Below are 57,671 nucleotides of genomic sequence, written 5' to 3' on the forward strand. Positions count from 1 at the left end.
ATTTCAATACAGGAATGCTCCTTTATTTTTTTATTTTTTTTTTGTTCCGTTCGCCCGTTTTCAGTGAACGTCTTCCGTGCTCACATCACCCCGCTTTCCTAAACTCCCCTTCCATTAAATAAAAGTGCACAACCCCTAATATTTCAAAGCACCGGAGAGGTAATCGCTTCTTAGGTAATTTTGGAGCGCAAAGGTGAAAATCATCACCGGGATGGTCAAAAACACGGCATAGGCGGCTGATTCAAACCAGTTCCCCCGGCGGACGTAGTAATAGGTTTTGATCGGCAGGGTGGCGTCAGCCAAGCAGAGATAAACGGCATAAGTGAATTCATTCCAGGATTCGAGCCAGCAGAGAATACTCGCCGCCGCCATACCGGCCAACGAAAGCGGTAAAACCACTTTGATCAGCGCCTGCACCTTGTCACATCCGTCCACCAGCGCCGATTGTTCCAGGTCTTTCGGGATGGAATCAAAAGTCCCCGTTAAGATCCAGGTCATTAAGGGTAAAACCTTGATCAGGTGCGCCAAGACCAGTCCCAAATTGGTGTCCACCAAACCCCACCGGATAAAGGTAACCGAGATCGGCAGCGCAATCCCGACTTCCGGGAACATCCGCGTCGAAAAGATGGCCAGGAGGATCCCATATTTTAAGCCTCTGGGCAAACGCGAAATGACATAGGCAGCAGGAGCGGCGATCAATAGTCCGAAAAGGGCAACAAAAGTCGCCACGGTCACACTTTTCAAAAGGGGAATCCAAATATGGCCGGCCGCCAATACCTTTTTCCAATGGTTCCAGGTGAAGTTGCGAATCAGAAAAGGCGGGTGCTGGGTCAGAATATCCTGGGGCGCACTTACGGAGATCTTAAACAAGAGGAAAATTGGCGCCAGGATAAAGAAGATGGTTACCGCAATGAAGACGATCCTTAGAACCCGGTTGATCCGCTGCCGGACCACTTTGGGGTCAACTGTCCGCTCGGCCATGACAAGACCGGTTCCTTTTTCCAGTTTCATTGCTCAACCTCCTTTGAACCCACCGTCAAGATATAACCGAAGACGAAGACGGCAATCACCAGGAGCAGGATGGTGGAAGCGGCCCCAGACGTGTGGATATTACCGTAGTCAAAATATTCACTGTAGGCGTAGGTCCCGAGAAACATAGTATTTCGTCCCGCCAACACCATGGGTAATTCAAAGATCCGGAAAGCGTCAATCGCCCGCATAATCAAAGCAATCGTGAAGAAGGGTTTGATCAGCGGCAAGGTAATATAGAAGAAGTTTTGGGTACGGGAAGCGCCGTCGATCGCCGAGGCTTCGTAGACAGTGCTGGGAATACTCTCCAACCCCGACAGGAGAAGGATAATCACCAAGGGGGTCACCTTCCACATATCGGCAATGGCCACCATAAAAAGGGTCCGGAGGCCCCCTTTCGCCCAGTCGATCGGCAACTTGATCAAACCTAGCCGGTAGAGCAGTTCATTCAGATACCCGTTGGTGCTAAAGATATATAACATGATTACCCCGGATACAATCGTCGGGACGCCCATCGGGATCATGGTAATCGCCCGGAAAATCCCGCGAAACCGGCTTTTGGTCGTCAAAAGCACCGCCACCATCATCCCGACACTCATCTCCAAAGTCAGACCAATCAGGGTCACCACGATGGTGTTTTTTAACGCATCCCCAAACTTACGGCTGCCCACAATGACCCGGTAGTTGTTCAGGGTTGGAAAGTCACCGGTGTTCGGATCCTGAAAACTGTAGTAGATACATTGTAAGACCGGAAGAAGGGTGAAACCGAGAATGAAAAGGATGAGGGGTAAGACCATTACCATTTCCAACTTGTAGCGTTTAAAAAGAATTCTTAGTGTGCCCACCCATTTCACCACCTTATTGAAATTTGTTCCGCATGACACTCGACAACGAAACACAAAGCACCAGGAAACAAGCGTCTCAAACTCCCCAATTAAATGTTAATGAACTGTTACGTTAAAATGAAGTGAATATCTTTTTATTTCTGTTGTAATCTTGGCTATTCACCGTGGACAAAAAAATGACCCTCCCCTGCCGCCGGCAAGGAGGGTAAAGATTTTTTGCTTTTGGTCATTTTTTTGCTTTTTACCCCAAAATATTGCCCTTGACCTGGAAATCTTATAAACTGAAAGGGAAAGCGTTGACAAAGGGATTGAGGGTCATGTATACGGTAATGCTCATTGATGATGAACCGATCATTCTAGAAAAACTCCGGCATGTGATCGATTGGGAACAAGAAGGCTGCCGGATCGTCGCGGAAGCCCAAAACGGTGCGGAAGCTTTAAAACTCTGCCGTGACCTGAAACCCCAACTGATCTTCTCCGACATTTACATGCCGCTGATGGACGGGATCGAACTGGCGGAGGAGATCAAAACCTTTCTCCCGGAGAGTCTGGTCATCCTGATCAGCGGCTATAATGAATTTTCCTATGCCCAAAAGGCAATTGAAGCGGGGGTCTTCCGCTATTTACTGAAGCCAATCCGCGCAGGGGAACTAACCAAAATCCTCGCGGAAGCCAAAGAATGTTTGGACGCCCGCCGTCAGGCGACGGAAGAAAAAATCCGCCTGCAAAACCTGATCCGCAAAAACCTCCCCAGCCTGCGGGAGAAATTCTTCATTAAACTGATCAACGGTGAAGTGGGGCCGGAAGATCTTAAAGAACAACTGGCTTTCCTGGAGATCGAATTGAAGGGGAAAATGTGGGGAACAATCCTTTTTCACTTGGACAACTATCTCCAACTGGTCAAAGAGAATAAAGAAGCCCAACTGCAGTTTTACAAATTTCACTTGCTGGATTTGGTCAAGAAACAGTTTACCACCCCTTCCTTTTTGTATGCCTTTATCAATAAACCCAACGAAATCGTTCTCCTTTACGGCCTGGAGAATACCGAACAAGAGAAGGAAATCTACGAAACAGTCCTGTCGGTCCAAGACGAAATCATGCGCACGGACGGGGTTTCTTTCTCGGCCGGGATCGGCCGGCTTTACCCCGATCTGGTCGCGCAGGAAAGATCCTACCGGGAGGCCCGCCTGGCGTTGGAGTTCAAGATTTGGACCGGCGGCAACGCCCTTATCCCCTATAAAGATATCGAAAACTCCAAATCGGGCCGGCTGTTGCACCACCGCGAACAGGAGACCCTCTCTTCCCTATTGCGCGAGGGGGATTACGCCAAGATCGAGTCCTTCCTGGCCCAGCTTTTTGCCAACCTCCAAACCGAAAATTATCTACTGATGCCCAAAAGTTACTTGCGCCTGACCATTCTCGATCTGGTCAACCAGATCATCCGTTCCCTCTTGGAATTTAACGGCTCCCCGGATGAACTTTACGGTTCGGACTTCGATCCGGTCCGCGAGATTGAGAAGTTCGATACCTTGGACCAACTCCAATCGTGGTTGGCCAAACTGGCCAAAGAAGCGGTGGAGTTTATCAATAACCACAAACAAAAAGTCGGCCGTAACTTTGTGGAGAAAGCGCGGCAGTATATTGAGGCGAATTTCCGCGACCCCGAACTCAACCTGGACAAAGTCGCCGAACATGTTTATATCAGTGCTTGCTACTTGAGCCGTTTGTTCAAGGAAGTAACCGACTATTCCTTCACCGAATACCTGAACCGGCTGCGGATTAAAGAAGCCAAACGCCTCCTCCTCACCTCCCCGGCCAAAATCTATGAGATCGCCGAAGCGGTCGGCTTCCGGGACAGCCACTATTTTGGCATCGTCTTCAAAAAAATAACCGGTCTGGCCCCCAGTGAGTACCGAGACCAAGTCCGGGATCGTTTCAAGTAGTCGCCTAGGCCGGCGATGCGGTCACGCACGCCGGCGATATTATTTTTGAATTAAAGCAGAGTAACCATCCATCCGGGCAACGAGAGCTATTTTTTAGGTGGGTAACAGAATATCCACCCGCGTACCCACCCCTTCCTTACTGCTGTAGACCAGACCGTAGGCCGGTCCAAAGTACAGTTTAATCCGCGAGTTGATATTCATCAGGCTATAACCTTTCCCTTCCGTCTCCAGGTTCAATTGTGGTTCAACCAGCGAAGCCCGGACCGCCGCCAGTTTTTCGGAGCTCATCCCCACGCCATCATCGATCACCGACAACTGAATGTGGTCCGGATCGACCCGGCGTCCGAGAATAACAACGGTGCCGCGTCCGTTCGGCTTCGGCTTGATTCCATGGTAGATTGCGTTCTCAATCAAGGGCTGAAGGGTTATCTTCACGATCTCATGTTTTTTAATCTCCTCGTCCACATTGATCACATAATCCAACTTATCTTGGTAACGGATCCGTTGGATCCGCAGGTAGTTCTCGGCATGGTCGAGTTCTTCGCCGATTCTAATCACATCCCGCCCGCCGGAAAGGGTCACCCGGAAGATCGTCGACAGGCATTCAAGCAGCTCCACTGCGATTTCCCGCCGTCCGGTCTCCACCATCCACGAGATGGAATCCAGCGTATTGTAGAGAAAATGGGGATTTATCTGTGCATGAAGCATCTTCAAAGCGATCTTCCGTTTAAAGATCTGCTCCTGATAAATCTTTTCGAGCAATTGGGCCAAGTTTTCGATCATGTGGTTCAATTGTTGCGAAAGCTGTTCGATCTCGATACTTCCTGTTTCATGAACCCGTAAGCTTAAGTCCCCCTTCTCCACCTTTTGCATGAAGGCACAGATGTTCTCGATCGGCCTTGTGATCTTACCGGCGGCAATAACCGCCACCGCCGCAAAGACCGCCAGGACCAAGATCCCCCCGAACAGGATCCGGTTCCGCACCTCACCGGCAGCCGCCTCAAATTCCTGACTGGCGATGACCCCCACCAATTTCCAGTTGTTCGTCGGGATCTCTTGGAAATGGATGAAACTATCCTGGTTATTAAACTTTCCTCTAATACTTCCCACAGGAGAAGCCGCCAGTTGGGCCCGGCTGCGCTCGTCCAAGGGAATCGGCCTTAAGATCAGGTTTTTATCACTTCCGGCCAACACCTGCTGTTTCTGGTCGACCAGATAAAGGCGGCCGGTTTTCCCCAGAACGATATCTTCAATCAGACCGGAAAGGCGCGACAGGTTAATACTGGCCACCAAATAACCGATACTCTGTCTGGTCTGGACATCAAAAAGCCATTTAATGACCGCAATCTGGTTCAGTTCTTCCCGGAGAATTTCGGACGGCAAATTCTCCATTAAACGGGCACCCACCGGGTTATAAAAGATCTCGGACCAGACTACTCCTCCTTCGGCGGCCCGGGCGGTCGCCAAAAGTTCGGGGGTTAAATACTGTTCGATCCCATAAGCGGTAAAATGATCCCGGCGACCGATGACCACCGTTGGCCTTTCCGCGTAATCCCCGTAAATGATCAAGTCATCAATGAGATTTTTGGTCACCCGCCGGTTATCCAGACTGACCTGATAGTTATTGAGATTAATCGAATCGACCAATAGCTTCGCCAGGCTCCGTTGGTCAACCGGAGAACGGGGCGCACCCATCATTTGCAACCGGTAGTCAGCCGCAATAAAATTCAGGGTGTTTTCCACCATGTTAAACTTGGTGACAATATCATCTTTGGTGCGGTTAAGGATGGAGGCCGTATAAAGCGTGAAGTTCTTTTCCAGTTCGGTTGTTGCTTGAAAATAAGCGATAACCGAAACAAAAACCATCGCCAAGACCGCAGTGATTAAAAAGAAGATCGTCAGTTGCTTTTGAAAAGTCAAGCGGTTAAAGCCAGAACGTCCTTTTGCAAGATTAATCATCACTCACACCCAAAACGCCGGGATTTTTAATTGGGATAAAGTTTTTTCATCTCCCTTTCGATGTTGGCGATCGCTTCTTCGGCACTGATCAGACCCGACAACGCCCGGTGGAAATTAACCTGCATGATTTCGGAGAGCGCCGGATAATAGGGAGAGACCGGCCGGGGTTTGGAAGCGAGGAAATGCGGCAGCAATTCCGGGTAATAGGGGTTAACGTTTTGGACCTCTTCATCCTGGTAGACCGAGATGCGCGTTGGCAGGCGGCCGCCGACCATGGCGTGGAACTTTTGCGCTTCGAAACTGGTTAAGTACTTGATGAATTGCCAGGCCGCTTCCTTATACCGCGATTGGCGGTTGATCATCAGATTCCAACCACCAAGGCACCCGCTGCCCACCGTACCTTGGGGGCCCTTCGGCAGGGGAGCCATCTTAAATTTGCCCCGGATCCGGGAACCTTCCTTGTTCATTAGAGCCCAAGCATAAGGCCAGTTCCGGAGGAATAAGGCCCTCCCATCCTGATAGAAAAGGCGGGCGTCTTCCTCCTGATACCACAGGACGTCCGCCGGTGCCAGTCCCAAGTCAAGCATCTTCACCAGAATCTTGAGGGCAGAAGTAGCCTGGGGCGTATTGATCGCCACCCGCTCACCGTCCAAAATACGCCCTCCGTTACTCCAGATCAGCTCCAAGCCATGGCAAACCAGCCCTTCATATTGATTGCCGGGAAAGACATAACCATACTCCACTTCCCCGGCCGCAATCTTCTCCTGCGCCACGGCGACCAACTCCGCCCAGGTCCGCGGGGGCTGGTCCAATAGATCACTCCGGTAAAAAAGCACGCCCGAATCGGTAAACCAGGGAACCGCCCAGATCTGGTTCTGATAGGTACATCCTTCGATCGGACCCGGAAGGAAAAACTTCCGCTCCTCCACCGAAAAGAAGGAATCCAGTGGTTCAATCCAGCCCGCGGAGGCAAACTCCGAAACCCAAATAATATCGGCGGAAAAAACATCAAAACTATTGTCCCGGGCCGAGAAGGCTGACACATAAAAGTTTCGGCAATCATCGGAACTCCAGGAAAGGGTCCGGTGTTCGACCTGGATTTTCTGGTTTTCCGCATTAAACCGGTTAATCAGAGCCCGGATAGCCCCCGAGGCATCCTCCGCCGGTGTGTAAAAAACCAAATTTACCGGCGGTGGGTTTTTCTCCGCCGCATGCGCAATTAAGGCCAACAGACCAAAGGCCGCCACGAGCAGAATAAAACGGAACCTTTTCAACAGCCCGCACCTCCCCCCGCCTTCGGGGCAGACTTTAATAAAACGTTACAATCCTATTTTACGTCTACTTAACAGCAGTGTCAAATCCGGGTCTGGACCTTGTATCCATTCCGTTTTGCCGCCTTAAAAATGGAGACCCAAGGCCAAGTTGAGCGAGAAGCGGTTCTCTTGCCAAAAGTAATTTCCATAGAGGATCAGACCGGAGACCCCAACCCCGAGCCCCGTCGTCACCAAGACCTGGTCAAAGTCCAAACGGGAAGTCAGGTTGTCGGTAACGCCAAGATCAAGGTAGCCGACCAGCACCGGCACCACTCCGTACTCACGCCACGGAAGAAAACCGACCCGGACTTCCAGGTTGTTCACAACTTTCACATAACCGTCAAACCGCCCGGCGTCCACCCCACGGAGACTTCCCCCCAGTCCCCGGGCAAAGCCGGGGTAGTTACTGAATCCTCCAAACGTCGTCCGGGCCCGGACCGGAATATAGGCCCCACCCAGGTGGTCGTACATAAAACGCTCCGCCAGATAGACGCCAAACTTGTCCCCGGTCCTTAAGGGATAAAACCAGCGGACGGTCCCGTTGAACCGGTGATAATCGGCTCCCGTCGCAGCGTTGAAGAAGCCGCGCGGGGCAAACTCACCCGAAAGCTCGGCATAGGACCCTTGCTTCAACCATTCTTCCCGTTCTTCGTCAACCCCGTTGTAAAGAATCCCGGCGAAGATGGCGTTTTGGAATCCACCCGCCCGGTCCGGTAAAGAAGTGGCGAAAAGCAGAGCCTCCGGCGTCCAGTCACGCAGATGGTGGTCGTAACGGCCATGGTAGACCAAGACCGCTTCCCAAAGATTCCGGAGGCGACGCGGATCGTAAACCAAACCTTGTTTCAACCCCAGACTCCAGGTGAGATTGGCGTCTTCGTATAAAGCGCGATTCTCGCCGTCCTGCGGCGGCCGGTACGGCGTCCCGTCGGGCAGGCGGTAAAAACCAAAAGTCTCAAGGCCGCCGCCGACACTAAAAAAGTAAGCCGTATCGACACCGGGAAACAGCGGGTAACCCAAACGGCTCCAGACCAGATCAATCCCCCAAATCCGGGGCTCATACTCAAATTGCCAGTAAGCCTTCTCGCCCAACGCGGCAACGGGTAACGCCGACCACAGGAAAAAAAGCCCACAAAGGACGAAAATCCACCAGATTTTTTGTTTAGGCATCGCCTTTCCTCCTCTTCGCCAGCAACTTCCGCTCGAACCTAATCTTTCCTAAACGGGGATCCATTATGCCGGTCTTTGCTATAACTTCCTCCTGGTTAAAAAATATCCTGCCGGTCGACAATATAAATACTTGGAAACAAAGGAGCAAACGCCTTGTCCACCACTAACACCCAATACCTAACGGTCAACGGGCACCAAATCCCCGTGAAAAACCTGGACAAACCCTTCTGGCCGGAAGATGGCTATACCAAGGCAGATGTCATGGCCTTCTATATAAAGGTTTGGCCTTATCTCGCCCCCCACCTCAAAGACCGCCCCCTCTCCTTGGTCCGCTACCCGGAAGGAATCAACGGCCAGTATTTTTACCAAAAAAACTTCCCGGCGGCCCCGCCTTGGGTGGAAACCATCCCGATCCGCTCCAAAACGCGGGTGACCCATTATGTAATGGCCAATAACCTGGAGACACTCATCTGGTCAATCAACCTGGGCTGTATTGAAGTTCACCCCTGGCTTTCCACCCAGTGGCACCTGGACTATCCGACTTACGTTATTTTTGACCTCGATCCGATGGCCCCCGCCACCTTCCAAGAGGCCGTCCAGGTGGCTTTCGCCCTCAAAAGCCTCACCGACCACCTGGGACTGGCGCTCTTCCCCAAAATCTCCGGAGCCACCGGGCTCCACCTCTATCTTCCGGTCAAACCGGTCTACAGCTACCAGGAGACGGCCACCTTTGTCCAGCGGCTCGGCGAGGCCGTGATCCGGGTCCTTCCCGGGCTGGCCACCAACGAACGAATGGTCTCGGCCCGCGGGGGCAAAGTCTACATCGACCATCTCCAAAACCAGAAGGGGAAGACCATTGCTTCCGTGTACAGCCTCCGCCCGTTCGCCGGCGCCCCCGTCTCGATGCCGGTTACCTGGGAGGAGCTCCCCACCATTCAACCGGACAGTTTCAACATAACGAACGCCGCCGCCCGTCTGGCCGCCACCGGTGACCTGTTTGCCCCCCTCCTCAGCCTCCAGCAGGAACTGCCCACCGAATTACTGTCCTAACCCATCTATTGCAGCGTTTATAAAATTTTTAAATTTTTGGGTTATATCATAAAATAATGCTTGTTTTTTCCTGTTTTTTACCAATATAATGAGATTAAAGAGTTGCTCTTTTCATGGAAAAAACGTAAAGGAGGCGCTGTTGATTGAGGCGTAAATCACTCCTACTATCTTTGTTTGTTATCGTTTTTATCATCACCGCCAGTGGTTGTTTTCCCAAATTACCCAAAAAGATCATCGGACCGACCTGGGAAACCACCTACACCATACCTTTATTAAGGACAAACAGATTAATTTGGGGTCGGACGAAGAAGACGGCTTAGACTTGGAAGGCGTCAGCTTGAATTACTATTCTCATCACGAAAAAGACGGGCCAACCACGTTGGAACTTTTTGGAGACCGGCTGACAATCGAACCCGACCCGATTGATCCTTTAGAAGTTTCAGGCGCAGACGTGCCAGAAGTAGTGTATGACATCACCGGCCTTGAACAAACCTTTAGCTTTGACTGGTCCGGCTATAAACAGATCACGCTGAGCGACGATGCCACAACTTATAACTACATCGTCGTGCGTTTGGAAAACGCCCAGGCCGCCGGTGAAGGCGTAAGACTGGGGTTGTTGGTGAATGGTGAGGAAAAGGCCTCCGCGGTCATTCCGAACGGCGGAGACTATACTGAACTGGCATTTCCCGGCCTTGTCCTGGAACCCGACGACGATTTAGAAATCAAAGTCTCCGGCTCCATCCTGGTGCATGCGTCATCTCCCAGCCTCATCTTTACGCCGGTCGACTTGGAACTGGTGTCCGTTACCTTTGATGCCACCGGTCTCGTCAGAATCCTCGAAGATTTTGATTCCGAAATCTTCAATATTTCACTGGATTTCCCGCCGGACGCCGATATCTTCGAGCTTCAATTGAAAGAAGCGAAGATCGCCTTTACCCCGTTAGATATCCCCGAAGGGTTTCAAATCAACGGCGTTTTAAAAATTGAAGCTCTGGACCAAACAGGGGCACTCCTTGAAGACTGTACCACCACCATACCCTTCTCGATGATCAATGATACCTATGAAGAATTCGAGAATTTGAAAGATACTCTTATCCTATCCTCAAAGACGAAAAAATCCGCACGATCAAAATTCTTTTTGAGATCACCCCGAAGGTCGCCGGTCAGGATGTCACCCTCACCTATCCGGGAGAGATCACCCTGGAGCAAGATATTGCCATCGCCATCGACTACATAACTTATGCTTCCTCCGCCGAGGGGCCGGAGGGGTCGGTGGAGGTTCCCGAAGAGCTGCCCCTGGAGATTAAAGCGTCAGATATCTTCTTTAAGCTTGAAAATAACAGCCCGGTGGCACTAACCGTTGAAGTCTGGTTGTCGCCAAACCCGATCAATCGCGAACAGCCGGACGCCGATCCGGAAGCCGTTAAAAACTTGTTGCACATCGCGGCCAACAAAGAAGAAACCTCCGTCTTAAAACTAGACCCGGACGAGTTCACCCGGCTCGTCGAATCGAAAACCATCTACCATCTGATCACTTTCGTCAACGATTCCGAGGGTCAAGGCCAGATTGAGAAAGACGATTATCTGAAGATCACCAGCTGGGCAAAGGTAACCTGTACCGTGAATAAGAGAGAGGGGAGGTAACGGCGGTGGTTAGAAAAGCATATGGTTTGATCCTTTTTATACTGGTTGTCACCGGTTTGCTCGCGGTATCCGCCGCTCCCGCCCGGGGCTTCACCTATGATAACCCGGCGGAAGAGGCTTTTACCAAGACCCATTTTGAATTACTCCTGCCGGAAATGGCTGTCGGGGCGAAAAACAATCTGTTCACTTTAAGCAATATCAATATTGATCTGACCAATCCTGGAACAAAAGCGGACTTTTTGGGCCAAATGAGCGGCGGCCAATTTAAAGCCGATTTTACCTCGCAGCTCAAGACCGGATTGACCATTGGCCGTTTCTCCGCTTACCTTCGCCCGTTTGCCACCGGTTCGCTCCGTCTGGCGTCGGGCCTGCCCGAGCTGGTCTTTGTCGGCTACGGTCCCCACGATAACGGAACAAACAAAGTTTATAATCTGGCGGGCACAAAAGCCAACAGTCTGGCCGGCGTCGCCCTGGACTTTAAATACGGCCATCCGGTTAAGCTCGCCGACGGTTCCACATTAGGCATCGGTGTTACTTTCCACTACATCAAAGGTTTAGCCATGTTTGACGCGGAGATCACCAGCGGTACCCTGACCGTCGATCAGATCGGGGACAGTACTATTAGAACGAAGGGACAATGCTATTATGTGGACCTACCCGTTGCCGAAGACGGGGCGGACCTCGGTTCTTTCTTTACAAATACCCCCGGCAGTGGTTTCCTGCTTGATCTGGGCGTCGCCTATGAGCGGGACCGCATCCATGCCGGATTGGTGCTGAAAAATATCGGTGCTTTGAAATGGCGGACGGTTAACCAGGCCTCCATCAGTTATGAAGGAGCCGTTGAAACGGGTCCGGAAGGTACTGAATTCTTAGGCGACGACCCGGTTACCGAAGAGAAGACCATTTCCGACTACACCATGGGGTTACCGTTGGTTCTCCAAATCCACGGTTCTTACCAGTTGTACAAGAGCCTCTACTGGAACGTGGGGATGGAGACCGGTTTTGCCGACGGCTGGGGCATCTCCAGTGTACCCTGTTTGCAAACCGGCCTGGAGTGGCGGCCCGGCCGCTGGATCCGTCTCGCCGCTGATATAAGTTATCATGACCGGCATTTTAACTACAATACTTTGCTGGAACTACAGCTCTTCTTTTTATGGACCCGCTTCCAGTTGGGGTGGACGCATGAGATGGGCGGGCTGAACGCCGCCGCAATGCTGGCCCTCCATTTCTAAACCACAGTTGGTAGGTGCGATTCCAGCAAGGCAAAATATAAGGACCTCCGTCAAACGGGGGTCCTTTTTACTGGTTTGTCTTTGCCATACGAGCCTGAAGATGCTTCAGGTAAGGAAGGCTGCTTTTCTCATTTTATAACTTTAAACCTTCGCCGCCGCCATTGGTTTTTCAGCTTTTCCGCCCAGCCCTTCCCGGGATAGTTATGGGTCCACGCCCAGTAGCGGAAGCCGCGGGCAAAGGGACCGTGGCCGGTAAAGAGGTAGGCGACGGCAATACTGCTAACAGCGGCGAGCGCGAAGAGGAGATTATAACCTAAATAGTTAAAAAAGATCAAGCCGGCATGAATCCAGGCCAGCCACTGGGCTTGGATTGGAATCAGCCCCCAAAACAAGAGCTCCCGGTCGGGGTACAGTTTGGCCCATACCCAAGTCAGACCGGTCAGGGGCAGCCACAGACCGGTAACGGGAATATTCCGGCCAAAAACCCAGGAGACGAAGGCCAAAGCCAAACTGGTCACCCCCGTTGCCAAGCCCAGGAAAAGACCGTAGGTTTGTCCACCCCAGGTGCGTTCCAGGCTGCCGCCGATAAACCATAACCAGAGGAGGGCAAAAAGATCGCCAAGGCCCCAGTTGACCAGAGGATAGGTCAACAGAGTCCAAGGCCGCCACCACCAACGCAATGTTTGAAAACGAAATAAAGAGAAGAGATTGATCCGGAACAAAGACAACAGATGGTGGCCGAGGAAAAGAACGAGACTCAACACAATAATCCCTTTGGTCAGCGGAATATATTCACGGTACAGAAAACGCCGGAAATTCCTTACGTACTGGTTCATCTTTCCTCAAACAACCCCCGTCCACAGTTTTCACATAACGTCACCCCGGAGTCGCCCTTCTTGACCTTTTCCAGAACAGCAGGGGGGATAATCATATGGCAAAAGCCACAGGTTTTTTCCTTGACCGGTACGACGACGATCCCCTTCAATGCTTTGGCGGAACGTTGGTAAAACCCCAATAAACTCTCCGGCAAAGCCCGTTCCAGATCCGCCACTTCTTTTTCCAACTCCGTACAGCGTTTCTGGAGGGAATTAACCCGCTGGGCGACCTCTTCCGCCGCGGCCGTCAGTTTGGTTTGGAGCGCCTCAACTTGTTTTTGCGCTTGGGCCAACTCCTGTTCTTTGGTTTCCAACAGATATAGCTGGTTGAGGATCGTTTCCTCCCGTGCCGCTTTGGCCGTTTGGTACTCGGCGATCCTCCTTTGCAGCTGTTCCAGTTCTTTCGGGGCTGAAATCTTTCCACTGTACAAAGTGGTCTCCAGGTCACGAAGCTGCGCTTCGTAATCCCGGCATTCCCCTTCCAATCGTCGATTCTCCATCTTCAAGCGAGTACGTTCGTTCTGAATCTGTTCGACCTCTTCCCTTGCCGTCAGGACCTGGTTTTCCAGGTCGGCAAGCACCCTTCGCCCTTCCCAAGCGGCAAGCTCATCCACACAAGCCGCTAGGCGACGCCGGGCCTCCTGATAACGATATAATAACGATAAATCCCGCTTTTTGTCCATCATTAACTACGGATTGCACCCAGCAGATCTTTATAAGTGTCGATATCCATCCCGATCTCGGACCGGCGGGCGACAATATCGGAGCCCTTCTCCTTAGCACACTTGACACACCGTTTGGTTTCCGGTAAAGCCTCCAGCCGCTCCGCTGAAATAACTTTACCACATAGCTCGCACTTTTTGGCCATTTTGAAACCCTCCTTTGTAGTCCCGGTTAGCCGTAACGGCAGGCACCAGGCCCCTCCCTTCATTGCCACTAATAGAATGAGTAGGGTTTTATGTAGTGTTCACTAAGGTAGATCCGTGCTTTAAACTCAGGCGTCAATGACTGGTCTTTTTCTAAATATTCCTTAATCCGTTTTAGGCCAACCGCCTCAATGGTGTGGTGTCCCACTTCCACTATGGTCATCCCGAGCTGCTCGGCATGGAGAAAATCATGGTAACCCAGATCGGAGGTGATCAGAACCTCCGCCCCTTTCCGTTTCGCCTGGCCCAGGTATTTACCGCCGCTGCCGCCGATCACCGCGATCTTACTTACCGTTTCCCGCGGAAAACCGCCCCACCGCAAGGTTTCGTCGTTAAACAAGGTCTTGACCTCCGCCAAAAAACCGGAGAACGGTTGCGGTTTCGGTAACCTTCCGACCCGCCCCAGTCCGGCGCGGCCGCCTTTTTGGACGACCGGGTAGAGGTCGTAAGCCACCTCTTCGTAAGGATGGGCGGCCAACATCGCTTTGATAATGCTTTCCCGTTTCCGGGCCGGAATAATCGTCTCCAACCGCACCTCCGGAACGGAAGAAACGGCGCCGACTTCACCGAAAAAGGGATTGGCCCCGTCGCGCGGTAAAAACGTCCCCACCCCTGAAGTCCGGAAAGTGCAATGGCTATAATTGCCGATCCAACCGGCACCCGCCGCCGTCAAAGCGGCAAAAACCGGTTCGACGTGGTCTTCCGGGACATAGACCACCAGTTTAAGGTGTTCTTCGGCCCCTTCTTCCACCGGTTCCACCTGGCTGAGCTGTAAAAGTTCGGCCAGGTACTGGTTTAAGCCGTCAGCGGCCCGGTCAAAATTGGTGTGCATGGCATATACAACAAAACCCCCAGCAATCATCTCCTCCCAAACCTCGCCTCCGGGCCGGTCAAACTGGAGATTATTGAGGGGTTTAAAGATCAAGGGGTGATGAGTGACAATCAGATTTGCCTGTTTCTGCCGGGCCTCAGCCAGCACCGCCGCGGAAAAATCCAAAGCCAGTAAAAGACCGGTGACTTCGCGGTCGAAGCGGCCAACCTGTAAACCGACGTTATCCCAGGATTCGGCCAACGCCAAGGGTGCCAGTTCTTCCAAGATCGAGGTAATCTCCCGCACAGTCGGCATTCATGTTCCACCTTCTGTTTGCGTCCCAACAGTTTGCTTTTTATAATAATATAAACCAAGGACTGTACATGATAACTTTTAATTTACTATTTTCGCGGTTGTCCCCGCATTTCCTTCTTGCCCCGCAATCTTTTCGGTGTATTACCTTTATTTACCAATCCAACAGGGCCTCGCCACCGGCGGAGCCGCATGATAACAAAAAAAAGTGGTGACCTGCCACTTTTCTCCAATAAGCATCTTAGATTTATTGGTGGGCCCACCTGGATTCGAACCAGGGACCGATCGGTTATGAGCCGACTGCTCCACCGCTGAGCTATGGGCCCAAACAATTATGGCTCCCCGAGTTGGATTCGAACCAACAACCGCCCGGTTAACAGCCGGGTGCTCTACCGTTGAGCTATCGAGGAGTTTATTGCGCAACGTAAATTATACCCCCTTTTTTTCCTTCCGTCAAGGGTACCGGCGCCTATTCCAGAAAATCCTTCAGCTTCTTACTCCGGCTGGGATGACGCAGTTTCCGCAAGGCTTTGGCTTCAATCTGGCGGATCCGTTCTCTGGTCACCCCAAAGACCTGGCCAACTTCTTCCAAAGTCCGGGCGCGTCCGTCTTCCAGACCAAAACGGAGCCGCAAAACCTTCTCCTCCCGAGAAGTCAAAGTGTCCAGCACCTCTTCCAGCTGTTCTTTGAGCAAGCGGAAAGAAGCGGCTTCGGCCGGGGCCGGCACATCCTGGTCTTCGATGAAATCGCCCAGATGACTGTCTTCTTCTTCCCCAATCGGCGTCTCAAGGGAGACCGGCTCCTGTGCAATCTTGATGATCTCACGGACCCGCTCCACATTCATGCCCATCTCTTCGGCAATCTCCTCCGCGGTCGGTTCCCGTCCCAGCGTCTGCAAAAGCTGCCTGGAAACGCGGATCAGTTTATTGATGGTCTCCACCATATGGACGGGTATCCGGATCGTCCGCGCTTGGTCGGCGATCGCCCGCGTGATCGCCTGCCGGATCCACCAGGTCGCATAGGTGCTAAATTTAAACCCTTTGTGGTAGTCGAATTTTTCCACGGCTTTAATCAAGCCCAGGTTACCTTCCTGGATTAGATCAAGAAACAGCATGCCCCGGCCGACATACCTTTTGGCGATACTCACCACCAGACGCAGGTTGGCTTCGGCCAGCCGCCGTTTGGCGTTTTCATCACCGGCCTGTGCCCGGCGCGCCAGTTCCAATTCGTCTTCCGGCGACAAAAGGGGCACCCGCCCGATCTCTTTCAGATACATCCGGACCGGATCGTCCAACGCAATGCCTTCCGGGAGGGAAAGATCGACATCGTTCTCTATTTCACTGTCGCTTACCTCGCTGTCCTTGGGTTCCTCATCTTCAGCCACAAAATCAATGCCTTTACTGGTCAAAAGTTCGTAGATCCCGTCAATTTCCTCCGGTGCAAGATCGATGTGGTCAAAGGTGTCCATGATGTCCTTATACGTCACCACACCCTTTTTCTTGCCTAAAGAAAGGATCTCATTGATCGCGGCTGCTTTGAGTGCTTCGTGCTCTTCTTTCCCTTTCACTTGCTCATCCAAGGACAAATCAGCCTTTTTAACCTCTTTTTCTTTACTCACTTTTTCAATCATCCTTCCCAGAGAAAACCGGAGAAATAATCGAGTAATCGTAATCAAATTTTATATTAAGCCAGAGAAGGTTGGAAACTCTTCCCGGAGTTTCTTATGGAGTTCGTTTAATAACGCCAAGTTCTCCTGCAACTTAAGCGGAGAAACCCCTTCCACCTGCCCATCCAGGCTCACCGCCACCTCTTGTTCCAAACGGCGGATCTCCTCGGTTAGCTGGCGCTGGCGCAGTCGCTTCAGACAACCGTCCAGGTCAACCGGCAAGGGGTTCATCTGGTTTTCGGCCAACAGCTCCATATATAAGCCCCGGATTTCCGGAGGGAAAGCGTCAGCCGGTGGCGGCCACTCTCCGGACAGATCCCACTCCACCAGTTGCTGCCGTAAACGGTCGTAAAGCGGGGCGGAGAACTTGATCTCTATTAACGTTCTTCTTATTCGCGCAAAAAAATCTTTCTCCTGCAAACAGCCCCGCAAAAGTTCTCTTTCCAGCGGTAAAAGTTCCTTTTCCCCCGCCAAAGCGTCCGGTTGTCGCCGGCGGGCCGGGGCAATATCATTAGTATGCCGCTGGTTGTTTTTTATATCCAAACGTTGTTTATTTTTCCTTAAATTGTACTTGTATATGCGCCATTGGTCGTAAATGGACGCTTCGGAGACCCCCACTGCCGCTGCGGTTTGCTTAAGGTAGGCCTCCCGGGCGATTTCATTTTGCATCTGCGTGAGGAGCGGGAAGACCCGCTGGACCGCTTGGGCCTTTCCGGTCGGGGTCGCAAGATCTGCTTTCTCAAGAATATATGCCAGTTTAAAGGTGAATAGGTCAACACTCTCCGCCACGTAGCGCCGAAAACCCGCGGCTCCTTCCTTCTTCAACAGGGAATCGGGATCTTCGCCGGCCGGCAAACGGACCACGCGGACCTCCGCCCCCGCCGCCGCCAGGAGATCCAGTCCCCGGATCGTTGCCGCCTCCCCGGCCGCATCGGCGTCGTAGGCGATAAAGACCTTATCGCTATAACGCTTCAAGAGGCGGACTTGTTCCGGCGTCAAGGCTGTCCCGGAAGAAGCAACCACCTCATCAATCCCATGTTGGTGAGCTTGGATCACATCCATGTATCCCTCAACGATAATTACCCGTCCCTGCCGGCGTATCCCTTCCCGGGCTTCCGCCAGCCCGTAGAGGGAACGGCTTTTTTGGTAAAGCACCGTCTCCGGTGAGTTTAAGTATTTCGGTTGGCCTTCCCCAAGAATCCGCCCGCCGAAGCCGATCACCCGCCCCCGGGGATCGGTGATCGGAAACAGCAACCGGTCGCGGAAACGGTCATAGTAACCTTCCGCGCCGCCGCAGACCAGACCGGCCTTTTCCGCCTCATCAAGGGGGACCCCTTTTTTCCGGAAAAGGCCAACCAGCGCCCTCCATTGGGGCGGCGCGTAACCCAGGCCAAACTTCTCGGCCGTCGCCCGGGTGATCCCGCGGGCTTCCAGGTAAGCCACAGCCTTCTCCCCTGTCTTGGTCTGCCAGAGAATCTTCTTGTAGAATTCGGCTGCAAAGGCATTCAACCGGTAAAGCCGTTCCCGCTCTTCCTTCTGTTTTTGCCCCGTCGGCGACGGCTCAAACTCCGGCAACCTCATATTCGCCCGTTCGGCCAAAAAACGAAGGGCCGCACCAAAAGAGAGGTTCTCAATCCGCATGATAAAAGAAAGGACATCGCCCCCCGCCCCGCAGCCAAAACAGTAGAAAAGCTGTTTTTCCCGGCTCACGGTAAAAGACGGGGTTTTCTCACTATGAAAGGGGCACAAGCCGGTGAAGGAGCGTCCACTCTGTTTCAGGTTAACATACTCAGAGACCACCGCAACAATATCATTATTCTCTTTTACGTCGCTAATAATCTTTTCGTTTGTTAACCGATCCATCTTCTTCACCTATTGGCTTATTCGTCCCCCCGGGCAAATCTCCTCTTTGCAAAAAGACAAGTCCGCTTTAGTCCACCGTGATCTCCCTCGTAATCACCTGCCCGGAGGAGCCAAGGGTCCCGAGATCCTGTCCTTCATAAAAGACACGGACGCCCCCGGCATTACCAATCCGTAAGGAGACATCGGCAGCCAGGAACCATTCGCGCCTTTCGCCGGGCTGGAGGGTGCCTTCAAAGATGATGGTGCGGGCCGGCAACTGGTAAAGACCAAGCCAGACCACTTCGCGAGCTTCTACGACCAGGTGTCTTTCATCCGCGGGCAAAACCGGTGTCGCAACGGCTGTTTCCCGCTCTCCCGTAGCGGCTTCTCCCGTCTGGCCCTTGCCTTCCGCCGGCCCGGCCACCGATGGTGAATTGGCGGGAGGCGTAGCCTTCTCTTCCGTCACCACCGCCGGTCCGTTCTCCGTCGTGGTAACCGCAGCCGGCTTCCCGGCAAAATACTTCCCGACCGCGAGCCCGACCACCACAACCAGGCCGACACTGGCCATCACCAAACGATTGGCTTTCTTCATTCCCGCATTCGTACTCTCCAAACTTTTCCGGGTCATGACCCTTCGGAAGGAAGCGGTGTCTTCCGCTCCGGCGTCCGGTACCGGGTCGGGTTCTTCCGGAACCGCCTGTTTCTTCTCTGCATAATACCGCGCCAAAATCTGCTCGGGGTCCAACCCCACATTTTTGGCGTAGTTGATGATGAAACCACGTACATAAACCTCTCCAGGGAGTTTATGAAAATCGCCCGCTTCTATGGCTTCCAACTGGTGGGCCCGAATCTTGGTCAGCATCTGCAGATCTTCTAAGGATAATCCTTTTTCTTCGCGCGCTGCTTTTAAGATTGCTCCAATCTCTTTCACTTCTTGTCCCTCCCAAGCAAAGCGCCTGCTAAACACGGCTTTCTTGTTGCAAAGAATTCGTGGGAGCCGCCCGTAACTCCTCCTGCAAAATAAAGTCAATCGCTTAAGAATTGTTCTTTCTAAGCTCTTCCAGCTGGCGGCGGTTGATCAGCACGGCCCGGGGTTTACTCCCTTCGTGCGGGCCGACAAAGCCTTTCTCTTCCATCATATCAATCAAACGGGCCGCCCGCGTATAACCAATCCGGAAGCGGCGCTGCAGGGAAGAAGCGGAAGCCTGTTCCTGATCGATCACCAATTGCACCGCATCCCAGAACAGTTCATCTTCTTCTGCCGTCAGGTCACCCCGGGCTTCCGCCGCCGGTGGATTGGCCAGGGTCTCCACGTACTCGGGGTCCCCTTGCCGCCGCCAATGATCGGTGACCAGTTTAATCTCTTCATCCGAGACCAAAGCCCCTTGCAACCGGACGGGTTTTAAAGCACCCACCGGCGCAAAGAGCATATCGCCCCGGCCCAACAACTGTTCGGCCCCGGCACTATCCAGAATTGTCCGCGAGTCCACCTGCGAAGAAACGGCAAAGGCAATCCGGGACGGAATATTGGCCTTGATTAAGCCGGTGATCACATCCACCGACGGTCTTTGGGTGGCCACCACCAGGTGAATCCCGGTCGCCCGTGCCATCTGGGCCAAGCGACAGATGGCATCCTCCACGTCCACCGGGGCCACCATCATCAAATCGGCCAACTCATCAATAACCACGACCATATAGGGCATGGGGAGCTCATCCGCCTTCACCGCCCGGTTATAGCGGGCAATATCCCGTACCCCTTTTTCGGCAAAGGCCTTGTACCGCGCCTCCATCTCCGCCACAACTGCCTTGAGCACCGCGGCCGCCTTTTTCGCCTCGGTAACCACGGGCGCGGCCAGATGGGGAATGCCGTCATAAACCGACAGCTCAACCCGTTTCGGGTCAATCAGAACCAGTTTCACCTCCACCGGTGAGGCCCGGTATAAAAGGGAAAGCAGTAAAGCATTCAGGCAGACACTTTTCCCGGAGCCGGTCGCCCCCGCAATCAAAAGGTGGGGCATGCGGTCCAGGTTGGCCACACTCGGTTCCCCGGTGATGTCCACCCCCATGGCGATCCCCAGTTTTCCGGCGCTCCAAAAAGCACGGGACTCGATGACTTCGCGGAGGGTAACAACCCGCGCTTCCTGGTTGGGTACTTCGATCCCGACCGCCGATTTGCCGGGAATCGGCGCTTCGATCCGCAGCCCCCGCGCCGCCAGCGCCAAAGCCAAGTCGTTGGCCAGGTTCACAATCCGGCTCACCTTGACGCCCGGCGCCGGCTGGATTTCGTAACGGGTAATAACCGGACCCTGATGGACCGCCGTGACCTGGGCCTGCACACCAAAGGAAGCCAGTGTCGCCTCCAGTTGGTTCGATTGGTCCAACAGTTTCTGGTTTCTGCGGGGCCGGGGCGGCGGTTGCAAAAGATCAAGGGCCGGTAATTGGTAGGGGCCCAACTGCCGACCGCCGGTAACCGCCATCAACGCCGGAACTTCCCGCGGTGACTGTTCCTTGCGGCGGTGACGGGGTTCCTTCCGGCGTTCCTCCGTTTTTCCCCGGGGCTCCCGCACAGGGACAACCGGTTTTTCTTCCGTCGCCGCCGAAACCTGTTCATAAGGGAGGTTAACTTGGGTTTTCCGGTGCCGAAAAAGCCGGAAGATTTTCTGGCCGATGCGACTTTGGAGGTCGGCCAAAAACTGAAGCAAAGGGCGGTCAAGCATAAGAATGACCGCTATTAGCAGTAGTAAGCTCAATACCACAATCGTCCCCAGGACGGAGAAGATCCGGTTCAATCCGTACAAAATAACGCTGGCCACCGCCCCGCCGCCTTCCTGGTAAGCAAAGGGCAAGGGCTCCGCCGGCACCCCGACGGAAAGCAAATGAATCAGGAGAATTCCCCAGAAACAACCGAGGATTACACCTAGATAACGGTAGGTTAAGGAAAATTTACGGTGATTTTTCAGCAATTGCCAACCCAAAGCGGCAAAAAGCACTGGCAAAAGAAAAGAACCCTTCTTCCCGGTGACCGTGTATAAAACCCGCCGGACCGCCTCGCCAAAGCTCCCCGTCTCTTTCATCTGTAAAGACAAAAAAAGCAGGACGGCCAAGCCCAAATAGACCACGCCAAGGATCTCCGTTTTTAACTCCTTCTGCCGGTCACTGCGTTCCGGACGGTTTTCGGTTCGGGACGGTTGCCCGCTTTGTTTTTTCCCCATCCTTAGATCAGCTCCTCCTTCCCGACCAAGGTCACTTCCGCCATATTGGCGGCATGGTCCGCCACCCGTTCCAAATTGGCCAGCAGATCCAGATAGATGATGCCCGAACCGGGCCAGCACCGTCCTTGGTTGAGCCGGTTGATATGGTTCTGGCGCATCTCCTCCTGCAGCTTGTCGATGACCATCTCGCGCTCCAACACTTGCCGGGCCAGAACCGGGTCGTCTTCCTCCAACGCAATCAGGGCTTTCTTACAAATATCCAATACTTTATCGTAAAGCAGTCCGATCTCATCCATCGCCACCTGCGAAAAAGGCAGTTTCTCCTCCACCTTCGCCTGGGCGTACTCGCCAATATGTTCCGCATGATCGGCGATACGCTCCACATCATTGATCACTTGAATTAATCCGGCCAAATACCGCGATTGGGGGGCCGTAAGGAGACTTTTCGAAAGTAAAGTGGAGAGATAAAGGGTGATCTGCCTACGTCGTTCATCAACAATATCCTCTTTTTTGGCAATATCTTTAATGGCAGAAGACTGGCCTTTGAAAAAGGCAATCCGGGCAAAATAAAGCATATCAATAGCGATCTGCGCGGTGCGCATGATCTCTTTGGCCGCACCCCGCAAGGCCAAACCAGGTGTCGGGTAAAACTTTTCGTTCAAGTATTGCCGATCCCTGCTCTCTTCCTCCTGCTGCCGCCAGAACCAGGTGATCCGTTCGCTCAGAAACTGGGCAAGCGGACCGGACAGAGGTAACCAGATAAGGACCATGAGCAAATTGGCCAAAGTGTGGGTCATCGCAACCTCCTTCGTCAACAACCTGGCACCGGTCGGGACCATACTGGCCGGAAAGGAAGAAAAGACCAGGTTTTTCCCGGCCTCGAGCAAGCCCCAAAGCTGAAGAGTGGCCCAGCTGGCCGCCTGCGCCAAAGGTGCGCGGAAAAGAAGGAGGCCCATCGTTGTTGTTCCTAAGATCAACCAATGGGCCCAGACGGCTCTTTTCGTGAGCATGTTACCTCTAAGCGCCGCCATGCTGGCAATTACCCCCACCCCCAAACACGTCCCCAGTAAAAAGGGTAAGATCTCAGGTAAAAACAGGAAAAGACTTTCCTCTCCCCCCAAGGCCACCTGCCGGAGCAAGGCTTGTAAAAGGCCGATGGTGGCAATGTTGTTCTGCACCAGGGCCGTGGAGAAAAAACCGAGTAAATATCCGAAGAAGGGCGAAATCCGGATCGACGTTAAAGTCGCCTGTAATGGCAAGTTTTCAAGCACCGGTTTCATGGCCGCCGTCATAGTGTTTAAGCCGATAAAAACCAAGCCAAAGCCAAGCGCGGTAAAACCCAGATACTGTATATGATGCTTCTTCCCAAAAGCATACAGGAGGAAACCGAGACCAACCGCAAGATACGCATAACTTCCGATCTGAAATGACGTTAAATGCACAAGCAACGTCGCTCCCAGGTTGATTCCGAGCATGACACAGATTCCTTGTTTAAGATGGATCAACCTGGACCCCAAAAGCCCCATCAGCAAAACCGTCGCCGCCCCCGTTTCCTGAAGGGTCAGCGTCATTAAAAAGCCGGTTCCCATGGCGACCAGTGGATTCTTGGTCTCTTCCATAAACTGGTAAATTTTATCGCCCGCCACATTTTGAAAACCGATCCCCATCAGCGCAAAGCCCAGTAAAAAAAGACCGAGCCCGCCCGCCAAGCCGAAAATAATCTCCTGCATCACGCTTGCCATTTTGCCTCCTATGAAAAGTCGGATCTTATTAACATTATTTCGTTTCCACTAATCCATTCTCCTCCCCTCGGCCGGACCCGATCTTAAAGAAAAAACCTCTATTTAAGAGGTTTTAAGCGGTTTTTAACTAAACAATTACATTCCCCGGTGTCCAGCGGGGATCCAGGTAATCGGCAGGATCGGTACTAAGCAGGCGGGTGATCACCCGCTCGCCCCGGCTATTGACCGTAACCAGCACCGTTTTGCCCTCCACTTCGATCTCGCGCCATTGTTCCCGGTTTTCCGATTCCTCCTCCTCCGCGAAAACCACCGCTAAGGGGTAGATCGAATAGAACAGCATCTCTTCACCTCATTTGCATTCCGGCTTCCTTTAGCTGGACCAACTCTCTGAGTTTACGCAGGCTTTTATCGATCCCGCCAATCTCGTTGATCAAGCCGACATTGACGGCATCTTTCCCCACTAACACCGAACCGACATCCCGGACCAGATCACCGGTGCGGAACATTAACTCCCGGAATTTCTCTTCCGAGATCGCCGAATGGCTGGTGACAAACTTGATGACCCGGTCCTGCATTTTTTCCAAATATTCATAGGTTTGGGGCACCCCGATCACCATACCGGTCAACCGGATCGGATGGATTGTCATGGTCGCGGTTTCGGCAATGAAGGAATAATCGGCCGCCACCGCAATGGGAACGCCGATGGAATGTCCCCCGCCAAGAACCAAAGAGACCGTCGGTTTGGAGAGGCTCTCCAGCATTTCGGCAATGGCCAGCCCTGCTTCCACATCGCCGCCAACGGTGTTCAGAATCACCAGTAACCCTTTGATCCGCTCGTTTTGTTCGATCGCCACCAACTGCGGAATGATGTGTTCATATTTGGTCGTCTTGTTTTTCGGCGGCAGGACCATATGTCCTTCAATTTGGCCGATAATCACCATGGTATGGAGATCGGTCCCGGTAACAGGCGGTGCCGGCATCTGTCCCAATTGTTTCAGGCTCTGCAACGCCAACCGCTGGCGGCGGGGCGTATTGGGTTTCTGCTCTTCCCCTTCCTGGTCCGCTTCTTCCGGCGGCGGGGCGGCTTCGTTATTGTAGGAGTAAAGATCCCAGGCCCCGCAATTCCGGTCTTGTCTTGTCCGGATCTTATACCTCAAAATATCCCCCCTGTCCTTCGCCTCCCGTTGTCTCCCCCTATTATTTGCTTTCGACAGGTAAATAATACTTTTTTCCCCCGGGCTGTGCCCGCCCCGTGTTCAGCAAGGGACATCGGCCGTATCCCCTGCATAAGATGAAAAGCAATCTCCAGAAAAAACTACGAAAGCAGGGTTTGTCTTGAAAGCACTTCTTCTTTGTGGTGGTGAAGGAACGCGCCTCCGCCCTTTCACCCATACGCAACCAAAAGCTCTCCTTCCCCTCGCGCACCAGCCGATTTTATTTCACATCCTCGACACCATAGCGACCACGACCATCCGGGAGGTTGTGATCATCATTGGCCCCAACGGAAAACCCATCATGGAGCTTTTGCGCAAAACCAACCCGTGGGGGTTTGACTTCACCTTCGTGGACCAGCCCACGCCGCTGGGCCTCGCCCATACCGTCCTGCTCGCCCGGGAAGCACTGGGCAACGCCCCGTTCTTAATGTACCTGGGCGATAATGTGCTCGACGAACCGCTGCGTCCCTTGGTCAACCGGTTCGTCTGCGAAAAACCCGACGCGCTCCTTCTTCTACGGCGGGTCAAAAACCCCCGCCATTTTGGGGTTGCCCGGATTGAGGGCAAAGACGTTGTCCAAGTGGAAGAAAAACCGGAGCACGCCCAGAGCAACCTGGCCCTGGTCGGGGTGTACCTTTTTTCTCCCGCAATCCACCAGGCCGTCCGGGTAATTAGCCCGTCCCCCCGTGGCGAACTGGAGATCACCGATGCGATCCAACAACTGATCACCGACGGCAAAAACGTTACCTACCACCTCCTCTCCGGCTGGTGGAAGGATACGGGCACCATCGCCGACCTGCTCGCCGCCAACCAGTATTTAATGAAGAAACTGACGCCCGCCGTCGCCGGTGAAGTGAAAAAGTCGACAGTCAAAGGGGTGCTGCGCGTGGCGCCCGGTTCGATCCTGAAAAACTGTCGGGTGGTTGGTCCGGTCACCATCGGAAAAGGCTGCCGGATCAGCGGTTCGACGCTCGGCCCCTACTTGGCCGTGGGTGACGGGGCTGAAATTACCGACTGCCACCTAAGCCGCACCCTGGTCCTGGCCGACGCCCACCTGAAAGGGGTGACCCTCACCAACAGCATCATCGGGGAAAGGGTTCACATCAACAGCCAGCAAAAAACGGCGACCGCCCATTCGCTGCTGGTCGGGGCCGATGCCGTCCTGGAACTTTAACCGGGAGGAGAAGTGGCCGGGAACGCCTTGTCTCCATCCGTGACAAAATCCTTGGTCAGAAACAAGAAGGAGGAAGGGATGAAAGAGACGGTTGATCTGATCGTCGTTAATTTCAACACCAAAAAACTTTTGGCCGCTTGTCTGGACAGTCTCCGCCGGTTCAGTGGCGCGCCGGACACTTATCGCCTCTGGGTGGTGGATAACGCCAGCACCGACGGGAGCGTCACCCTCATCCGCAGTTTGCCCTGGGTCACGGGGATCTTCAACCGCGAAAACCGGGGGTACGCCACGGCTTGTAACCAGGGGATCAAAGCCGGAAACGCCCCGTATATCTTTATCCTCAACAGCGATACGTTGGTAACGGAGGGTTGGCTTCCCCCGCTGATTGCGGCCTTACAAGACCCGGCGGTGGCGGTAGTCGGGCCCCGGCTGGTCAGCCCCGACGGTTACCTGGTGGGAGCCGGCGTGGTGGGCACGGAAACGGCGCCCATCATTCGCGGCTGGGGTGTTCCCGACGATCCCGCCCTTTTTGCCGAACCCACGGCCTGCCTCAGTATATGCGGGGCCTGTCTGGGCCTGAAAAGAGCGCTCCTGCCGGAGCTGGGGTATTTTGACGAAAACTACTTCCACTATTTCGAGGAAACCGACTATTGTTACAACGCCCGCCGCCACGGTTATAAAGTCCTTTATGTCCCCACCAGCCGCGTCATCCATCTGGTAAACGGCAGTTGTCGCAACCGGCGGCGCCTCGCGGCTTATTTTCGCCAAAGCAAAGCCTATTTTGACCGTAAATGGCAGATCGGGGAGGGGGACCATGAACAGCCCGCAAAAACCGCGGTTCTTGGCGATGATGGCCGTCCGGAATGAAGCCGACCGTTTCCTGCGGCCGGTTTTAGACCGGCTGGGCGCCCTGGTCGACGGGATTGTCATCCTGGACGACGCCTCTACCGACCATACGCCCGACCTCTGCCGGGCCCACCCGCGGGTGATCCGGTTCGAACGCTTGTCCGCGCCTCTTTTTCCGCAGAGCGAAGCCAGCCTCCGCGCAAAACTTTGGCAGCTGACCGTCGAGCTTGACCCGGACTGGATCTTGGCCGTCGATGCCGATGAGATCTTCGAAGCCCACCGCCGGCCGGAGATCCTGGCCTTGACCCGGCAAACCCACTATGGCCTGATTACTTTCCCCGTCTACCATTTCTGGGGGGATTTCCGCCACTACCGGGTCGACCGTTGGTGGCATCCGGCCCGCGGGCGCACCGCCTGTCTGCACCGCTACCAAAAAAACCGGACCTACCACTGGGCCCCCCGCGCTTTGCACTGCGGACGTTTCCCCCAGGAAGCCTACCAGACGCCCAGGTTGGACAGCGACATCCCCCTCCTGCACCTCGGTTACGCCCACCGCCGGGAGCACCAGGCTAAATATCAGCGTTACCTTCAACTGGACCCGCTGGGGGAGTTCTGTCCGCTGGCCCACTACCGGTCAATTTTGCATTCCCACCCGCAACTAAAGTGCTGGCGAGGGGAAAAAGTGGAGGCCTTGTTATGGAGTTAAGCATCATTATCATCAATTACAATACCCGGCCTTATTTAGCCCGATGCCTGGCGGCCCTGACCGCGACGACGACGGTCCCCCACGAAATAATCATTGTCGACAATCACTCCACCGACGATTCCGTCCCCTGGCTCCGCTCCCTAAACGACCCCCGCCTCCGGGTCATCTTCAATCCTGAAAACCTGGGCTACGCCGCCGCCTGTAACCGGGGCCTCGCACAAGCCGCCGGCCGGTATCTGGTGACGATGAATGCTGATGTCATCACCCCGCCGGGCTGGGCGGAACGACTTATTTGGCATTTAAAGCAACATCCTTTGACCTTGATGGTCGGTCCCAAAAGCCTGGGCATTGGCGGTAAACAGTGGGCGGGTCCCCGGGCCTTTTCCCGTCACTTACCGGCGGCCGACCGGAAATTCGCCGCCCTTTACGCCCGCCAGTCGCAGCGGGCCAAATTTCTCATCGGTTGCCTGGTCCTTTTTGACCGCCGCCTACCGGAGAATATCGGCCTTTTCGACGAAAAGCTGGTGTTGGGGGCCGACGACTTTGACCTGGCCCTCCGGATCCGTGAAAAAGGCTACCAGTTGCGGATCGCCTGTGACGTCCTGATTGAACACGCAGTCCATGCTTCTTTTAACCGCAGTGACCCGGCGGTAAATGAAAAACTGGCCGCCGCCAGTTGGGCGTATTTCCACCGGAAATGGGCTTCCTATTTACAGAAATACGGCTGGGAACGGTTGTTTGAAGACGACGCGCCCGTTTTCCCGGGGGAAGAAGTCTTTAGTTAATCCTCCGCGGTGGTTCAAAGCTCCAAATCCCGTCTTTCTGCAGGTAACTGTCGGAAAAGGAAAAGGCAACCGGCCGCCGTCCACTGACCCGCGCCCAATAGGAAGTGGGCAATTTGGCCACTTCGGCAAAGATCTGCTGTAAACGGTGGTAATACGTGTGTTCGCGATAAGCCCTTTGGTGTGCCGCGTCGCCAATCTGGCGGCGCAGTTTTCTTTTACCCAGGTAATATTGGATCTTTTCCGCCAGATCATCAGGGGTGGTAAAACAAACGATCTCTTTGTCGGGGGTGAAATAGTTGAAAAGATCCGGCCGTGTCGAGTCGACAATCTGAAAAGCGCCACAGCCCGCCAGGGCAAAAGTCCGGTCGTTGGGGCTGGTCGCACCTACGCCCCGGCTGTTATCGGACGGCGGGTTAACCGGATCGCGGTGGATGTTCAGATTAATCTTGGCCCCGTTAAAATACTTCTGCACCTCATGAAAATCATGGACCACCGGGCGGACAAACTTCCGCAGGTCCGGGTGTAATTCTCCCCACCGGTCCCAGACCCCAATCAGTTTGACGTTCAAGCGCTTCAGAAAGGGCGCAATCGCGTTCAAAATCTTGAGCCGGTTGGGAAAACCCATCCCGACAAAACAAAGATCACTCTGGTATTCCTCCTCCGTCTTCAGGGGGCGATGCACCTCGGGGTTACAACACCAGGGCAAATAGAAGACCCGGGGGTGGTCGTACTCGGCAACCGCCTGCCGCTCGTTGGTAAAGACCAGGTCATAAGCAGCCACCATCGGACCGCGGTGCAAATCGATCTCATAGGGATCTTCCACCAACCACAGAACCGTTTTCACCCCTAAAGAACGGGCATAATGGACCTGTTCCAACGGGGTGCGGTTGCCATGCACCACCAACAGCACCTCCGGGCGGAATTCCCTGATGAGGCGGGAAGAAAGGTTCCGCGGGCTAACCTGCCGCACATGATGCTTCATCTTCTTTAAGGTCACAAAGATATCATAGGCATAACGATAGTGAAAGCCCATGGCGCCGGAATCAACAAACAGGACCCTCATCTGCTTTCCTCCTTCGTTCCTCCTTCGGTCGTTATCCGGTTTCTAAGTTCGAAATATTATATGAGATCAATCTTTTGGGAGGAACAACCTGTTCCGCTAAAAGGCCCTTCTACCAGGGTTGTGGTGATACCGGCCGCAGCCAGCTGAGCACCAAAAATGCCTTGACCACAGCACCCCGGAGGCCGCCGGACCGTACACTAAGAAAGAAAAGAGGTGTCAGAAAGGAGGCGCCGTTTTGCGCTTTTCGATTATTATCAACTGTTACAACACCTTGCCTTTGATCAAAAAATGTCTGGAAGCGGCACTGGTCAGTACGGACCACGACAGTGAGTTGATCCTCATCAACAACCATCCCCCCTACGCGGATGTCCAAGCCTTCCTCCAGGAATACCAACACCCCCGGGTCCGTATCCTGGATCCGGGCCGGAACATCGGGTGTATGCCCGGGTTCCAATACGGTGCCGAACACGCTCAGGGGCAGTATCTGGTCAAGCTGGACGATGATGTACTGGTCCCCAAGAAAAATTGGACTGCCGCCATGTACCAAGCCTTAAAGGACTTCCCAAAGCTGGCCTATGTCGCCCTCCTGCCCGCCGCCATCAAAGGGCAACCCCGCCAGCAGGTGAAAAAAAACGGGTACACCCTGGAGTTCCGGCGCGGGACCGTCCTTTTCTGGTGCATGATGATTGAGAAGCAGTTGTGGCGAAAACACTTTTACCTAACCGACCTCCCCCTTTACGGCGTCGGAGAACGGGATTATGAGCGGAGGGCAAATCAGCTCGGGCTAAAGAAAGCCTACTTGACTTCCCATGTATGCACCAGTTTAGGGCGGACCGAAGAATCGGACCCCCTCTACGGGGCCTGGAAACTGTTCTATGTCAAAATGAAGGAAGCCCGGAGTGACTTTGAAACCTGGAAAAAGAGTTTCGTCCTCGGTCCGGCGGAAGCCGAGATCATGCGGCGTTTCGGTTACCCGGAGAACCAGATCGAAGAGGTGCGCGCCTTGCTCGCCGCCGTGCAGCAGGCCGGTCACGACCAACCGACGACCGAAGGAGGAACGCGTTATGTCCCTTAAGGACTTCCCCGATGAGAAACTCCTCACCGAGCTGGAAGTCTTACGCCGGATCCACCGCGCCCTCCGCCAGAAAAAACCGTTTTCCCTGGTCCGGATCGGGGACGGGGAGAATATCGTCCTTGCCCAGGGCAAATTCCTCAGCAACCAAGAGCTGGAACAGACCTACTGGGTGCGGGACAGCCGCGCCGGAAAAAAAGGGGTCGACTTACCCAACCTCACCCTCCGCGACCAAATGCTGAAAGGGATCAAAGCAGCCGACATCGTCGGGATCTGCCGTCAGCAGAACGACGAAGTCTCCGCACCGACCAGATTTAAACGGGTCCTCACCAACAAGATCTTTGATTATTACGGCCTGGAGCCCCGCGCCCTCTGTTACGTCTTCTGTAACCGCAAGATGGTCTCTTACCGCTATTTCTGGCGGATTATCCACCAATACCGGACCCTGCTGATCTCGAAATGGGCCGCCGACTACGCCAAATTGATTACCAGCAAATACGCGGATTTGCCCCCGTGGATCGTCGGGGCCATTCCTTTTGAGCACTATAAACAAATCCCCACGGTCCTGAAGAAAGTGGGCAAATACGACTTTGATCTGGCCTTAATCTCCGCCGGCGTCAACGCCGTCATTCTCGCCCCGGCCATTGCCGAGCGGTACAAGAAAGTGGCGATTGACTTCGGCAAAACCATGATGTATATGCTCCGGCCCAACAACCGCATTCGCCCCTGGACCCCCCAGCCCAAACCCGCCCAAGAACAGGAGACACAATGATGGTACAAACCCAAGTCGACCTTGTGTTGGTGACTTACGAAAGCCGGCCTGTCCTGCCCGCCTTTTTCCATTCTTTACGGCAATTTACCAAACCGCCCTTTCGTTTACTGGTGATCGACAACAACAGTAAAGACCAGACCAAGGCCTATTTGCAGGCAATGCGGAAAGACCCGTTTTTCGGTCCCCAAATGCGGTTGGTCTTCAACCGAACAAACCTGGGCGTGGCCAAAGCCTGGAACCAAGCGGTCAAGATAACTTCCGGCCGGTATCTTGTCTTCTTAAACCCGGATCTGGTGTTTACCAAGGATTGGCTCCAGAAATTGGTGCAAAGCGCGGCGCGGCACAAAAAAGCCATGGTCGTCGGGGTGAAAATTCTCAATCCCGACGGGACCATTTACCATGCGGGCGCCAATGGTAAAATCCGGGGTAAAGGCCAAATGGACCGTCCGGGCCTCTTTGACCAGGAGAAAAAGGTCCGCTGGGTCCAGGGCAGCTGTTTTCTGGTCAAACGTGAGATCTTCGGTAAAATCGGCGGGTTTGACGAACGGTTCTTTATGTACGGCGAAGAAGTGGACTTTTGTTGGCGGGTCCGGAAAGCCGGTTACGAAGTGCTCTACACCCCCGTTTCCATCTATCATTACCGGAAAGGTTCGCAGATCTCCCGGGCCGCCCGGCTGCAACTCCGGCGGCACAGCGCCCAGTTGTTAAGGGCAAAATGGCGGAAAAAATAGCCTCCTCCCTGGGGAATTGTTTTTATATCCCATCCCCTTCCCCCCACGAAAAAAATAAGATGAATTAATGAGAAAGAGTTGGAAGCCAAGACGATTCCAGCGGAGGAGATTAAAGTGAAAATAACGGTAATCGGTTGCGGTTACGTCGGTCTGGTGACGGCCGCCGGTCTGGCCGAGGCCGGCCACTGGGTAACGGGCGTTGACCGCGACTCGCTAAAGATAAATAAGCTGCGCCACCAAGAAGCCCCGTTCTACGAGAAAGATTTGGAACCGCTCTTGCGCCGCCACTTAAAGACCGGGCGGCTGACCTTCACCACCAGTCTGGCTTTGGGCGTCGCCAATGCCCAAATCATTTTCATCGCCGTCGGCACCCCGGCACTGAGTGACGGGTCGGTTGATCTTAGCCAAATCGAAACCGTCGCCGCCCAAATTGGCCCTCAGCTTCACGGTTATACGGTGATCGTGAACAAATCCACCGTCCCGGTGGGTACCACCCGCCGCCTCGAAACCATCATTGCCCAGCACACCTGCCGGCCGGTTCCTTTTGACGTGGTCAGCAACCCGGAGTTTCTGCGGGAAGGAAATGCGGTCTACGATTTTATAAATCCGGACCGCATTGTGATCGGTACCGATTCGCCGCAGGCCCGCCGGATCATGGAAGAGCTTTACCGGCCTTTTTTAAAGAAAAAGGTCCCGCTCATCCAAACCAACCCGGAGACGGCCGAACTGATTAAATACGCGTCCAATGCCTTCCTGGCGACCAAAATATCGTTCATCAACGAGATCGCCGAGCTTTGCGAAGCCGTCGGTGCCGATCTGCCGACGGTGGCCCGCGGGATGGGGCTGGACCACCGGATCGGCCCCGAATTTCTATCCGCCGGCCCGGGTTATGGCGGCTCCTGTTTCCCGAAGGACACCAAAGCCCTCATTCACCTCGCCCGGAGCTACGGCAAACAACTTTCCATCGTCGAAGCGACCGATGCGGTAAACACCCGCATCCAAAAAGCGATGTTGGCCAAGATCATCCGCATCCTCGGGCCACCCGCCGGCAAAACCATCGCCGTTTACGGTCTGGCCTTTAAGGCCAATACGGATGATCTGCGGGAATCGCCGGCCTTATCGATCATCGAAGGCCTGCTGCAGGCCGGGGCCCGGATCCGGGTCCACGACCCGAAAGCCCTGGCCGCCGGAAGAAAGGTACTCGGGGACAAAGTCACCTACTGCGCGGATGAATACACCGCCGCCCAAGACGCGTCGGCGGTCGTGATAACCACCGAGTGGGAGCAGTATCGCCGGCTCGACCTGGACTTATTGAAAACGAAAATGGCCCAGGCCATTATCATCGACCTCCGGAACCTCTTAACTCCGGAACAGGTCCGCGCCCACGGTTTTCTCTACGAAGGCATTGGCCGCGGCAGTAAGCAAAAGGTGGGGTAGGTACATGGGAAATTATCTGCTTTACAGTGAAGACCTGGCCGGCTTCGTCGCTTTAAACGTCCTCAAAGAAAAACAGCACCGGATCCTGGGAGTGATCGATTGTTCCGGTCGTTTGGTCCAGCAGGCGCTGGAGCAAGGATTCGCGGTCTGCCAGAACATGGAGATCCTGCCTAATGATGCTCTGGACCATGTGGACGGGATCATGATCGGCGTGGCCACCGAACCGTTGGCCACCCAACTGAAGAAAGAGTTAAAAGCCAAGTTTCCACAAAAAAAGGTCTGTACCCTGCTGGACCCGGAATATTTGCCGGATTATCTGGCCCACCGCCAATCGGCCCTTGAACAGTTGATCAATGAGGAAACACAGGTCATGCCGGTCCAATACGGCAAGGAGAATGTCCTGATCTATGCGGAGAACAAGGCCGAAGTAAAACGGGCGAGACACGTCCAGGAAACGAAGGTCCTCTCCTTTATCCAGTCTTTAATCAAACCAGGGATGGTCATCTATGACATCGGGGCCAATATCGGCATCCACAGTCTGATCCTGGCCCGGGAGCATCCCGATTGTCAGATCCACGCCTTTGAACCGGAGACTTTGAACTTCTGGAAATTACTGCGCAACATTGGGCTGAACAAACTGTCGAACATCACACCCCATCTAATTGCGGCCGGGGCCAAACGGGAAGTCCGGTTTCTGTCTCTCCAGGGTTATCTCTCCGGTCTCGGTCAACATTCCCTCCAAAAAACAGTCAGCAGCCTGACCACCCCGGTTGAAGTCTGGGATCTGGACTCCTACGCCCACCAAAAAAAGATCCCCCGCCCCGATCTGGTCAAAATCGACGTGGAAGGCTTTGAGTTACAGGTCCTCAAGGGGATGACCCGGATGATTAAGGCGAAAAGGCCCCATTTCATCATTGAAGTCCATGAAGCACTCACGGATAGAGAGAAGGTCGAAAGCTTTCTGAAAAAACACCAGTATGCACTGAAAGAGATCGCCCGCCAGCGCAAAAGAGGTTTCCTCTACGCCAAACCCGGGAAAAAGAAAGCCGCCCAAAAAGGAGGCGCCGCCAAGCAGAAGAAATAAAGACACTCGAAAAACATCTAAATGCAAGGCTTAGTAAACAAAAATAAAAAGCCCAACCATTATGGTTGGGCTTTAAATTTCCTTTTTTTATATACTAAATGCTCATTTAGCTTAAGATTCTTGGTGGGAGAGGGGGGACTTGAACCCCCACGATCTTGTAAAGATCAACGGATTTTAAGTCCGTTGCGTCTGCCGGTTCCGCCACTCTCCCTTTTTAAATGGAGGCGGCACCCAGATTCGAACTGGGGATAAAGGTTTTGCAGACCTCTGCCTTACCACTTGGCTATGCCGCCATAAATAAAATTGGAGCGGAAAACGGGATTTGAACCCGCGACCCTCGCCTTGGCAAGGCGATGCTCTACCACTGAGCTACTTCCGCTCTTCCTCTTGCAAAAGTTATATTACCACACACCCCGGTAATATGTCAAGGGTGTTTTTCGACTATTTTCCCTCTTTTACTCTCCAAGCTGCCCCACTTTATACTTGCGGTTTTGCTTTTTGGCGTAAGCCGAAGGCGTCAGGTTCGTCACCTTCTTAAACATTCTCCGGAAATTGGAATAATCATTAAAACCCGAGGCCTGACAGGCCTCCATTGCGCTTTTCCCCGCCATCAACAACGCTTTGGCTTTAGCCACCCGCCGTAAGATAATATACCGGTGCAAACTGATCCCCAGATATTTCCGGCAAAGCCGGCTCAAATACGACCGGTTGATAAAAAACCTCCTTTCCAGACTGGCCATGGAAAGATCGCCTTGGAGATTATCATCAATATAGGTCAGCACACGCACAAGAATTGCCGGAAACTCGACCGCCGCAACAGGTTCGCTCTTTTTCTTCTCCGGGTGGTCCTGCTTCAGGTTGACCCGGATCACCAACCATTTACAATCAGCCTCTTCTGCCTCCAGTTCGTGGGTGGCAAAGATTTCAAAATCAACATGAGTCCCGCTTTTTTTTCCCAGCCAGTCACCGACGATTCGGCGGTAGTCGTTGCGCTTATAATCCCTTTCCACCACTGACCACATTCCGCAACCTCCCGTCATTTTTTTCGTCCGGCAATCATCCTCCGGCAAACATCCTTTTGGCGCGCTCGACAAGCGCGCAAACCAACGGGAAAAAGTCTGAAAAAGCCCGTTCTTTAGTCACAAAATGCCCAGCCTCCAACCGTCCTTGCCTTTATACTTTTCTTAGAAGAAGATTAAATATTAAATGAATAAAAGGAGGTAATAAGGATGGGCATCAAACTTTCCAAAGCCAAAGCCTTGTTTACCCTGGCTGTCTTCGTTTTGCTCCTCAGTCAACCGGTGGCCGGTGCGTCCGTAACTTTCAGCACCGGTCAGGAGTTCCTGCACCTAAAGACCGGCCGGTATGAAGTGGCCTTTGACCGGACAACCGGCGGACTGGTCCGGATCCTCGATCTCAAAACCGGGGCGCCCCTTTCCTGGAGCACGAAGAATGCCAATCTATGGGGGGTTACTTTTAACAACGGTGAACAGGTTTTCAGCAGCACTTATCATGGGCGTTTCACTTATAAATGGAACGCGCTGTTTCAACGTTTGACCTTTTATTACCAAGGAACAGAGGACTACCCCCTCGATGTCACCGTTGAGATCAAACCCCGCGACGACCAACGCCTTCAAATGCAAGCCAAGATTACCAACCATTCTCTGAAGCCGATTCAAACTTTCCATTTCCCGGTGGACCTGAAAGTGGCGGCCAGTGCAATTCAAGACGCCTTATTGCCAATGGTTCCTGGGGTCAAACTGAACGCCGCTTTCTTTACGGATCAGCAATCCTTCAGCGGCCAGTATCCCGGGGTCATGTTCGCCGATTATGTTGCCTACCGCACCGGCAATCATTGTTTGGCGGTGTATAGCCAGCACCAGGGACGGAACATGCCCCTGCCCCAGCCGGTCCAGATCGGGTTTGCCGCTCACCCGCAAGACGGTTTGACCAGGCTGGTCCATGACTTTAAAACCTGGGTGGAACCCGGGCAAAAATGGTCTTCTCCGCCGGTGCTGATTCAGACCGGTAGCGACTACCCGGAGACCATCTCCGCTTACCGGGAGGAGAACCGGATCGACCGTTACCCGGCGCTCAGCCAAAAGCTGGGGGCGAAAAAAGACCAGTATTTTGCGTCTCCTCTGTATAAGCTGGATTTCAACCGCTTCCAAAAACCCTTTACCGTTTTAAAGACCGAAGTGATCGACGCCATCAAAGTTCCCGGGCTCATCCATCCGGTGGCCTTCCAGCCGCTGGGCCATGATCACCATTATCCCGATTTTCTCCCGCCCAATCCGGCCTATGGGAGCACGGAGGATTTAGCGGACTTTGTCAAGTACGCGCAAACCCGCGGTAACCTGGTTGTCCCTTACACCAATTTCTCCTGGTGGAATTTGGACTCGCCTACCCTGCAGCAATTGATTGCCCGGGCCGAACTGCCGGCCGTCACCGTCCAGCTGGCCAGCGGCCACTTACTGGCGGAAACCTATGCTTCCGAAGGATATGTCGTCAACTTCCACCATGATTTTGTCCGCCAACGGATCGCCGAAGAACAAAAAGCCCTTATTAACAAAGTAGGATTTGACGGGATCTTCGAAGACCAACTGGGGGCCAGAAACACCCCGTATGACTTTAATCCCGCCGGTTTAAAAGCTTACGATCCTGCCACTTCCTACGTGGCCGGGGTTTTGCGTCATGCCCGTGCTTTAAAGAAAAACAACATAATGACCGAATGCGGCTTTGACGTTCTGGCCAAAGACCTGACCGGCTTCTGCGGGACCAACTACTTGTGGGACCAACTCGGTTACCGGCTGGAAACCGCCCCTTATACCGGATATTACCCCATGATCGGCATGCTGTGCCGGGATAAGGTCCTGTTATACCAGCATAATCTGGCGATCGAGACCTGGACGGATGACCTCAACATGTTCCGGTGGAACCTGGCCTACGGTTATAACTTCAGCGGCGATTTGCTCGACCCGAAGAATCCGTGGCTGACCTTGGCCGGGCTCTTCCAAAAATATGTCCTCGCCCGTTATGCGGATGAGCTGGTCACCGGCTTTGAACTGTTGCCGGAGAACGTAACTTGCACAACTTTTGAATCTTTCAAAGCTTATGCCAACTGGGATCCGCTGAACTCCTTCAACCACGCCGGACACGTGGTCGTCCCCGGCGGCGCCTTGGTCCTCGCCGACGACGGTTCGGTTACCGCCGGTGTCTTCGCCAACTATAATGGCCAATTCCTTAGCGACGGCGACCATTACCTGATTGAAGTCCGTTCGGAAGAAGAGATTAAAGTCTTCCAACCACTCGGAAATGACACGTTGCTCAAGATTAAGAAGAATCCAAGCTGGCCTGGGGTGAAGATCATCGCCTACGATTTTAACGGTCAGCCCGTCACCGAAGTGGAGGCCACCGTCTTGGACGAGATGGTCAGTTTCGAATACAGCCGCCAGTACCGGGGGCAGGAGATCGCCTATTACTCCTTGACCAAACAGGATGAACCCAACCCGGAATCCTATCCCATCCCGGAAATTCCCGAACTGGTCGTCACCAACATCCAGTGGCAACCGGCTTTCCCGTGTACCGGCGACCAAGTGACCTTTACCGCCACCGTCAAGAACGTGGGAACCGGCCCCATCCCTGAAGGTGCCACCCTCAGTGTCGCCTTTATGCTGGACGGCGCGTTTGAACCGTCCTTCTGGGCGGAAAAAGCCAATGTCACCCTCCCGGCCGGAGCCACCATTACCTTGCAAGCCACCGGCGGCCTGGATGGTCCATCCTGGACCGCCACCGATGGTGCCCACGTGGTTCAGGCCTGGGTCGATAAGGCCAATGTCATTCCCGAGATCAACGAAGGGAACAACATGTTCAGCAAGAATCTGCCCACTATTGATGAAGGGATCGAAATTGCGCCGGGGGTCCGGGTGCCAAAAGCCGCAGCCAATTTAGCCTTGAACCAACAAGTCACCGCCAGCGGCGCCACCGCGCCGGCCTACGCGGCCCATTTCGCCGTCGACGGTTTCATCAATACCTACTGGGAAAGCGTCAACCATGTCTTCCCGGCCACCTTGACCCTGGACCTGGGGGCGGTGAAGACCGTAGGCAAAGTAGTCCTGAAACTGCCGCCCTCTTGGGAGCCGCGGGTACAGACCATCAGCCTCTACGGCGGGACGGACCGGAATGATTTGGCCCTCATTGTCGCAGAACAGGAGTACACCTTTGATCCCGCCCGGGAAAACACCGTCACCATCGGTTTTAACAAACGGGAGGTTCGCTATCTCCAGCTGGTTATTACCGCCAATACCACCTGGCCGGCAGGGCAGATTGCCGAATTGGAAGTCTTTCCCGAGTAGAAAATGGGGCCAAGACAAAAGCACGACCTTCCGCAGGTTCGGAAATGGAAAGGCCACCCGCTTGAGGAGCGGGTGGTTTTTTTATTATTCTTGATCCGGTTTCGCCAGTGGTTTTTAATGGTTAACTTAAACTTTCTTCGCCCGGTACGGTGAAGACCAACTCCTCATCTTCGCCGCAAATCCCCTCCTGCCCCGCGACCGCAAACCGGACCGGCCGGGTATTGTCCCGGTCGGCGCGGACCCGGACCCGGTCTTTGGTCATCTCCACCGTAAACCACTGGCCTTTTACTTGAAACTTAAAGGTCAGGGCCTGCCATTTGGCCGGGAGGAGGGGCTTCAGTTCGACGGTCGTCCCGTCAAAGCGGAGGCCGCCAAAGCCAAAAACCGCGCCCATCCAGGCGCCGCCGTTGGCCGCCGGATGAGTGCCGCCGATATAAAGGGTGCCCACGTACCTTTTATAATCCCCGTTCAGGTCGATGGTGGCCGTCCGGAGAAAGTAGCGGTAAGCCCAGTCCTTTTTCCCCAGGTCCGCGGCGAGCATCGCATAAACGCAGGGGCTTAAACTGGACCCGTGTTCCGTCCGGGGCTCGTAATAGGTCCAGTTCGCCTCTTTAACCGCGGCGGGAAAGTCTGCTTTGAACAGGTTAAGCAGCGCCACCACATCGGCCTGTTTAATGATCTGGGTCGTAGTCGCCAGCCCGTTCCCCCCGCCGAGGTACTCGTTGGGCATTTTCATCCGCGCTTTTAAATCCGGAAGTTGCACATCTTCCAGGCGGAAATAACCGTCGAACTGTTCGAGCAGTTTGGTCTCGGGATCCGGCGACGGAAGATACAACAGCTCATGCATCTCCGCCAGTCCGGGGAGGTCCTTCTCGTAATCGAGTTTTTCGATCAAGCGCCGGTAGTAGGCTTCATCCTTTTCCCGCAGCAACTTGATGGTGGCCAAGGCGGTCGCCAAATTGTACTTCGCCATATAATTGGTGTAGGCGTTATTGTTGACCCGCTCGTGGTATTCATCGGGGCCGGTGACATCCAGAAGCTCATACCGGTTTTTATCCTTTTTGAAGTAAGCATAGGAATAATAAAAACGGGCAGTCTCCAGGATAATCTCCGCCCCGCCTTCAAAGAGAAGGCTCTCATCGCCGGTCACCAAATAATACTGCCAGATGGCATAGGCGATGTCGGCGCTGATGTGAATCTGTTTATCCCGGAAATAGGTACGCAGCGGTCTTCCGCTAAAAACGTCGGTCACATTGAAATAAGTACAGGCATCATCCCCCGTCTCCTGGCTCTCCCAGGCGTAAAAGGCGCCCCGGTAGCCGTATTCGGCCGCCTTACGGCGGGCGCCGTCCAAGGTATGATACCGATAGCGCAGTAATTTCCTGGCCAGTTCGGGTTGGGTGTAAAGGAAAAAGGGAAGCATGAAAAGCTCAGTATCCCAAAAGATCGCCCCTTTGTAAGTCTGGGCGGAGAGGCCCCGCGCCGGGATGGAGGTATACTCGGTGTGGGCTGGAGCCGCCGCCAGCAGGTGGTAGATACTATAATCCAGGGCAAACTGGGCTTCGGGATCACCGGTCACCACCACGCGACTCCGCCGCCAGCGTTCCGCCCAGCAGGCGACGTGCCGGGCGCGGAGTTCCGCAAAACCCACGGCCATTGCCCGGCGCGCCCCTTCTTGCGCCAGCAGGTCCGGAGCGCCACCTGCCGCAACACATTCCGGATCAAGGCTGGTGTAAACCGCAACGTATTTATAAAAACTATACTCCTTGCCCGCTTCCACCGTCAGCGTTATGCGCTGCAGAAGCCGTCCTTTCCCGGTTACCAGCTCAACCTGGCCTTCGATGCCCGTCACCGTCTCCGCCACGGCAATGACCTTCCCTTCGTTGGTCCGGGCGGTGGCGGTCCGAACCGGACCGTCGGCGGTGAAACTCAACTCCGCAAAATGCGGCCCGTTCAGTTCCCAAACGTCAGCGTCAATTCCCGTCTCAACGACGATCTCCCCGGCTTGGGCCGAACGGAAGCGGTAGGCCATGACCAGCAGGTGGGGATCGGCCAGACTAAGGAAACGTTCGGCCTCAACCTGAACCGCATGCTCCCCAAAGGTGAAGGTGGTCCGCCGCCGGTGCAGCGCCCGCCGAAGATCCAGCACCTGCCGGTGGGCGGCCGGGGGAATGACCCGCGGCTGCAGCGGCTGTCCGTGGCAAGTCAACAGCGTGTAAAGGCCATTGGGGGCATTGACCGGTTCCCGCCACGCTGTTCCCGCCTGGTCATAAACACCGGCCAGGGTGCAGGCGACCAGATCTTCCTTGCCGGCTTCCTCCAGGGTCCCCCGGTACCCCATGTACCCGTTGCTCAACAAAAACCGGCTGCCGTTAAGCTCGACCCGGTCCGGGTGGTAACCGACTTCCGTCAACAAAAAATCGCCACCCCACTCCGGATCCGCCCCGATCGCCGCCTGGAGGGCTTCATAATCAAAACCGGGAAAACCGGGAAGAACCAGGTCGGCCTCAGGAAGATTCCGCCGGTCCCCGATCCCGACCACAAACATCCCCGCCTTTTTGCCGGCTTCCACCCCCGCCGCCGCATCTTCAAAGACCACGCAGTGGGCGGGGACCACCCCCAGGTCGGCGGCGGCTGTCAAGAAGATCTCCGGATCGGGTTTGGCTTTGGCCACCCGGTTGCCGTCGACGATAGCGTCAAAATAGGGTTCAATCTCTAAACGGGACAAAATAACGCGGGCGTTTTTACTGGCGGAGGCCAGGGCGACCTTGATCCCCCGCGCCCGCAAGTCTTCAAGAAAAGGAACTACACCCGGTAAAAGCTCCGCCGGGGTTATTTTTTGGATATACTGCAAATACCAGTCGTTCTTTTTGGCGGCCATTACTGTCTTTTCTTGTTCCGTCGCCGTCACGCCCCCGATTTCAAGCAGAATCTCCAGGGAACGCATCCGGCTGACCCCTTTTAACCGCTCATTATCGGCTTCCGAAAAGTCAAAACCCAGTTCGGCCGCTAAGCGCTTCCAGGCCAGGTAATGATATTTGGCGGTGTCAACAATGACCCCGTCCAGATCAAAGATGGCCGCTGCGGTCTTCTTCATGTTCGTTCGCTCCTACTCCTATCCTTTAAGTCCGGTGAAGGAAACCCCTTCGATGATATAGCGCTGGAAGATCAGGAAAATAATCATCGGCGGCAAAGTGCTTAATAACATCGCCGCCAATTGCACATTTTGGGGTAAGACCGCCCCTTGATTCCCCAGGGAATGGTACCAGAGGGCGATGGAAACCGTCCATTTGTGCGCCGACGGCAAGACAATCCTTTGCCAGACAAAATCCCGCCAGACATGGATAAAGGCGAAGATCCCCAAAACGGAGATGATCGGCTTCGCCAGCGGCAGCACGATCTTACGCAGAATCAACAGCTCGGAAGCGCCGTCAATGCGCGCCGATTCGAAGATCTCACCAGGAATGCCGTCAAAGTAGTTTTTTAAGAGCAATAAGGAATAAGAGTCGGCTCCGGCCGGGAGGCAGACCGCCCAAAAGGAATCCAACAGTCCCAAGCGGAAAACGACGAGATAGGATGGGATCAGGTAGGCAAAAAAGGGCAGCATCAAAGTGGCGAGAAACAGCATGTAGATCCCGCGCCGGCACGGCAGCCGCATGTGGGCAAGGGCATAGGCGGCGGCGCTCAGGGAAACCAGCCGGACACCGACAAAACCGGCGTAAATAACCAGGGTGTTCCGGAAGACCTTTGGAATTAAGTAGGATTGCCAAGCCCGGAGATAATTCTCCCATAGAAAAGTGCGCGGCAAGAGCGTCGGCGGAACATAAAAGATCTCCTTGGCTTCCTTCAGGGAACCCAAAAAGACCCAGAGCAAGGGGTACAACGTACTAACGGCAACCCCAATGGCCACGATATAACAAACGGCGTAGCTGAATTTAACACTGGGGCGCTTCCGGTCAAAATTGGAGATGATTCCCCGCTTCGCCGGCTCCATCTACCTTACCTCCTTTGCCACCAGTTTATTGGCTTTAACGTAAACCAGAGAAAGAACCATCAGGAAAAGAAAGAGGAGAATTCCCAGGGCCCCTGCCTTCCCAAATTCCGCGTAGACAAAGGCATAATTGTAGACCATATACATCACCGTCATCGTCGCATTATTGGGTCCTCCACCCGTCATGACCAGTGGTTCCTGCAGAACTTGTAAGGTAAAGATCAGTTGCAGCAACAATAAAATCAGGATCGTCGGTTTTAAGGCCGGTAAGGTAATATGGCGGATCCGTTTCCACACCCCCGCCCCATCGATCTCCGCGGCTTCATAAAGCTCCTCGGAGATTGCAGACAAGCTTGCCATATATAACACGGCAGTGCTGCCGAAATTGGCCCACGTGCTCATGATCACCAAAGAGACCAGTGCGGTTTTGGGGGAGAGCAGCCATTCACTGCCGGGTAAACCGAAAAAGCCGAGGATCTGGTTTAATAAACCAACCGCCGGGTTAAACAGATAGAGCCACATCACATATAAGGCAATCGCCGGGATGATATTGGGCATGTAAACCGCCAGCCGGAAAAAACTCCTTCCCTTTCGCAACTCGGTAATGGTGATCGCGGTGATGATGGGGACCACAAAGCCGATCAGTAGCGCCCACCCGGTAAAAGCCAGGGTGTTTTTGATCGCGATGGGCAGGAGCGAATCCCCCAAGACGCGCCGGAAATTGGCCAGCCCGACCCATCTGGCCGGCAAGCCCGGGATATAATCTTGAAAAGCCAGGAAAAAGTTGTAGACAATGGGCATCCACTGAAAGATGGTATAAAAAACGAAAGCGGGGACCAGAAAAGCCAATCCCATCCCGTACCGGGACAATTTTTCCCGCACGACAGAACCGACTGGTTTCACCGGCGGGAGCGACATCCGTTCCAGATGCTGGGTCTTCACTTTCATCAACTCGCTTTCTTTATCCGCCGCTGCCAAAAGGCAGCGGCGGAATGGAGTCTTTTCTTGCGTTTCCGGTATATGTTTCTTGAGCGCGAAGCCCGTACATCGAATGTGCCTTTAATAGGCGGGATTAAGATAGTTCTTTAATTGACGTGATCAAGATACTCTTTCTGGAACCGGGCATTGGCTTCTTTCAACAACTTGGCCGGGTCGGCGTTTTTATCGCTGAGCACCGCTTGCACGACCGGAGCGAGGAACTGGGCATAGAGAACCTGGGCTTCAATGGGTGGTTCAATATGGGCCGTCTCCGGTAACTTCAGCAGGAATTCTTCACTGCCCCAGCTTAAGAAGACGTCAGCGTTCTGGGCAAAGACTTCTTGTCTTGCTTTAATGTAGGGGGAATCCGGTTTCAGCGGGATATACTCAAACTGAGCCCGGTACTGTTTCTGTTGCCGGAAGCTGTCGGCGGAAGCAGCCAATGCTTTAATGTCGGCCTCATCCCACAGCTCGAAGGTCAGCCATTTCCAGGCCGCATCTTGAACTTCGCGGGTGGACAGGGCGTTAATGACATAGAAGTTACCGCCCTGCACGCCCATGTGCCGTCCTTTCGGCCCGGGGCCCTTCGGCATAATCGCCACGCCAATGTCTTTCGGATCCATACCTTGACCGTTGATCGCCACGTTCCGGCCCCAGTCGGCGTCAAAGACCATGGCCGCCTTCTCCGAACCGAAGATGTTGTAGACATCGGTCCAGCCATTGCTCCAGTTGGCCGGGAGGACATCATATTTCCACTTCAGATCCTTCAGGAACTGCAAGGCCGTAACGGCTTCCGGAGAGTCAAAGACCGCTTTCCATTTCCCGTTTTCGTAGACTTCACACTCGCCACCGGCTTGGTAGATAAAGTCGGTCAGGGCCCAACCACCTTCGCCGCCCTTGGTCATCGGGGCAAAGCCGGCGATCCCTTTTTCTTTATCCGTACATTTGATCGCGGCGTTCAAGAAATCATCCCAAGTCCAGTCCAGGGTGGGCTCGGGGACACCGTTCTCCCGGAACATCCGTTTGTTGTAGATCACATGTTTTACGTAACCCGCAAAAGGAATCCCGTAAATCTTCCCCTTGTACCGGAAAGGATCGAACGCACTGGGAATGATCCAGTCCGCTTTATCCCAAGTCTTGATGTAATCATCAAGCGGAATGATCCAGTTTCTGCTGGCCAGCAGTTCGCATTCGGTCGCCCAAACATCCAAGACATCCGGGGCTGACCGCGAAGCCTGTTTGATAAAGAAATCCTGACGGGTCGTGTAGGTAAAGGGAACCGGTTTGCAAACAATACCCGGATTCGCTGCTTCAAAACGCTTGATCTTCTCCAGCGTAACCAGGTTCTGTGCTCGGTTATCCTCCGTATCCGGACCAATCACCACTTTTAAGGTGATCTGGTTGGCCGCCTTGACCGGGAACAAGGAGACCAAAAGTAATGCGGTCAGCGACACCAGCAGGACAAAAACACGCGTTTTCCGTGAAACCATAAAAACATCCTCCTTCTTTTTAAGTTAATTTGGCAGAGAATCGAACATTGACTCGGTTGGCACCCCCCCTTTTGGCACTATGGTGCTGATCTAATCTATTTGGAATCCCATCTCGGCACTGGAAATGGGAAAGTAAAGCGGTATAATTAACATATTTAGTTAATTATGTTAAATTTTGGCATTCGCAAGAACAACAGTACTTCCATCGCCCGGTATCGCCCTGTTTCAGAGGGAGAAAAAGGCCGGGATTACTGCCGGAACCGCGCCGGGATTTTCAGTTTTATTCCGGAATCCCCCAGCAGGTACTCGGTGCCGTAAATTTTCACCTTGACCGCGGCAGTGTCCGCAGACCTCTGCACCAGTTTAAATTCAACTTCTTCTTGCCCCACACTGACCTCCAGGATTGCCCCCCGGTAGAGGAGACGAAAACGATAAGCTTGCCACTCCCGCGGGATACTGGGATTAAAGGTCAAGACTGGACCGTCGGAACGCATCCCGCCGAAACCATAAACGATATTCATCCAGGCCGCCGCTATTGAGGTCATGTGGAGTCCCTGGTCCGTATTGCGGTTGTAATTGTCCAGGTCCAGGCGGGTAGCGAACCGGAAAAAGCGGGCCGCCTGGTCGTAATAACCAAGCTCATTGGCGAAGATCGAATGAATTGACGGCGACAAGGAAGACTCATGGAGACACCGGGGCTCATAATAATCGTAATTAACCCGTTTTACCTCTTCCGGAAATTCCTGGTTGTAAAGGAACATAAACATTAACACATCCGGCTGTTTGATCAGGTCATAACGGTAAATCCGGTCGTAAGCCCAATGGTCATAGAGGGGAAACTCCGTCACGGGAATCGAGGCCGGGTCAAGATGGGGTAGGTCAAAATAGCCGTCGTGCTGCTCATAAAGGCCGGTCTCCTTGTCTTGCGGCAGCCGCATTTTCGCGGCCATCACGGCCCAGTCCTCCCGCTCACCGGGTTGCAACCCGGTTTTCGCCGCCACCGCCGCCAGCAAATCCGGGCGCTCCGTGCCCATCCGCGCCAGCGTTTCCAGGGTAAATTCGAACGTTTTCTTCGCCATAAAGTTTAAGTAACAGTTATTGTTCACCATCATGTGGAACTCGTCGGGTCCCATCACGCCGTAGAAACCGAACTCGCCCGTCCGCGGGCTCCATTGCCCCCGGCTGGCGTAGTACCGGCTGATCTCGATCAACATCTCAATCCCTTTGGTGTAGAGAAAATCAAGATCCCCGCAGACTTTGGTATAATGCCAGATCCCATAAGCCACCGCCGACCCGACCTGCAGTTGCAGACTGGCGTGCTGCCAAAGGCCGCAACTTTCAGTGCCGTCGATCGTGGCAATCGGGTAAAAAGCACCGTTACAATCCAGTTCCTTCGCCCGCGCCAGCGCCTGGGGCAGGGTGCGGTAACGGAACTCCAGCAGGTTACGGGCGGCTGACGGGTTATTAAAGATGTAAAACGGCAGGCAGTATGTTTCCGTATCCCAAAAGGTATGGCCGTTGTAAGCCTCCCCGGTTAACCCTTTGGCGCCAATATTGCCGCCCGGATTGGCCCCATGGAAGGTTTGGTGAAGCTGGAAGAGGCAAAACCGGATCCCCTGCTGGTTTTCGGGGTCGCCTTCAATGGTGATATCCAGATCTCGCCAGATCTCCGCCCAGAAGGCCATATGTTCGGCCAAGGCTTCGGCAAAGGATAAAGCCTGGTGCCCGGCGGCCAGCCGGATACCCTGTTGCCAGACCTCATCCACCGTCAGGCCCGGGTTTTGCGCGGCATAGTTCGTCACCATTTTCGTCATGGTCACCGGTTCGCCGCATTTCAAGTCGAATACAAATTCTAAACCGATGAATTTTTCCCGTTCGATTAACCCGGTCTTCGGCGCGCCGTCCAGCCTCAGTTGAAACCCGGAAAACAGTTTGTGGCCAAGATTTTCGGTCTTGCCCAGAATGGCGACGATCCCGTCCTCCACGCCCTGCCGGGGACAACACCAAAAGTTCCGCTTCTTCTCCGCGTGGACCGGCGAAAAATCCAACCCGCTTTGCACCTGGACCGGTCCGGAAAAATTCAACGGGGTAAAGGTAATTTGCTGGGCCCCCAGGTTGGGCCGGACCATGCTCACAAAACGCCGGAAATGCAGTTTCAGCTGTTTCCCTCTGCCTGTTTCCCAGATAAACTCCCGGTCCAGGGTTCCGGACTTAAAATCAAGAGTCCGCTGGAAATCCCTTACTTTACTCCGGGCCAAATCCAGCGTTTCGCCGTCCATTTCAATCCGGGTGAAAAGCCAGTCAACGGTATTCACCATAAACCGGGCCCGGTCAATCAAACCCTTATAGGCCGCCTGGCGGTTCACCGGTGCCTCTTCGTAGAACCCACTAAAGTAGCTGCCGATTAATTGTTCGCCGCCATAGCCTTCTTCGAAATAACCCCGGACCCCCATGTACTCATTGGCCAGGGCAAAGATGGATTCGGAAACCCGGCTTTGCTCCGGGTGGAATCCCTTTTCAACGACCCGCCAAGGATCGATCTCCAGGTAGCGTTGGGCGATCTTGACCATCATCAAACTCCTTTACTTGCTTGGTACTAACGGCCTAACTTATCCAGGTATTCCTTTTGGAACTTCTCAACCGCCTGGTCCAGGAGGACCTGCGGGTCGGCCTGCGGATCCGTGATTACCGTCTGGATCACCCCGTCCAAAATGGCGTATAATTCCTGACAATAAAAGGGTTCTTCCAGCCGGATCGTCACGGCGGGCTTCTCAATAAAACTTTGGAAGTGCTCCAGATCGACATTGACATACTTGGCCCGGATCGCTTCGTTCGCCGCCAGGAAAGCGGGATCCGTCCAGACCGGCACTCCCACATTGCCCACCACATAGCCGTTGTTATAATCGTTGCGGTAAGAATCTTCAATATACCGTAAGCCCTCGGCCGACACATCCGGACTCATGCCCAGGAGACGGAGCCATTCCAAAGCGGCCTCAAGCTGTTCCGCCGTGGAATTGGGGGCAAACATATAGATATTTCCGCCCATGAGGGCCACGCGTCCCTTCGGTCCCGCCGGGACGCTGGTCATCGCAATATCTTCCTTTGCCATGTTGTAATGGTCAATCACATAGTCAAACCCGTTATGGTCAAACCCGGCTTCAAACTTCATGGCGCACTGGTCGGTGGCAATGAGCTCCTGAGCTTTGGCCCAATCGATCAAGGTATGATCCGGCAAGACATCATATTTCCAGCGCAAATCCTTGATCAACTGTAATGCCGCCACGGCTTCCGGGGAATTAAAGACCGCGCGCCACTTGCCATCGACCTCCTGCTCAAATTCCGCCCCGTAACTCCAGGCAATATTCATAAAATGCCAGCCCCCGCCGTTACCGTTGGTTTCAATGAGAAAGCCGGCGGCGCCCGTCTTTTCCTTGATGATCCGGGCCGTCCGGATCAGTTCCTCATAAGTCTGGGGCAGAAGCGGCCGCCCATTGGCATCAACCAAACCGGCCGCCCGGAAAAGTTTCAAGTTACACATCAGGCCCATTAAATAGGCATCGCGGGGGAACCCGTAATACTTCCCATCCCGCATGATGATCTCGGCAACCAGCGGGTTTAACGCCCGGTCCCAGCCCCGCTCCTGTAAAGCCGCGGTGATATCCACCGCATAACCGGCGCTGATGATCTTTTGCACCTCGGTAAACCAGGTGTTATAGATGGTCGGCAGTTTGCCAACCGCCGCTTTCGGTAAAAATGAGTTGATCGAATAGGCCCACTCATCCGGTTCAATCAAGATGTTGTGTTTCTTGCGGATCAGGGCCGCATAGTCTTCGTACACCCGCCGCCGGGCCGTGTTTTCCCGTGGCCAGTCCCCCACGGAGATCGTCACCGCCGGCTTTCTTTCGTAGAGCGAGGAGAGGACCACCAGGACCAGAATGATCAGCACACTGCCTATTACCCACCGGATTTTGCGCTTTGCCATCTGTTTCCACCGCCTCGTTAATTTAATTGTAATGAATTAGCTACCATCTTTAAACGGGATAATCCTGCTAAATGGTTGGCTAAACTGCTTTCTTAATTTCCCTTTTTCCGCTTATCCTTTTGCCTCTCCATTTTTCCGGCATAAAGTGTTACAATAAGGTTAGCAAAAAGAGGTGATTATTTTGCTTTTCCGGATTGAACAAAAAATCCGTTACCTCTTCATCGGTATCATCACCTTCAGCGTACTTGGCTCCAGTATCCTCTTGTACATCGTGCTCAGAAAAAATATCCTCCAGAATTATCTGGAGTTGTCCGTCCAATACGCCAGCCAACAAAATCAGAAAGCCCATTTATATTTAAGCCTGATTGCCGAAACAGCGAAATTACTGATTAATGACCAGGATATCATTGAGGTCCTGCAATGCCCTAAATTTGACAGTGCGCTGGTCCACCGGACCATCAACAAATTAAGCGGGATTCAAACCTCCAACGTCTCCCTGACCGGAATCACCATTTATGGCCTGAACGGGGTCTGTTACAAGTCGGAATCGATTGGGCTGGCCCCGAACACGCCCCCGCCTCTGGAAGTGTTGGAAAGTGTTCCGTTGTTTAAAGAATTCACCACCTCCGCGCAAGCTTCGCTCCTTTGGTGGGTCCGGTCCCAAAACACCGTGGATTTTCCGGTTTACGACTCCAATATCCTGGAGGGACTGATCACCCTCGCCCTGAAAATTTTCAACCAAAAGCAAGAGTTAATCGGTTACCTTTTGGTGGACATGAAACTCACCCCCTTTCTCCACTTCTTTAAAGACCACAGGGGAAAGAGCGAAGTTTTTGTTTTATCCGAGGACGGTGAAGTTATTAAAGGAACCGCCAGCCACGTCCCCCCGGCGCTCCTGGCGGAAAACAAAAAATTGGCCGCACCGGCCAATTACTACTTTACCAAAGACAAACTTAACCTTTATATCTCCTTTGCCATCCCCTCCTCCGCCGAGCGGATCGTCAAGGTTGTTTCCTTGACCGAATTGTACATACGCTTATTTGCCTTTTTACTCCTCCTCCTATTCCTGGATGCCCTCTTGATTCTCTTCGGGCTTAAACTGGGCGGAATCATGGCCGCCAGCGTCTCGGAACCGATTGGGGTCCTCTTAAAAAAGATGCAACGGCAGATTTGAGACCCCGCTCCCCCGGTGAAAAACGCCTAACCCGCCTTGCCGGCCCGGACCTTGACCAAAACCGTGGTTCCTTTCCCCTTTTCACTCATAAAACGGATGCCGTACTCCGGACCGTACTCCAGTTTGATCCGCTCGTCCACATTACGCAAGCCATAACCGCTGTAATTGATCTTTTGGTACGAGGAAGCAAAGTCGGGGCTATCAACCTCAAAGCCAACCCCGTCATCGATCACCTCAAAGTACAAATCATCCCCCTCTTTCCGGCCTTTAATCCGGATATGCCCCATTCCTTTCTTGGTGGCGATCCCGTGTTTAATCGCGTTTTCCACCAGGGGCTGAAGGATAATCTTTAAGATATGGCACTCTTTCATCTCCTCCGGAATCTGGTAACTGATCTCAAATTTCCCGGGGAACCTGGTCTGTTCAACCTGGACAAAACTGTCCACCAGCTTAATCTCTTCCGCCACGGTGATAAACTTGTCCCCTTTATGGAGGCTGATCCGGAAGAAGGTGGCCAGCGCAATGACCAGCTTTTCAATCTCCGGTTGCTGCTTAAGTTTGGCAATCCAACCAATCGCGTCGAGGGTATTATAGATAAAATGGGGATTAATCTGGGCTTGAAGGGCAATCAACTCCAACTCCCGTTGTTTCTCCCTTTCCCGGTTATTCTTCTCGATCAACTCCTGAACCCGTAAGACCATCTGGTCGTAACTCTCCTCGAGCAGCGCCAGCTCATCGTTGGGCGGTGCCGTAGAGATGGCTCTCACCTGCTCGGTCCCGAACTGGTCCAACCGGTATTTCAAACGGGCCACCGACTTGGTGAGGTTAAACGAAACGTAGATCGCCAAAAACGCCGCACCAATCAGGATGGAGGTCCCAATCAAAAGCACGATCTGGTTGATCCGGTCCATCACCTGGAAAAACTCTTTTTCCGAGATCACACTGATCATCCGCCAGTTGATGCCCAGATTTTTCAGCCGGTTGTTAAAGGCCGAGATGGCCAGGATCACCGGTTGCCCCTGGTAATGAGCGCGTTTATAAGTAAAATCATTCTCTGTTTCAAAAATGGAGGCATCAAAAATAACGCTTCCCACCTGTGCGGGATCGGGATGGGAGATCACCCGGTTATGGTCATCGACAATAAAGGAAAAACTCCCGGCCGGCGCGATCCGGCGGTAAACATCGTTCAGCGCGGACTCCCGGATATAAATAAACAAGGACCCCAGGGATTCGCCGGTATAAAAGTTATAAAACTGGCGCCCAAACAAAATATAGGAGCCTTCCGTTTGGTCTTTTTTAATCACACCCCACAGCGGCAAAGGAGAAGTACGGATCCGGTTGATATCCAGCAAATCCGGCTGCTGGATAATCTGGCCAACCGGAGCATACTCGTAGATCTCGTTATTATGGTCGACGATATAAATTGCTCCCACCAGTTCCTTATGGACCAAGAGACGATCCAGCAGTTGCCGGAACTGCTCCTCCCGTTCGGCAAAGGAAAGGCCTTCCGTGTTGAAGAGATGGTAAAACTCATTATTGACGGTCAACCGGACCGCCAACATGTTTATTTCGTCGATGATCAGTTCCGCACTGGCCGCAATCGCTTCTTGGGTTGACTTCAGGTAGTTGTAAAGATAATTACGGAGTAGTGCCTGAGCCGCAGTTCTGGTCACCAAAACAATGGACGTAGATGAGACCACCAAAGCCAGCAACAGAAAAAGCAACAACCGGCTGCGAATTTTAAACTGACGGAGAATATTGACCGCGATCTTCATTTTCCTACCCTAACTTTGCATAGTCACTCGGGCTTAACCCGGTGACTTTTTTAAACAACTGGCTGAAATATTTCGGGTCTTGATAACCCACTTCCGTGCAGACCTCATAAACCCGGTACTTGTTTTCTTTCAACAACTCTTTTGCCTTCTCAATACGGTATTCCGTTAGACATTCAACAAAAGTCTTTCCCAATTCTTCTTTAAACAGGTGCATCAAGTAAGAAGGACTGACCAAAAGCTCTCTGGCCGCCATCTCCACGGTAATATTTTGCCGGTAGTTTTTCTTGAGGTAAGCCACGGCGGCTTTAACCACACTGTGGCAATCTTGGACCCCCTCGTCTTCAATATAGGTTACACTATTGGTCCCGGGCACAAATTTGGTATTGGCACTCGTTAAGGCCTCCTGGTAACCGTCGTGCATCCCAACGGCGCCCTGAAACGGAGCGCTGATCCCAATGGAGACCGTCAGATCAAACTCCTGCTGGGTAGGGAGGAAACCGATAAATTTCTTTAACACTTCCTTCAGCTTGGCAACCTGATCTGCGGTGCGCTCCGGAAGCTCCAAAATGGCGACCAACTCGCCTGCTTCCGTGTCTAAAAGCAGCCCCCGGTAACCTTCTGTTCCCATCACCTGCTGCTCAAAGAGGCGGTTAATCTCTTCCATTACCGCCGTCAGCTTTTTCGCCGACCGGGTTTGGATCAGTAAATGAACATCGTCCACCCTTAAAACTACAATGATCAACGCCTGGGTGCCGAGGGGGATCCGCAAAAAATTAATTTTTTCGTTGATCTTTTCTTCCTCGGTCAAGCGCCCTTGAAGCAAATCAAGGAGGAACTGCTTTTGAAGCGTAGGCAACTCCTTCTTGAGCCGGTTATATTCCATGTTTTTCGCCCGTTCCTCCCGGATCGCCTTGCCAACCTGCAGGACGGTTTCGATTAGTTGTTGATTTTCAATGGGCTTGAGGAGGTAATTGGAAGCGCCAAACTTCAAGGCCGTCCGGGCGTAGTCAAATTCATCATAACCGCTGAGCACAATTATCTTCGAAGTCAAGCCGGCTTCCCGTAGTTTCGCCATGAACTCCAAACCATCCATAAACGGCATCCGGATATCGGTAATAACAATATCCGGTTTTTGCGCTTTGGCAATCGCCAGCCCTTCCTCGCCGTTACTGGCTTCACCGATAATCTGGAAATTATAAGCTTCCCAGTTGATGGTCTGCCGGATCCCAACGCGGACCAAGTACTCATCGTCAACCACCAAAATACTCAGGGTCTCCGCTTCACTGCTCACCAACGCCCCTCCTTCCGCCGGTCTTTCCCCGTTTCTGTAACAACTTATTTATATATTAACATTATTAGATTTCTAATCCAAGGGCTCCCGGTCGATGAAATCGGTCGATTTTTTCGTCGGTTTTAATTTTTTGTTGCCAAGAAAGGAGAACGGTCTTCCTTTCTGAAAATAGGTATATCTATACATGAGACATCGATACTTGATGGATACTTTATTATATAAAGATGATATAAAGGAGCGATGGCCATGACCAAAAAAATCAGCGTCCTGCTGATGTTTACACTCACTGTTACCCTGTTGTTTTCGGTATATAGCGCGGCGGAGGGAGCGGAGAAACCGGCCAACGAATTCCGTAGCTCCTTTTATTTTACTCCGGACGGGTCGCACTTTAGTTTTGACGGGCTCGTCTTCCCGTTCAATGTGAACCTCTCTCCCAATACCGGCCTCAACTGTGGCCTGGAATTCGGCGCTACCGGGGTGAACGCCCTTGCTTATTACTACCACAACAACCTTTTTCAACAGGACCAGTTAGCCGTAGGGTTACTCCCGCTCACCTGGGCGGCGGGCAAGTCGGTTACCTTGACGAACAGTCTGGCCCTGCAGACCTTTGGCCGATACGTAAACACCGCTTTCTTTAACCGGCAACCGTGTGGCGTTGGCCTCAAATACACGGTTCAGCTTGATGCGGCGACGTTCGCTGCTTCCCTCACCAATAATCCACTCTGGGACCCGGCGGAAAAACCCTTGGATGTGGTCACCCGCTTGTCGCTCCAGGCGGGAGAGAATCTCACCGCCGGTGTCGGCATCGCCACCAGCGATACCTTCTCCGACCACAGTAATTTTGGTTTTTTGGTGGACGCCGCCTATACCGCCGCCCGTGTGGGTTTCCTCGGCGAGTTCGTCAGCTGGAACAGGGCCGTCAGCGATAAAACAGTGTCCGGCCTTTACCTTGAAGGGTTTTATGGTTTTACCGACCAGGCCCAGGTTTATGCCGGGGTCTTCCTCGCCAACGAGTTGACCGACGATTGCTTAGTCCTGGGAGGAAAACACCAGGTAAATTCCAACCTGGCCTATCAGGCAGAACTTTGCAACAAAAAGGATGATTGGCGGTTAACCCTGCAAATGCAGGTGCAATTTTAAAACGGGACGTAATTCGTCCCGTTTCTTTTTTGCCTGTCTATTGTGGTTTTTCCTGCCGCGCCCAGTCGATGATGGGGGTAAGGGCTTCCTTGTTCGTCCAGTCGTAGTTCCCATTGGCTTCCATCAAGGCCGCCTCCCACGGTTCGTATGTGGCGGGATCCTTCTTGGCAACCATCTTCTTTAACATCCCACACAACTTCCGGTCCAGCCAGGTCATCTTCTCCTCATTCCAGGCTCCCCGTAAGTAGTAAAAGGGGATCCGCGCCATCTCACCCTTAAATTTCTGTGTCCGAAAGGCGTTGATCATCTTTTCGTCATACGGGGAGGCCCCGACGGCAAAGACGGCGATTTTCTTCGTCTTAAGCCTTGGGAAATATTTTTTCAGAAAAGAGAAACCAAGGATTCCGGAAGCATAAACCCCGCCACCCAGAACAATCACGTCGTAGGATTCAATCTGCGCAATGTTGGCTTTTTTTGTCTCCACCAGATCACACGCCAACGCTTCCGCCAACCATTGGGCGTATTTTTTGGTAGCTCCGTATTTGCTTTGGTACAAAACAACTGTCTTACTCATTTGCCTCCTCCAACAGCTTAATTTGTTCGGCCGCCATTTCTTTTTCTTCCTCGTTGCCGTATTCCATTAATTTCCCATAGTATTCTAAAGCCAATTCCCGGTCGCCGATGGTCCTGGCCAGATGGGCAATGTTTTTAATCACAATCGTGTCTTCCGGGTTGCAGGCTGCGGCTTGCCGAAAGTACGCCAGCGCTTCCGGGTAATCATTTTTATAGTAACAGATGGCGCCCAAGTTGTTGTAGGCGTAAACACAGTCCGGATAGAGCTGGATCATCCGCTGGCAGATTTCGATTATATAATCGTGTACCCTTTCCTCCTCAAGATTAAAATAGTGATTAATCCAGCCCTGGATATTTTCGAGCATAAAGGCATAACCGTCTTCCAACGGAACCCCATCCTGGTATAACCAGCGGTTGTCAAGTTCGACGGAGAGGTTGAGCATTTCCAGCAAGGCTTCTTTCCCCGCCTCATACCTGGAAATCTTATCTAAAGCATGCAGCTTTCCCAGATGCATATCCAGCCGCGCGGGATGCCTTTTTAATCCTTCATCAAGATATTTTAAGCCCAGGTCCATTTTTTCTTCATCAAAAACAATCTCGCTGTATAAATACCCCACCACCCGCTCGGGGTCCTCCGGATCGGTTAGCGTAAAAACCCTTTCTTTCTGCTTGATCTGGTCAATTTGGCCCGGACTTAGAAGCATAAGCTTTTCTTCCCGGCTTAAATTGTAATAATAACTAAAATAAGCGATGTACAATTCAGGATTATCCGGATCGACCTGTTCCCATTCGGTCAGGTGTTTAAGTAATTCATCGTACTTACCGGCCTTTAACAACCGGACATAAGTATCTTTGTAATCACCGGCCCTGATCACCGTGGCAAAGATAAAGATAATAAAGGCAAGAAAAATAACCGCGATCCGCTTTTTCATGGCTACACTCCCTCGGCAAACAAGTAAACACTTGTTATTTGCCATCATTTTAAAGGTAACACTTCTTGTGCTTATTTCTACACGTTAACAAACTTTTCCTTTTCTCGAAAATCAATCCTGCCACACCTCGGTGTACCATTATTGGTCATAATCCCAGCTAAAAAAAATGACTGCCCACGCCCGGTAGACAGTCATTTCTGAAAGTGAATCTACGATTTGCGCTTACCAGCTGTAGCCAAGGGAAAACCCCCACTTGGCCTTATCCTACCGCTGCAGTTCCACCACGGTAACCCCCATCCCGCCTTCGTTGGTTTCGCCCCAACGGTGTTTACTGACCCGGGGGTGTTTCTTCACATATTCGGCGATGGCGGCACGCAAGGCACCGGTGCCTTTGCCGTGAATCAGACGGACCCAGGGCAGCCCGGCCAGTAAGGCTTCATCCAGGTATTTGTCGGTAACCTGTAACGCCTCCTCGACGGTCATCCCCCGGAGATCCAGTTCGGGCGAGATGGTTTTGGCTTTTTCCTGGCCCAAGGCGCCCATCTTGATCTTCCCCGGTTCCGGTTTTTGCTTCCGCCCGGCCAACGGTGTAAGTTTGCTCCGTTCCACCCAGAGGCGGACTGAACCGGACTGAACAAGCGCACTATCCGCATTGAGATCAATAATTTCACCCTCCTGGGCCAACCCCGCCAGCCGAACACGCATTCCTACCTCCAGTTCGCCCCGGTACTCCTCGTCAGCGGGCAGTAAAGGCTCCTCCAGTTCGGCCAGGCGTTTTTGCAGCACCGCCCGGGCTTGGTTCGCCAACCGGCTGCGCGTACTCTGGTCCGCCGCCTCCTGCAAACTCCGGAGCAGTTCGTCCATCTCCCGCCGGGTTTCGCGCACGAGGGCACGGGCTTCCTCCCGCGCCGCTTTTAAGAGCTCTTCTTTTTTCGCCTTCAGTTCCGCAAGCTCGGCTCGTAATTGTTGTTCGTCCCGTTGGGCCCGCAGCCGCAGAGCAGAAGCATCATGCCGTTCCTGCTCCAATAACTGCCGTTCTTTCATGATCTCGCCGATCAAGTCTTCAACCCGCCGTTCCCCGGGGGAGAGGAGCTGGCGCGCCCGGTCAATAATGGCCGGGTCCAGCCCCAGACGGGAAGCCACCGCAAAAGCGTTACTACGGCCGGGCAGGCCGATGAGCAAACGGTAAGTGGGGGCGAGGGTTTGGGGGTCGAATTCGACCGACGCATTCTGAACCCCTTGGGTATTATAAGCAAAAACCTTTAAGTCTCCGTAGTGGGTAGTGGCGATCGTCCTGACCCCCCGCCGGTGGAACTCTTCGAGCAGGGCAATGGCCAGGGTGGCCCCTTCGGCCGGGTCGGTCCCGGCCCCCAGTTCATCCAGGAGGACAAGGCAGCCTTCGCCCTTGGCTTCCTGCAAAATCGCAATAATATTGGTCATGTGGGCTGAAAAAGTACTGAGGCTCTGCTCAATGCTTTGCTCATCCCCGATATCACAATAGATTCCGGTAAAGACCCCCACTTCCGAGCCGGATGACG

46 protein-coding genes and 5 tRNA genes (1 of these 51 running past the window's edge) are annotated in these 57,671 nt (G+C 53.5%); 17 read left to right on the plus strand and 34 right to left on the minus strand.

The window, feature by feature from the left end; all coding sequences use genetic code 11:
* Nucleotides 1-135 precede the first annotated feature (135 nt).
* Nucleotides 136-1,011: a carbohydrate ABC transporter permease gene (locus G5B42_RS02205; protein WP_231133168.1), complete on the minus strand. Its 876-nt coding sequence runs from the start codon at nucleotides 1,009-1,011 to the stop codon at nucleotides 136-138.
* Nucleotides 1,008-1,826, minus strand: coding sequence for a carbohydrate ABC transporter permease (locus tag G5B42_RS02210; RefSeq protein ID WP_181339013.1), 819 nt, complete (start codon nucleotides 1,824-1,826; stop codon nucleotides 1,008-1,010). Before G5B42_RS02210 ends, G5B42_RS02205 begins: the two co-directional genes overlap by 4 nt.
* A gap of 365 nt (nucleotides 1,827-2,191) precedes the next feature.
* On the opposite strand from G5B42_RS02210, the gene G5B42_RS02215 reads away from it, so the two are divergent.
* Nucleotides 2,192-3,817: a response regulator gene (locus G5B42_RS02215; RefSeq protein WP_181338821.1), complete on the plus strand. Its 1,626-nt coding sequence runs from the start codon at nucleotides 2,192-2,194 to the stop codon at nucleotides 3,815-3,817.
* A 93-nt stretch (nucleotides 3,818-3,910) separates the two neighbouring features.
* On the opposite strand, the gene G5B42_RS02220 is transcribed toward G5B42_RS02215, so the two are convergent.
* From G5B42_RS02220 to G5B42_RS02230, 3 genes are all read right to left on the minus strand, one after another.
* Nucleotides 3,911-5,776, minus strand: coding sequence for a sensor histidine kinase (locus G5B42_RS02220; protein WP_181338822.1), 1,866 nt, complete (start codon nucleotides 5,774-5,776; stop codon nucleotides 3,911-3,913).
* A 26-nt stretch (nucleotides 5,777-5,802) separates the two neighbouring features.
* Nucleotides 5,803-7,050 (minus strand): ABC transporter substrate-binding protein, encoded by a 1,248-nt coding sequence (locus G5B42_RS02225; RefSeq protein ID WP_181338823.1) that lies wholly within the window; start codon nucleotides 7,048-7,050, stop codon nucleotides 5,803-5,805.
* Between the two features lie 123 nt (nucleotides 7,051-7,173).
* On the minus strand, nucleotides 7,174-8,256 hold the full coding sequence (locus tag G5B42_RS02230; protein ID WP_181338824.1) for a hypothetical protein: 1,083 nt from the start codon (nucleotides 8,254-8,256) through the stop codon (nucleotides 7,174-7,176).
* A gap of 153 nt (nucleotides 8,257-8,409) precedes the next feature.
* Between G5B42_RS02230 and ligD the strand changes: the two genes are divergently transcribed.
* The 4 genes from ligD to G5B42_RS02250 all read left to right on the plus strand — a co-directional run bounded on the left by ligD (nucleotide 8,410) and on the right by G5B42_RS02250 (nucleotide 12,182).
* Complete coding sequence (ligD, locus tag G5B42_RS02235) at nucleotides 8,410-9,306, plus strand: non-homologous end-joining DNA ligase (protein ID WP_181338825.1); 897 nt, start codon at nucleotides 8,410-8,412, stop codon at nucleotides 9,304-9,306.
* A 337-nt stretch (nucleotides 9,307-9,643) separates the two neighbouring features.
* Nucleotides 9,644-10,543: a hypothetical protein gene (locus G5B42_RS02240; protein ID WP_181338826.1), complete on the plus strand. Its 900-nt coding sequence runs from the start codon at nucleotides 9,644-9,646 to the stop codon at nucleotides 10,541-10,543.
* Between the two features lie 35 nt (nucleotides 10,544-10,578).
* Complete coding sequence (locus G5B42_RS02245) at nucleotides 10,579-10,950, plus strand: hypothetical protein (protein WP_181338827.1); 372 nt, start codon at nucleotides 10,579-10,581, stop codon at nucleotides 10,948-10,950.
* Between the two features lie 5 nt (nucleotides 10,951-10,955).
* The gene (locus tag G5B42_RS02250; protein ID WP_181338828.1) at nucleotides 10,956-12,182 is read left to right on the plus strand and encodes a DUF5723 family protein; all 1,227 of its coding nucleotides are present in this window, start codon (nucleotides 10,956-10,958) and stop codon (nucleotides 12,180-12,182) included.
* Nucleotides 12,183-12,310: 128 nt separating this feature from the next.
* Here G5B42_RS02250 and G5B42_RS02255 read toward each other — a convergent pair whose 3' ends face one another.
* From G5B42_RS02255 to G5B42_RS02315, 13 genes are all read right to left on the minus strand, one after another.
* Nucleotides 12,311-13,018 (minus strand): rhomboid family protein, encoded by a 708-nt coding sequence (locus G5B42_RS02255; protein WP_181338829.1) that lies wholly within the window; start codon nucleotides 13,016-13,018, stop codon nucleotides 12,311-12,313.
* Nucleotides 13,015-13,740, minus strand: a complete 726-nt coding sequence (locus G5B42_RS02260; RefSeq protein ID WP_231133169.1) for a zinc ribbon domain-containing protein — start codon at nucleotides 13,738-13,740, stop codon at nucleotides 13,015-13,017. The genes G5B42_RS02255 and G5B42_RS02260 overlap by 4 nt, the downstream gene beginning before the upstream one ends.
* A gap of 2 nt (nucleotides 13,741-13,742) precedes the next feature.
* Nucleotides 13,743-13,925: a TraR/DksA C4-type zinc finger protein gene (locus G5B42_RS02265; RefSeq protein ID WP_181338831.1), complete on the minus strand. Its 183-nt coding sequence runs from the start codon at nucleotides 13,923-13,925 to the stop codon at nucleotides 13,743-13,745.
* 68 nt (nucleotides 13,926-13,993) lie between these two features.
* Nucleotides 13,994-15,109 (minus strand): Nif3-like dinuclear metal center hexameric protein, encoded by a 1,116-nt coding sequence (locus tag G5B42_RS02270; RefSeq protein WP_181338832.1) that lies wholly within the window; start codon nucleotides 15,107-15,109, stop codon nucleotides 13,994-13,996.
* A 248-nt stretch (nucleotides 15,110-15,357) separates the two neighbouring features.
* Nucleotides 15,358-15,432, minus strand: a tRNA-Ile gene (locus G5B42_RS02275).
* Nucleotides 15,433-15,441: 9 nt separating this feature from the next.
* Nucleotides 15,442-15,516 (minus strand) — tRNA-Asn (locus G5B42_RS02280).
* A 59-nt stretch (nucleotides 15,517-15,575) separates the two neighbouring features.
* Complete coding sequence (rpoD, locus tag G5B42_RS02285; RefSeq protein ID WP_407926897.1) at nucleotides 15,576-16,673, minus strand: RNA polymerase sigma factor RpoD; 1,098 nt, start codon at nucleotides 16,671-16,673, stop codon at nucleotides 15,576-15,578.
* 111 nt (nucleotides 16,674-16,784) lie between these two features.
* Nucleotides 16,785-18,635 (minus strand): DNA primase, encoded by a 1,851-nt coding sequence (gene dnaG / locus G5B42_RS02290; RefSeq protein ID WP_181338834.1) that lies wholly within the window; start codon nucleotides 18,633-18,635, stop codon nucleotides 16,785-16,787.
* 67 nt (nucleotides 18,636-18,702) lie between these two features.
* Complete coding sequence (locus G5B42_RS02295; RefSeq protein WP_181338835.1) at nucleotides 18,703-19,545, minus strand: helix-turn-helix domain-containing protein; 843 nt, start codon at nucleotides 19,543-19,545, stop codon at nucleotides 18,703-18,705.
* 103 nt (nucleotides 19,546-19,648) lie between these two features.
* Complete coding sequence (locus tag G5B42_RS02300) at nucleotides 19,649-21,826, minus strand: DNA translocase FtsK (RefSeq protein WP_181338836.1); 2,178 nt, start codon at nucleotides 21,824-21,826, stop codon at nucleotides 19,649-19,651.
* Nucleotides 21,827-21,828: 2 nt separating this feature from the next.
* Entirely contained in the window at nucleotides 21,829-23,568 is a 1,740-nt protein-coding gene (locus G5B42_RS02305; protein ID WP_181338837.1) for a Na/Pi cotransporter family protein, read from the minus strand.
* A 127-nt stretch (nucleotides 23,569-23,695) separates the two neighbouring features.
* Nucleotides 23,696-23,908 carry a YlzJ-like family protein gene (locus G5B42_RS02310; protein ID WP_181338838.1) on the minus strand — a complete coding sequence of 71 codons (213 nt, stop codon included), beginning with the start codon at nucleotides 23,906-23,908 and terminating at the stop codon, nucleotides 23,696-23,698.
* 4 nt (nucleotides 23,909-23,912) lie between these two features.
* Nucleotides 23,913-24,725 carry a ClpP family protease gene (locus G5B42_RS02315; RefSeq protein ID WP_407926896.1) on the minus strand — a complete coding sequence of 271 codons (813 nt, stop codon included), beginning with the start codon at nucleotides 24,723-24,725 and terminating at the stop codon, nucleotides 23,913-23,915.
* Nucleotides 24,726-24,903: 178 nt separating this feature from the next.
* Between G5B42_RS02315 and G5B42_RS02320 the strand changes: the two genes are divergently transcribed.
* The 4 genes from G5B42_RS02320 to G5B42_RS02335 are packed head-to-tail and all read left to right on the plus strand — an operon-like array spanning nucleotide 24,904 to nucleotide 28,293.
* Complete coding sequence (locus G5B42_RS02320) at nucleotides 24,904-25,956, plus strand: glucose-1-phosphate thymidylyltransferase (protein WP_181338839.1); 1,053 nt, start codon at nucleotides 24,904-24,906, stop codon at nucleotides 25,954-25,956.
* 39 nt (nucleotides 25,957-25,995) lie between these two features.
* The gene (locus tag G5B42_RS02325) at nucleotides 25,996-26,823 is read left to right on the plus strand and encodes a glycosyltransferase family 2 protein (RefSeq protein WP_331274019.1); all 828 of its coding nucleotides are present in this window, start codon (nucleotides 25,996-25,998) and stop codon (nucleotides 26,821-26,823) included.
* Complete coding sequence (locus G5B42_RS02330; protein ID WP_181338841.1) at nucleotides 26,771-27,508, plus strand: glycosyltransferase; 738 nt, start codon at nucleotides 26,771-26,773, stop codon at nucleotides 27,506-27,508. The genes G5B42_RS02325 and G5B42_RS02330 overlap by 53 nt, the downstream gene beginning before the upstream one ends.
* Nucleotides 27,499-28,293: a glycosyltransferase family 2 protein gene (locus G5B42_RS02335; RefSeq protein WP_181338842.1), complete on the plus strand. Its 795-nt coding sequence runs from the start codon at nucleotides 27,499-27,501 to the stop codon at nucleotides 28,291-28,293. The genes G5B42_RS02330 and G5B42_RS02335 overlap by 10 nt, the downstream gene beginning before the upstream one ends.
* Here G5B42_RS02335 and G5B42_RS02340 read toward each other — a convergent pair.
* Nucleotides 28,286-29,356 (minus strand): CgeB family protein, encoded by a 1,071-nt coding sequence (locus tag G5B42_RS02340; RefSeq protein WP_181338843.1) that lies wholly within the window; start codon nucleotides 29,354-29,356, stop codon nucleotides 28,286-28,288. The two genes, G5B42_RS02335 and G5B42_RS02340, sit on opposite strands and share 8 nt — an antisense overlap.
* Before the next feature lie 235 nt (nucleotides 29,357-29,591).
* Here G5B42_RS02340 and G5B42_RS02345 point away from each other — a divergent pair, with 235 nt between their 5' ends.
* The 5 genes from G5B42_RS02345 to G5B42_RS02365 all read left to right on the plus strand — a co-directional run bounded on the left by G5B42_RS02345 (nucleotide 29,592) and on the right by G5B42_RS02365 (nucleotide 34,452).
* Nucleotides 29,592-30,431: a glycosyltransferase family 2 protein gene (locus tag G5B42_RS02345; RefSeq protein WP_181338844.1), complete on the plus strand. Its 840-nt coding sequence runs from the start codon at nucleotides 29,592-29,594 to the stop codon at nucleotides 30,429-30,431.
* On the plus strand, nucleotides 30,421-31,200 hold the full coding sequence (locus G5B42_RS02350) for a GT-D fold domain-containing protein (RefSeq protein WP_181338845.1): 780 nt from the start codon (nucleotides 30,421-30,423) through the stop codon (nucleotides 31,198-31,200). The genes G5B42_RS02345 and G5B42_RS02350 overlap by 11 nt, the downstream gene beginning before the upstream one ends.
* Nucleotides 31,200-31,931, plus strand: coding sequence for a glycosyltransferase family 2 protein (locus G5B42_RS02355; protein ID WP_181338846.1), 732 nt, complete (start codon nucleotides 31,200-31,202; stop codon nucleotides 31,929-31,931). The genes G5B42_RS02350 and G5B42_RS02355 overlap by 1 nt, the downstream gene beginning before the upstream one ends.
* 114 nt (nucleotides 31,932-32,045) lie before the next feature.
* Complete coding sequence (locus G5B42_RS02360) at nucleotides 32,046-33,368, plus strand: UDP-glucose dehydrogenase family protein (RefSeq protein ID WP_181339015.1); 1,323 nt, start codon at nucleotides 32,046-32,048, stop codon at nucleotides 33,366-33,368.
* Nucleotides 33,369-33,372: 4 nt separating this feature from the next.
* A complete protein-coding gene (locus G5B42_RS02365) occupies nucleotides 33,373-34,452 on the plus strand; it encodes an FkbM family methyltransferase (RefSeq protein WP_181338847.1) in 1,080 nt (359 codons plus the stop codon).
* Between the two features lie 121 nt (nucleotides 34,453-34,573).
* Here G5B42_RS02365 and G5B42_RS02370 read toward each other — a convergent pair.
* The 4 genes from G5B42_RS02370 to G5B42_RS02385 all read right to left on the minus strand — a co-directional run bounded on the left by G5B42_RS02370 (nucleotide 34,574) and on the right by G5B42_RS02385 (nucleotide 35,474).
* Nucleotides 34,574-34,663 (minus strand) — tRNA-Leu (locus tag G5B42_RS02370).
* Nucleotides 34,664-34,671: 8 nt separating this feature from the next.
* Nucleotides 34,672-34,745 (minus strand) — tRNA-Cys (locus tag G5B42_RS02375).
* A gap of 11 nt (nucleotides 34,746-34,756) precedes the next feature.
* Nucleotides 34,757-34,831: transfer RNA gene (locus G5B42_RS02380), tRNA-Gly, on the minus strand.
* A gap of 76 nt (nucleotides 34,832-34,907) precedes the next feature.
* Nucleotides 34,908-35,474 carry a helix-turn-helix domain-containing protein gene (locus G5B42_RS02385; protein ID WP_181338848.1) on the minus strand — a complete coding sequence of 189 codons (567 nt, stop codon included), beginning with the start codon at nucleotides 35,472-35,474 and terminating at the stop codon, nucleotides 34,908-34,910.
* Between the two features lie 207 nt (nucleotides 35,475-35,681).
* On the opposite strand from G5B42_RS02385, the gene G5B42_RS02390 reads away from it, so the two are divergent.
* On the plus strand, nucleotides 35,682-38,807 hold the full coding sequence (locus G5B42_RS02390) for a discoidin domain-containing protein (RefSeq protein ID WP_181338849.1): 3,126 nt from the start codon (nucleotides 35,682-35,684) through the stop codon (nucleotides 38,805-38,807).
* Nucleotides 38,808-38,928: 121 nt separating this feature from the next.
* On the opposite strand, the gene pgmB is transcribed toward G5B42_RS02390, so the two are convergent.
* The 6 genes from pgmB to G5B42_RS02420 form a co-directional block, all read right to left on the minus strand.
* Nucleotides 38,929-41,904, minus strand: coding sequence for a beta-phosphoglucomutase (gene pgmB, locus G5B42_RS02395; RefSeq protein WP_181338850.1), 2,976 nt, complete (start codon nucleotides 41,902-41,904; stop codon nucleotides 38,929-38,931).
* A gap of 18 nt (nucleotides 41,905-41,922) precedes the next feature.
* Nucleotides 41,923-42,801, minus strand: coding sequence for a carbohydrate ABC transporter permease (locus G5B42_RS02400; RefSeq protein WP_181338851.1), 879 nt, complete (start codon nucleotides 42,799-42,801; stop codon nucleotides 41,923-41,925).
* On the minus strand, nucleotides 42,802-43,746 hold the full coding sequence (locus G5B42_RS02405) for a carbohydrate ABC transporter permease (protein ID WP_231133170.1): 945 nt from the start codon (nucleotides 43,744-43,746) through the stop codon (nucleotides 42,802-42,804). It abuts the gene before it with no gap.
* Between the two features lie 137 nt (nucleotides 43,747-43,883).
* Complete coding sequence (locus tag G5B42_RS02410; RefSeq protein WP_181338852.1) at nucleotides 43,884-45,266, minus strand: ABC transporter substrate-binding protein; 1,383 nt, start codon at nucleotides 45,264-45,266, stop codon at nucleotides 43,884-43,886.
* Between the two features lie 248 nt (nucleotides 45,267-45,514).
* Complete coding sequence (locus tag G5B42_RS02415; RefSeq protein WP_181338853.1) at nucleotides 45,515-47,836, minus strand: glycoside hydrolase family 65 protein; 2,322 nt, start codon at nucleotides 47,834-47,836, stop codon at nucleotides 45,515-45,517.
* Between the two features lie 26 nt (nucleotides 47,837-47,862).
* Complete coding sequence (locus G5B42_RS02420) at nucleotides 47,863-49,248, minus strand: ABC transporter substrate-binding protein (protein WP_181338854.1); 1,386 nt, start codon at nucleotides 49,246-49,248, stop codon at nucleotides 47,863-47,865.
* A gap of 181 nt (nucleotides 49,249-49,429) precedes the next feature.
* Between G5B42_RS02420 and G5B42_RS02425 the strand changes: the two genes are divergently transcribed.
* Complete coding sequence (locus G5B42_RS02425; RefSeq protein WP_181338855.1) at nucleotides 49,430-50,422, plus strand: cache domain-containing protein; 993 nt, start codon at nucleotides 49,430-49,432, stop codon at nucleotides 50,420-50,422.
* A gap of 26 nt (nucleotides 50,423-50,448) precedes the next feature.
* On the opposite strand, the gene G5B42_RS02430 is transcribed toward G5B42_RS02425, so the two are convergent.
* Both G5B42_RS02430 and G5B42_RS02435 read right to left on the minus strand, forming a co-directional pair.
* Nucleotides 50,449-52,197: a sensor histidine kinase gene (locus tag G5B42_RS02430; RefSeq protein WP_181338856.1), complete on the minus strand. Its 1,749-nt coding sequence runs from the start codon at nucleotides 52,195-52,197 to the stop codon at nucleotides 50,449-50,451.
* Between the two features lie 4 nt (nucleotides 52,198-52,201).
* A complete protein-coding gene (locus G5B42_RS02435; protein WP_181338857.1) occupies nucleotides 52,202-53,488 on the minus strand; it encodes a response regulator in 1,287 nt (428 codons plus the stop codon).
* 246 nt (nucleotides 53,489-53,734) lie between these two features.
* Here G5B42_RS02435 and G5B42_RS02440 point away from each other — a divergent pair, with 246 nt between their 5' ends.
* Entirely contained in the window at nucleotides 53,735-54,628 is an 894-nt protein-coding gene (locus G5B42_RS02440) for a hypothetical protein (protein WP_181338858.1), read from the plus strand.
* A 37-nt stretch (nucleotides 54,629-54,665) separates the two neighbouring features.
* Here G5B42_RS02440 and G5B42_RS02445 read toward each other — a convergent pair whose 3' ends face one another.
* The 3 genes from G5B42_RS02445 to G5B42_RS02455 all read right to left on the minus strand — a co-directional run.
* Entirely contained in the window at nucleotides 54,666-55,202 is a 537-nt protein-coding gene (locus tag G5B42_RS02445; protein WP_181338859.1) for a flavodoxin domain-containing protein, read from the minus strand.
* Nucleotides 55,195-56,133, minus strand: coding sequence for a tetratricopeptide repeat protein (locus G5B42_RS02450; RefSeq protein ID WP_181338860.1), 939 nt, complete (start codon nucleotides 56,131-56,133; stop codon nucleotides 55,195-55,197). The genes G5B42_RS02445 and G5B42_RS02450 overlap by 8 nt, the downstream gene beginning before the upstream one ends.
* A 264-nt stretch (nucleotides 56,134-56,397) precedes the next feature.
* Nucleotides 56,398-57,671 carry the 3' portion of an endonuclease MutS2 gene (locus G5B42_RS02455; RefSeq protein ID WP_181338861.1) on the minus strand. Its footprint extends 1,081 nt past the window's final position, so only the last 1,274 of its 2,355 coding nucleotides appear in the window; its start codon lies beyond the right edge, outside the window; the stop codon is at nucleotides 56,398-56,400.

Origin of the sequence: Capillibacterium thermochitinicola (assembly GCF_013664685.1) — a bacterium.
Classification (GTDB): domain Bacteria; phylum Bacillota; class UBA4882; order UBA10575; family UBA10575; genus Capillibacterium; species Capillibacterium thermochitinicola.

Excerpts from the sequence above, each read along its gene's own strand:
- G5B42_RS02205 (WP_231133168.1), bottom strand. The coding sequence starts at position 1,011 with ATGAAACTGGAAAAAGGAACCGGTCTTGTCATGGCCGAGCGGACAGTT.
- G5B42_RS02210 (WP_181339013.1), bottom strand. The coding sequence starts at position 1,826 with ATGGTCTTACCCCTCATCCTTTTCATTCTCGGTTTCACCCTTCTTCCG.
- G5B42_RS02215 (WP_181338821.1), top strand. The coding sequence starts at position 2,192 with ATGTATACGGTAATGCTCATTGATGATGAACCGATCATTCTAGAAAAA.
- G5B42_RS02220 (WP_181338822.1), bottom strand. The coding sequence starts at position 5,776 with ATGATTAATCTTGCAAAAGGACGTTCTGGCTTTAACCGCTTGACTTTT.
- G5B42_RS02230 (WP_181338824.1), bottom strand. The coding sequence starts at position 8,256 with ATGCCTAAACAAAAAATCTGGTGGATTTTCGTCCTTTGTGGGCTTTTT.
- G5B42_RS02255 (WP_181338829.1), bottom strand. The coding sequence starts at position 13,018 with ATGAACCAGTACGTAAGGAATTTCCGGCGTTTTCTGTACCGTGAATAT.
- G5B42_RS02260 (WP_231133169.1), bottom strand. The coding sequence starts at position 13,740 with ATGGACAAAAAGCGGGATTTATCGTTATTATATCGTTATCAGGAGGCC.
- G5B42_RS02265 (WP_181338831.1), bottom strand. The coding sequence starts at position 13,925 with ATGGCCAAAAAGTGCGAGCTATGTGGTAAAGTTATTTCAGCGGAGCGG.
- G5B42_RS02270 (WP_181338832.1), bottom strand. The coding sequence starts at position 15,109 with ATGCCGACTGTGCGGGAGATTACCTCGATCTTGGAAGAACTGGCACCC.
- dnaG (WP_181338834.1), bottom strand. The coding sequence starts at position 18,635 with ATGGATCGGTTAACAAACGAAAAGATTATTAGCGACGTAAAAGAGAAT.
- G5B42_RS02300 (WP_181338836.1), bottom strand. The coding sequence starts at position 21,826 with ATGGGGAAAAAACAAAGCGGGCAACCGTCCCGAACCGAAAACCGTCCG.
- G5B42_RS02305 (WP_181338837.1), bottom strand. The coding sequence starts at position 23,568 with ATGGCAAGCGTGATGCAGGAGATTATTTTCGGCTTGGCGGGCGGGCTC.
- G5B42_RS02310 (WP_181338838.1), bottom strand. The coding sequence starts at position 23,908 with ATGCTGTTCTATTCGATCTACCCCTTAGCGGTGGTTTTCGCGGAGGAG.
- G5B42_RS02330 (WP_181338841.1), top strand. The coding sequence starts at position 26,771 with ATGAACAGCCCGCAAAAACCGCGGTTCTTGGCGATGATGGCCGTCCGG.
- G5B42_RS02335 (WP_181338842.1), top strand. The coding sequence starts at position 27,499 with ATGGAGTTAAGCATCATTATCATCAATTACAATACCCGGCCTTATTTA.
- G5B42_RS02340 (WP_181338843.1), bottom strand. The coding sequence starts at position 29,356 with ATGAGGGTCCTGTTTGTTGATTCCGGCGCCATGGGCTTTCACTATCGT.
- G5B42_RS02350 (WP_181338845.1), top strand. The coding sequence starts at position 30,421 with ATGTCCCTTAAGGACTTCCCCGATGAGAAACTCCTCACCGAGCTGGAA.
- G5B42_RS02355 (WP_181338846.1), top strand. The coding sequence starts at position 31,200 with ATGGTACAAACCCAAGTCGACCTTGTGTTGGTGACTTACGAAAGCCGG.
- G5B42_RS02365 (WP_181338847.1), top strand. The coding sequence starts at position 33,373 with ATGGGAAATTATCTGCTTTACAGTGAAGACCTGGCCGGCTTCGTCGCT.
- G5B42_RS02385 (WP_181338848.1), bottom strand. The coding sequence starts at position 35,474 with ATGTGGTCAGTGGTGGAAAGGGATTATAAGCGCAACGACTACCGCCGA.
- G5B42_RS02390 (WP_181338849.1), top strand. The coding sequence starts at position 35,682 with ATGGGCATCAAACTTTCCAAAGCCAAAGCCTTGTTTACCCTGGCTGTC.
- pgmB (WP_181338850.1), bottom strand. The coding sequence starts at position 41,904 with ATGAAGAAGACCGCAGCGGCCATCTTTGATCTGGACGGGGTCATTGTT.
- G5B42_RS02400 (WP_181338851.1), bottom strand. The coding sequence starts at position 42,801 with ATGGAGCCGGCGAAGCGGGGAATCATCTCCAATTTTGACCGGAAGCGC.
- G5B42_RS02405 (WP_231133170.1), bottom strand. The coding sequence starts at position 43,746 with ATGAAAGTGAAGACCCAGCATCTGGAACGGATGTCGCTCCCGCCGGTG.
- G5B42_RS02410 (WP_181338852.1), bottom strand. The coding sequence starts at position 45,266 with ATGGTTTCACGGAAAACGCGTGTTTTTGTCCTGCTGGTGTCGCTGACC.
- G5B42_RS02415 (WP_181338853.1), bottom strand. The coding sequence starts at position 47,836 with ATGGTCAAGATCGCCCAACGCTACCTGGAGATCGATCCTTGGCGGGTC.
- G5B42_RS02420 (WP_181338854.1), bottom strand. The coding sequence starts at position 49,248 with ATGGCAAAGCGCAAAATCCGGTGGGTAATAGGCAGTGTGCTGATCATT.
- G5B42_RS02430 (WP_181338856.1), bottom strand. The coding sequence starts at position 52,197 with ATGAAGATCGCGGTCAATATTCTCCGTCAGTTTAAAATTCGCAGCCGG.
- G5B42_RS02440 (WP_181338858.1), top strand. The coding sequence starts at position 53,735 with ATGACCAAAAAAATCAGCGTCCTGCTGATGTTTACACTCACTGTTACC.
- G5B42_RS02445 (WP_181338859.1), bottom strand. The coding sequence starts at position 55,202 with ATGAGTAAGACAGTTGTTTTGTACCAAAGCAAATACGGAGCTACCAAA.
- G5B42_RS02450 (WP_181338860.1), bottom strand. The coding sequence starts at position 56,133 with ATGAAAAAGCGGATCGCGGTTATTTTTCTTGCCTTTATTATCTTTATC.